Here is a 56,101-nt window from a genome sequence, read left to right as displayed (position 1 = left end):
CCGTCTTTCGGAAAATCTTGGGGGAACTGGAACTCCGCCTCAGGCGGTCATCATCCGCCGACAGCGAAGGGTGGTGCCGATGTTCATCGCAATCCCTATCTTGACAAACTCAGTCGTGATTAAATCTGCCTCAGCTTGGCCCCCGGCTCCATTCCAAATTCGCGCGGTGCGAGGGAACGGACGCGCCCCGGCCCTACATGCGATGGAGTGATAAATTCTCTCGATAAGCCTCGCGGAACATGTCGGGGTGGCGCTGGTTCCTCTGCAAAAGGAGGACGATCATGGCCAACGAACCGCGCAAGTCGGACGAAAAGCGCAGCAAGCCGCCCCGCCGCGAAAACGATCAGCACACTCATGAGGGATCGGCGCACGACCCGTCGGAGTTCGATGTGATGAACCCGGCACGCACCAAGGGCAAGCCGAACAGCGACGTGCAGGAGAACCAATGATGGCCGAAAAGCCAGATCCCGACACCAATCTGGAACCCGACACCCGCCTGCAACCTGCGACGCCCATCGATCCCGAAATCCCCAAGCCAAAGGCAGAACAAAACGTCGCGCGGCGGGTCCAGTCCGGACAGGAGGCCAACATGAAGAAGGAAATCGATCAAAGCCAGATCCGCCACGATCCGGCATCGCGCCGCACCTTCGATGCCGACCATCGCCCGGATGGACAGACCAAGCAGCGGGGCCGGACAGGCGATGCGCCTGGCGCCCCGCACGGCAAGGCCAATACGCGTGATGACAGAAAATCGCGGGAGGGAACATGAAGAAACCGGAGGACAAGGGCGGGCGGGACGGTCTTCGGGGTCCGATGACATTCGTCTATGTCATCATCGTCGTCGGGGCCGCGATTCTGATCGGCACTTTCTTTCTTGCCGGGCGCGCGCCGCAGGGCGCGACGGAGCCTGCGCCGCAGGTTGATCAATAAGCTACGTATCGTCGGGCGGATCGAGGATCAGCCGCTTGTCGAGCCCGTGTTTCTGCATCTTTTCGTAAAGCGTCTTTCGGGACACGCCGAGTGTTTCATAGACCGGTCGCAATCGGCCACCATGGGCGGAAATCGCGCCGGCGATCACGCTGCGCTCGAACGCCGCGACCTTCTGCGCCAGCCGCTGCCCTTCGGCGGCGGGCGTTGCCTCCAGATCAAGGACGAACCGTTCGGCGGCATTGCGCAATTCGCGCACATTGCCCGGCCAATCCTGCGTGGACAGTGCTGCAAGCATGCCGGGCGAGGGTTGCCGATCCTCGACCCCGTGCCGCGCAGCACTTTCGCGGGCCAGTTGCAGGAACAAAAGCGGGATGTCTTCGCGGCGATCGGCCAGCGCCGGGACCTTCAGCGTGGCAACGTTCAGCCGATACAGAAGATCGGCGCGAAAGGTTCCGCGGGCAACCTCGTTTTCCAGATCGACCTTCGATGTGGTCAGGAAGCGCACATCCAGCGGAATCGCCTCGTTCGAGCCGAGCCGCGTGATCACCCGTTCCTGAAGGACGCGCAGGAACCGCCCCTGAAGCGCAAGCGGCATCGACGCGATCTCGTCCAGCAGGATCGTGCCGCCGCGGGCATGTTCGAACTTGCCGTAACGCGGACGCAGCGCGCCGGGAAAGGCGCCGGCCTCATGCCCGAAGAGTTCCGATTCGATCAGGGTTTCGGGCAGGGCTGCGCAGTTGATGACGATGAAGGGACGATCCGCCCGCCCCGAGACGTCGTGAAGCGTGCGCGCGACCACCTCCTTGCCCGCGCCCGTCGGCCCTTCGATCAAGGCGTCCGCGTCGCTGGCGCCGATGGCGCGCAGGCGATACCGCAGGTCCACCATGGCCCGGCTGCGTCCTGCCAGACGCGCCTCCACATCGTCGCGCTTGCCTGCAACGGCGCGCAAACGGCGGTTTTCGATCACCAGCGCCCGATGTTCCGCTGCGCGGCGGATGATCGCGGTCATGCTCTGGATGCTGAAGGGCTTTTCCAGAAAATCATAGGCCCCGCGCCGCAGCGCTTCGACCGCCAGCTGGACTTCGGCATGGCCGGTCACGAGGATGACGGGAATGTCGCGGTCGATGTCGTGCAATCGGCGAAGCAGCGTCATGCCATCCATCCCCGGCATCCTGATATCGCTGACGACGACCCCATGAAAACCGGGCGAGGCAAGCGCCAGCGCTTCTTCGGCGCTGGCCAGCGGTTCGACCGCAAGCCCCTGAAGGTCCAACGCCTGCGCGGTCGAATGGCGCATCCGGTCGTCATCGTCGACAAGCAGCACTTTCATTCCGCGGCCATCCTCAACGCGCTTCTCATCACCACCTCGAACACCGCGCCGCCATCTGGATGAGATGTGACGCGAAGATCGCCGCCGAAGTCCTTCATGATGTTATATGAAATCGAAAGCCCAAGCCCGAGGCCGCTTCCCTGCTTGGTCGAAAAGAACGGGTCGAAGATCCGGTCCGCAATGCCAGTCGGAACTCCCGGCCCGTGATCGCGCACCCGAAGGACCACTGGATCGCCAGGGGTCGCGTCAATTTCGATCCGGCGGTCACCCGTGCCTTCGACGGCGTCGGCGGCATTGGTCAAAAGGTTCACCAGCACCTGCTGAAGCCCCACCGCCGCGCCGCGCACCGTAGGCAGATCGGGCAGGTCCAGCACCACTTCTGCCCGTGCGGCGGCAAGGCGCGGGCCGGCGATGGCCACGGCCTCGCGCACGGTGGCAGCGAGGTCCAGATCCTCCAACCGCTGGTTCGGCTTGCGGGCCATGGCGCGCAGGTGGTGCCCGATGGCTGCGATACGGTCGATCAGCGACAGGATCTGCACCACGTTCTCGCGCGCCCGGGGATAGTCTTGGCGGTCGATCAGGATCGCCGCACTGTCGGCATAGTTGCGCGCGGCGGCAAGCGGCTGGTTGATCTCGTGCGACAGGGCCGCCGATATGCGGCCCAGTGCCGCCAACTTGCCCGCCTGCACCAGATCCGCCTGCGTCCGTCGCAACTCCTTCTCGGCCAGCCGCCGTTCGGTCACCTCGGTCTTTATGCGGCTGTTGACGCGGGCAAGGTCGGCGGTCCGCTCCTCGACCCGCTGTTCCAGCAATTCCTGCGCCTCGGCCTGAAGGGCCAGCCGTTCGGCCAGTTGCGCGCGGCGTTGCAGGATCAGCCCGCCCACCGTTCCCGTCACCGCCAGCAGCAGCACCCCCGCCAAAAGCGCCAGCCGCGCCTGCGCCAGAAGCGGGCCGGTGTCCAGAAGCGCGTGGACCGCCCAATCGGCGCCGGGCATGGTCGCGGACCGCTCCAGATATTCGCGCCCGCCGGTGTGGAAGGTGGCAAAGCCGGACCGCTCGCCCCGGCGATGATCCAGCGGCATCAGTTCCGCATCGGAATAGCGGCGGGAGGCGGCGGTGCGCTCGGTCCGCTCCGGCTCCATCGGCAGCGTCGTGGCATAGACGAGGCCGGGGTCCGAGGCGAGGAACACGATGCCTTCGGGGTCGGTCACGAAGATGCCGATATCGGTGCCGCGCCAGCTGCCCTCGATCGCGTCGAGGCCGATCTTGAACACCATCACCCCGGCGTTTCGCCCATCCGGCGCGCGGATCGGGGCGGAATAGTAATATCCGCGCACCCCCGAGGTCGTCCCGAGCGCATAGAAGCGCGAATCCCGTCCCGCCAGCGCCTCGGTAAAATAGGGGCGATAGGAGAAATCCTCGCCGATGAAGGTTTCGGGCAGGTCGAAGTTGCTGGCGGCGATGGTGATTCCGTCCGCGCCGATGATGTAGATGTCCGAGGATTCCAGCAGCTCGTTGGTCGATTTCAGCCAATCATTCATCGCATCCGCATCGGACGGATCGGCGATGAAGGCGCGCACGTCCTCGTCTTCGGCCAGAAGCCGGGGCAGGGCCTCGTATCGGCGCAGATGGCCGATCAGGCCGTCGGTGGTCAGACGCAGCGCGGCCTGCGTGCGTTCGGACCCTTCGGCAAGATAGGACCGGGTCACGACACGACTGCCAAGCGTCATCAGCACGACGATGGCCGCCGCCCATATCGCGCACCACTGGATCAGCCGCTGCCGCTCCATCCCCGTCTCCTGCTCCCGCCGGATATCATGCGGAGATTCGAAGGGCTTGTATAGGTCCGTGTAGGAAAGCTGACACCTTCGGGTTATATCCACGGAAACGGGCAAGGCTGGAGGTCGGACGGGTGACGAAAGGTGGTGGCGAGGCCGAGGATATGGGCGCGGCAGTCGATGCGCTGCTTCGGTCCGAGTCTTGGGAACGCAGATTGGCCGAAGCCCGGGAAAGCCGCCGCAAGGTGATGGAGGCAAAGCGCGCGAAAAAGGCCGAACCGCTGATCCTGCGGTCGGAATGGACCGCGCCGCCCCCGGAACCCGAACCTGCGCCCGTCTTCCCCGCGCCCGTGATCGACCACGCGCCGCCCCGGACCAGAACCCGCTTCGTCCTGCTGGGCATACTGGCGCTGGCCGTGCTTTTGACAGCGCTGGCGTTCTGGCCGCGCGGCAAGGCGAACGAGGCCGATGCCTCGCCCCGCCGCTCGGTGCTGCAAGAGCTTTTGCGACCCGCACCGATGAATTTCGCAAAGGTTCCGGACCTGAACCTGCCCACCGGCTATGACGTGCCGGCGCAGGTGCGGCTTGAACACCTGCCGCCTTTACAGCTCAGCCATGCGCAGGCGGGGGTGCCGGCGGTGGGCTACGATGTGCCGATGCCGGGGGCTGCGACGACGCAGGTGGCAATCGAGGGGCGGTTGCCGCTGTCCGTCGCGCCCCCCGCCACCGAGGAGGAGGCATATGCGGTCTTTCTCGACCGGTTGCGCCTTGCCGCAGGGCCGGGCGCGCGGCTCCGCATCCACCTGCCGCCCGGTGCGCCGGCGCTGAACGATCCGGACTGGGCAGAGCTTCGCCCTTCGGTCTTCGCCATGCCGGACAATGTGATGCGCTTCTATCACCCCGAGGATGCCGAAGGCGCGGGCCGCGCCGCCGAGGTTGCCGGGGCGCGGCTTGCCGACATGACCGGATATGCGCCCAGCCCTGAACCGGGCGTGCTGGAATTGTGGATTACGACCCTTCCGATACGAGGGTGACCGTCACCTCGCCCGGCGGGCGACCGGGCAGGGCGGCGCCACGCGCATCTTCTGCCGACAGTCCGGGCAGAAAGGAGGCGACGTCGCGGGCCATGTTGCGATCCTGACCGAAGCCATGTTCCACGGCGCTCGTAGCTGCGACCGCCGCGCCGATCTCCACCGGCAGCCCGGCGGCACGGAAAGCGGTGGCGAGTTCGGCGGCAAAGGGGGCAGCGCCGGGGGCCGTAAGGATGCGCATGCGCCCCGTGGGTGGTGGTGGCGCAGGATCGCCGATCGCCTGCCACGGCCCCGCCACATAGGCCGCATTCCCTTCGGCGATGCGCGACACCCGCCAGAACAGCGGCCCCTCTGCCGGGGCGGGCAGGACGACCGCCGAAAGCGCGGTTTGCAAATCCGCGACCGGGCCTTCCGGGGTGACGAGTTCCAGATGGAAAATGCTGCCACCGGGGCCGGGCGGCGCGGTCCATGCCAGTTCGGCGCGGCTTCCGATGCGCGCACCGCCAAGCGGAACCGGGGGCGAAAGATCGCGTGCGAAGGGATCGTCCGCCAGCACCGCAAGCCGATCCTGCGCCGCGCGCAGTTGCGGCGCCGCCAGTCCAAGCCAAAGCCGCGCCAGATCGCGGTTGCGCGGAACGCCCTCGCCCTTGTCATAGAGCAGGCCAAGATTGTATTGCGCGCGAAGGTTTCCTTGCGCTGCGGCACGCGAATACCACGCGGCGGCGGCAGCCGTCTCGCGCGGGCCGCCGGTTCCGCTGTCCAGCATCACGGCGACGTTGAACTGCGCCTCGGCATGGCCAAGATCGGCGGCCGACAGATACCAGCGCAGCGCCGCCGCCGCATCGCGGGGCATCCCGAGGCCAAGGTCGTGCAGCAACCCAAGGCCGAACATCGCATCCGCCGATCCTGCCGCCGCCTCTGCCCGCCAGCTTTCGGCGGCGCGCCCAAAGTCGCTGGCGTCGAACGCACGCTGCCCTTCCTGCGCGGTGGCGGGAAGGGCGGCGGCGATCAGGATGGCAAGCTCAACGCCAGGAAATCTCGACGACACGATTGGCCTGTTCCGCAACGCCTGCACTTGTATCGACGGGCAGTTCCGTCGTGCCACGCCCCAGCACCTGAAGCCGGTCCGCCGGAATGCCCCGCGCCACCAGCCCGTCCGCAACTGCTTGGGCGCGGGCGACCGACAGTTGCAGGTTGCGCCCGGCATTGCCCACCGTATCGGCACCGCCGGTGACGATCATGACGATGGGGTTTCCGGCGCGGAACAGGCGCGCGGCTTCATCCAGCGTGTCGAGCCCCTCGGCGGGGACGGCGGCTGCTCCGGTCGGGAAAGAGATGGAAAGGGGTTCCTGTTCGGCTTGTGCAAAGGCCAGCGCGGGCATGACGGAAAGGCTCAATGCGGCAATAAGATGTTTCATGACAATCGTCCTCGGATCACTCGTTATACACACGATGATAGATCGTCCGCAGCGCCTGTCACCTGCCTTCGCGCGACTGTGACCGCCATGCGTCGGCATAGGCGGCCAGCGCGGGATCGGGCCGGATACCCGCAGCCGGTTGCGGCAGCGGCCCCGGCCCGGCCAGCAGCGCCGCACCAAGGGCGGTGCCGGTGAAGCCGGTCGAGGGTTCGACCTCGCGGCCCGTGGCCGAAGCCAGCATCGCGGCATAATCCGCATTCGCCGCGAACGGCCCTTCGACGATGACCGGACCCGCCGCGCGGATGATCGACAGGCATTCCGCCGTCATCATCGCCAGATAGAAGGCAAGCGCGACAGCCTCCTCGCCCTCGTCCTGTGGGTCCAGCGTCCAGCGGGCCTCATGGCCCCGGAACGGCCCGGAGCCCGGCTCCACCGCCGGAAGCAGCATGACGCCGCGGTCCAGCACCCGCTGCGCCGCATCGGGCGTGGCTCGCAGGTCGCGGCCCGCGCGGACCAGTTCATATTCGCGCCCCCCCATGAACCGGGCCGATGGGACCGGATGGCCCAGCGCATCGACATTGACCAGCGTGTCGCGTTCGGGGTCCAGTGGTCCCTTGCCCGCGCCCACCGCCATGCAGACCACCCATGTCCCCGTGGACACGACCGAAAACGCCCCCCGCCGCGCCAGCAGATGCGGATAGAGCGAGGCGTTGCTGTCATGGATACCGCAGGTCACGGGCACCGCCCCCAGCCCCGTCCGCGCGGCCAGATCGGGACGCAGCGGCCCCAGAACCTCGTTTGCCCGGCGCATGGGCGGGATCAGCCGGCGCCATCCCATCCGGTCCACCAGCGACGACGGCTCGCCCTTGTCCGGGCGCCAGAGGTCGGTGTGGCAACCGATGGATGTCGCCTCGCAGGCAGCAACTCCGGTCAGCCGCATCGTCCAATATTGCGGATAGGTCATGACATGCACCGCCCGCCGCGCCTGCGGGAAGTGCCGGAACTGCCACCAAAGCTGCGCACCGACGTTCAGGCCCATCCCGAGGCGGGGCGATCCGGTCTCGGCAAAAGGCGGCGGGTCGTAATCCGCCGTGTCGATGGGGTGCTCGTAATCGAGGATCGGCAGCACCAGATCGCCCGCCGCATCCACCAGCGCCGCCGTCGCCCCATGCGCCGCGACGGAAATCGCATCGATCGGATGCAGCGCGGACAGCGCGTCCAGGATGAACTCCCAATGGTCTTCGGTGCGGTAGTGGGGATAGGGGCCGCTTCTATCGATCACGTTGGGCATCTTGCGGATGCCGGTCTCGGTCATGGTCGCGGTGTCCACCAGCGCGACTTTCACATTCGTCTTGCCGATGTCGATGACGGCGACGCGCATGTTCTTCCCTCCCCGGAAAATGACGTCAGACCCGGATTCCCTCCCGCGCGGGGGTTTGTGCGACGATCAACCTGACCCCCGCTTCCTCCAGCATGGCGGCGTGCCGATCCTCGATGCGTTCGTCGGTGATCAGCGTATGGATGCGCGACAGGGGACACAGGATCAGCGCCGAGCGGCGCGCGAATTTCGAGGAATCGACCAGCAGGATCAATTCGTCGGCCTGGCCGATCAGCTTTTCCTCGGCTTGGATGATCAGCGGGTCCTGTTCTATCACGCCCAGAGGGGCGACGCCTTGCGCGCCCATGAACATCCGCCGGGCATAGAAATTGCGCGTGACGTCATTGTCGAACGGCGACAGCACGATGTTCTGCTCGCGATAGATCGTGCCGCCCGACAGCATGACTGTGTTCTTCGAATGGTGCAGCAGATGCTCCGCGATGGGGAAAGAGTTGGTGAAGACCTGCATCCGGCGCGTCGCCAGCGGATGCACCATCTGGAATGTGGTCGTGCCGCCATTGATGATGATCGCATCGCCATCGTCGCACAGATCCACCGCGGCTTTGGCGATTGCGCGTTTCTGCGCGATGTTGATTGCGGCGTTGACGGAAAACGGGCGTCCCGTCAATGCCGCGACAGGGCTGGGCGACAGCGCCTCGGCCCCGCCACGCACCCGGCGCAGACGTTTCTGAAGATGCAGCGCCGCAATGTCCCGGCGGATCGTGGCTTCGGAACTGTTCGTCAGATCAACCAGTTCCGCTACTGCCACGAAGGGCTTGGCCTGAACGGCCGACAAGATCACCCGATGCCGTTCGCTTTCGTGCATGACGTCCCCCTTGATCTGCAAGCTACCGTGATCCGCTTCCAAGTCAATCGTCGATGATCGAAGGTGAGCGATTATGATTGACTCGGAAACGGCGATGCTGAAACCTGCGGACGGGGAAACGGAGGAGGCCGGGATGCCGCGCTTGGAGAACCTGTGGGACGACGCGAAGGCCGAGGGGATGAGCGAGCCGGAGCGGCTGCTCTATCGTTCCAATCTGCTGGGATCGGACAAGCGGGTGACGAATTACGGCGGGGGGAACACCTCGGCCAAGGTTTCCGAAATCGACCCGCTGACGGGCGAGACCGTGGAGGTGCTGTGGGTCAAGGGGTCGGGCGGCGACATCGGCTCGATGAAGCTGGACGGGTTTTCGACGCTGTATATGGACCGCCTGCACGCGCTGAAATCCCGGTATCGTGGCGTCGCGCACGAGGATGAGATGGTCGGCCTCCTGCCCCATTGCACCTTCGGGCTGAACCCCCGAGCGGCCTCGATCGACACGCCGCTGCACGCCTATGTTCCGCGCGCCCATGTCGATCACGTTCATTCCGACGCCATCATCGCCATCGCCGCATCGGACAAATCCAAGGCGCTGACCGAGGAGATTTTCGGCAGCGAGATCGGCTGGCTGCCGTGGAAGCGTCCGGGGTTCGAACTGGGCCTGTGGCTGGAGGATTTCGCGCGGTCCAACCCGCAGGCGAAGGGTTGCGTGCTGGAATCGCACGGCCTGTTCACTTGGGGTGATGACGCGAAATCCTGCTATGAGACGACGCTGGAGATCATCAACCACGCCACCGAATGGCTGGAGGCCCGCATGACCGGCCCCGCCTTCGGCGGCGAAACCCGCGCCCCACTGCCGCCCGATGAACGCCGCCACATCGCCGCGCGCCTGATGCCCGCCATCCGCGGGCTGATCTCCAAGGATCGGCATATGGTCGGTCATTTCGACGACCAGCCCGCAGTGCTGGAATTCACCTGCAGCGCGCGGCTGGAGGAGCTGGCGGCGCTGGGCACATCCTGTCCGGACCATTTCCTGCGCACCAAGATCCGCCCGCTGGTGCTGGAGGCGGATGCCGACCCCAAAGCCGCCATCGAGGCCTATCGCGAGGGTTACGCCGCCTATTACGACCGCTGCAAACGCGAGGGGTCGCCTGCGATGCGCGATCCCAACGCGGTCGTCTATCTGATCCCCGGCGTCGGGATGATCACCTTCGCGCAGGACAAGGCGACGGCGCGGATTTCTGGCGAGTTCTATGTCAACGCGATCAATGTGATGCGCGGGGCATCGGCCATCGGCAATTATCGCGGCCTGCCCGAGCAGGAGGCCTTCGACATCGAATACTGGCTGCTGGAGGAGGCGAAGCTTCAGCGGATGCCGAAACCGAAATCGCTGGCCGGGCGGATCGCGATGATAACGGGCGGCGCGGGTGGGATCGGGATGGCGACGGCAGAGAGATATCTGTCCGAAGGTGCCTGCGTGATGCTGGCCGATATCGACGGGCTGGACGCGGCGGTTCAGGGGCTTTCCGCGCGCTTCGGCGCCGATGTGGTGCGTGGCACCCGCATGGACGTCACCAGCGAGGATGCCGTCGCCGCCGCCTATGAGCAGATGGCCGTGGAATTCGGCGGTGTCGATATCGTCGTGTCGAACGCAGGGATCGCATCCTCGGCTGCGGTCGAGGATACGACGCTGGACCTTTGGAACCGTAACATCGCGATCCTGTCCACCGGCTACTTCCTCGTCTCGCGCGAGGCGTTCCGGCTTTTGAAACGGCAGGGGATCGGCGGGTCCATCGTGTTCGTCGCATCCAAGAACGGTCTTGCTGCATCGCCCGGCGCGTCGGCCTATTGCACGGCCAAGGCGTCCGAGATCCACCTTGCCCGCTGCCTCGCGCTGGAGGGCGCGGCGGACGGCATCCGGGTAAACGTGGTCAACCCCGACGCCGTGCTGCGCGGATCGCGCATCTGGCAGGGCGAATGGCTGGACCAGCGCGCCAGCACCTACAAGACCGACAAGGACGGGCTGGAGGAGATGTATCGCCAGCGCAGCCTGCTCAAACGATCCGTCCTGCCCGAAGACATCGCCGAGGCGAACTACTTCTTCGCCGCTGACGTGTCCGCGAAATCCACCGGCAACATCCTGAATGTCGATGCCGGGAACGTGCAGTCGTTCACGCGATGAAACACGCAATCGAAGCCGTCAATGCGCGGCATGAACCGGCGCTGCGTGCCGATTACGACGCGCTGGGCGAACATCTGGATCGGCGCGGCATCGACATCGCGCAGATAGAGGCCAAGGTCGCGGCCTTTGGCGTGGCGATCCCAAGCTGGGCCGCCGGCACGGGCGGCACCCGTTTCGCCCGCTTCCCCGGCGCGGGCGAGCCACGCGACATCTTCGACAAGCTGGACGATTGCGGCGTGGTCCATGCGCTGACCGGGGCGACGCCGACCGTGTCCCTGCACATCCCGTGGGACAAGGCGGACCCGTCCGATCTGCTGGCCAAGGCAGAGCAGGTGGGCCTGGGCTTCGATGCCATGAACTCCAACACCTTCCAAGACCATGCAGAGATGCCGCTGTCGTTCAAATACGGATCGCTTTCGCATACCGATCGGGCGGTGCGCGATCAGGCGGTGGCGCATAACATCGACTGTATCGAGATCGGGCGGCAGATTGGATCGAAGGCGCTGTCGGTCTGGGTGGGGGACGGGTCGAACTTCCCCGGACAATCGGACTTCACCCGCCAGCTTGACCGCTACATGAAAAGCGCGCATCGCATCTATGACGCGCTGCCCGAGGATTGGCGCATCTTCACCGAACACAAGATGTACGAGCCAGCCTTCTATTCCACCGTGGTGCAGGACTGGGGTACGTCGCTGATCATCGCGCAGGAATTGGGCGACAAAGCGCAGTGCCTTGTCGATCTGGGCCACCACGCCCCGAACGTGAACATCGAGATGATCGTTTCCCGGCTGAAGCGGCAGGGCAAGCTGGCGGGCTTCCATTTCAACGACAGCAAATATGGCGACGACGATCTGGATGCGGGGGCGATCGACCCGTATCGGCTTTTCCTCGTGTTCAACGAATTGGTCGATGCGCCGGCCGGGCTCGCCTATATGTTGGATCAAAGCCACAATGTGACCGATCCGCTGGAAAGCATGATGACCTCGGCCACCGAGGTGCTGCGCGCCTATGCTCAGGCGCTGCTGGTGGACCGGGCGGCGTTGGCGGGGCATCAGGATGCGAATGACGCGCTGATGGCGTCCGAGGCGTTGAAGGTGGCGTTCCGCACGGATGTGGAGCCGATCCTTGCCATGGCGCGGCTGAAGAGGGGCGCGGCGATCCGCCCGGTCGCGACCTATCGCAAGGCGGGCTATCGCGCGCAGGTGGCAGAGCAGCGTCCGGCGGCAAAGGGCGGGGGCGGAGGGATCGTCTAGGTCGGCGAGACCCCGTGCCAGCGGCGGTCCATGTAAACCATGGTCGAAAGCTCCGGCCCGTTGCCGAGGGCCGCGCCTTCCAGAAGTTCCGCCGCGACCAGCGTCGATCCGTTCACGTCCAGCGTGCCGACGATCCTTGCGCGGAACCACGTGCCCACGGCGGTATAGCGCGGCTCGCCCGTGGGCAGACGTTCCCATGCGACATCCGGCCCGAAACGGTCGGCACCCTTGGTCGAGCAGAGTTCGCCCAGCCATTGGTCCTGTTGGCGCAGCAGGTGGATCACCAGCGTTCCCGCCTTCAGGATATGGGGCGAGCTGGACGACATGGATGACAGCGAAAAACCCACCGTCGGCGGCGATGACGTGACCGAGATCAGCGAGGTGATCGTCAGCCCCACCGGCCCTTCGCCATCATCCGCCGCCAAGACGGAAACCCCTGCCGGATGAAGGCGGAAGGCTGTGCGGAAAGCCTCGTCCAATGTCATCCCAAACCCTTGTCTTGCCGATTTTCCCGCACCCTAGCAGATCGGACGCGGGCCGCCAGCCTTCATGCGGGCAGGGCAGCGGGGCGCCGGGCAAGACGGATGGCCGGTTTTTCGATCAGGATGTAGGATGCGTAACCGGCGACAACGCAGGCTGCCGTCGCCACCAGCACATAGGTCCAGGGCTGCGCAAAATCGGGGTCGAACTTGCCCCAGACCATGCGCAGGATCGCCAGAACGAAGGGATGCGACAGGTAAAGGCTGTAGGAACTGTCGCCCACCACCCTTGCAAACCCCTCGCCCACCTGTTCGAGCCGCAGCGGCAGGAAGAAGATCAGACCGACCGAGAACACCGCGCTTGGAATGCCATGCGAGACGAGGCGCAGCCCTTCGATGGGCGACAGCACCACATACAGCACCGCCGCCGTCAGCAGGCAAAGCGCGAACATCGCAGCAGAACGCTGGCCGGGGCTGTGCTGCCACAGTTTCGCCAAAAGCACGCCGATCAGGAATTCTGCGATGATCGGGTTGCCCCAGAAACCGAAGGCGGTGCCGGGCAGGGCCGCCCCGAGGATCATCGCCGCCATGATCAAAAGCCACACAACTTCCAGCCAGCGCGCATTGCGGCGCAGCAGGGCGATGGCGAAAAGGGCATAGAAGAACATCTCGTAATTCAATGTCCAGCCGAGCGCCAGAACCGGCAGGTATTCCCCGTTCGCATTGGGAAAGGGCAGGAACAGGAAGGACGAAATCACCATCGGCAGGCTTGCCGCCGCATTGTTCAGCGCGGAGGGGAAGATCGCGATCGCAAGCAGCATCCCGCAGGTATAGAACCAATACAACGGAACGACCCGCCACAGCCGCTTGCGGATGAACGTGCCCGCCGCGCCTGCCGTTCCGATCAGCTTGGCGCTGGAAATCACCATCACGAAGCCGCTGACGATAAAGAACACATCGACGCCGATGCCGAAATCGAAACGGGTGGGGCTGAACGCGCCATTGGCCTGAAACGCCTCGGTCTGGGCATGGCCGAAGACGACGACGATGGCCGCGATGGCACGCAGCAGTTGAATGGAGACGAGGCTCCCTGAACTCTTACCGGGCAAAATCGCCCCCTTGAACACTGGTTACAGCCGCGGAAGCTACAATGGCTTCCGCGGCCTGTCGATAGTTACGGTGCGCCTGCCGCCTCACGATAGGCCTGAAGCGCGGGTTTTGCGCGGCCCGATTGCGTGACAAGGCCGAACCAATCCTCGGGGTTGTCGTCCCCCGTGCCGCGGTCGGCATAGCCATACCAGAAGACCGGCCCCGCCCAATCCTGCGCGGCCAGAAGGCGCATCGCATCGCGGATCATGTCGGCCTGTTCCTGCTCGGTCACGGCGGTGTCGGAGCCGTGGGTCGGCGCGCCGAACTCGGTCAGCCAGATCTTCTTGTCTGCATCGCCATTCTGCACCATCAGATCCCGGATCGGGCCGGTCATCATGGTCCATCCGCTCCACGACACCGTCTCGGACGGTTGGTGGGGATAGGAATAGGGGTGGAAGCCCAGCGCGTCGAAGGATTTGCCGCCGCCATGGGCATAAATGCCGCGCACGAAATCTACGGCGGAATAGTGGTCGATCTCTCCGAAGAAATCGGTTCGGGGGACGGGCGACAGGCCACCCGCGATGACGGTGGCGTTCCGGTCGGCCTGCTTGATCGCAGGATAGGCCGCCTTCAGCAGACGGGTATAGGCGACCGGATCGGGGTTCGGCCAGAAACCTTTGAGGTTCGGCTCGTTCCAGACCTCCCACGCCGTGATCCCGCGCGGCGCGTATCGGCGCACGGCCATGTTGAGGAACTTGGCGTAAGCCTTGGGGTCGACGGGGGCGGAATAGCGCCCGTCCTTCCATTGCCAGCGCGGCGCGAAGCTGACCACGGGCAGCACCTTCAGGCCCGCCGCCTGCGCCGCGTCGACCATCCGGTCGAAGGGCCGCCAGTCATAGCGGCGCGCAGTGTCGGGCTGCACCACCGACCAGTTCAGGTCCGTGCGGAACCATGTGGCACCGGCGGCGGCATAGGCCTCCATCTCGGCCCGCAGCGCGGCGTCGGATTTCCAGCGGATGCCGTCGAATCCCGTGGCGATACCCAAGGGAGTTTCGGCCCGCGCCTGTTGCGACCAGATCATCCCGATCAGCGCCAGTGCAAGCATCACGATCCGCAGCGGCGGCGGCATCTTGGCGGAAACGGTGAACATCATTACATCCTTTGAACGGTGTCGAGGATTGCGCCGCCTTGTGCGGGCAGGCAAGCGCCAAGCTGCCGCAGCAAGATGAGTTCGCGGCAAACGAGGCGTGCGGAGCCCGCGCAACACTTGACATGCGAGCATGATGTAGTAACTTTACTACATACGGAGGCCGCCATGACCATCACGACACTTTCCAGCCGCGAGTTGAATCAGGATATCGGCCGCGCCAAGAAGGCGGCCAAGGACGGCCCGGTCTTCATCACCGACCGGGGTCGTCCGGCGCATGTGCTCTTGTCGATCGAGGATTACCGCCGCCTTTCCGGCGGGCGGCGCAGCCTTGTCGATGCGCTGTCCATGCCCGGCCTTGCGGATATCGACTTCGATCCCGCGCCCGCCCGCATCGGCCTGCGCCCGGCCGATCTTGGCTGATGTTCCTGCTGGACACGAACGTGATTTCCGAGCTTCGCAAGGCGGGCTCGGGCAAGGCGGACCCCAACGTGATCGCGTGGGTGTCGCGGGCCGAGGCTGACAGCTTTTTCCTTTCCGCCATCACGGTCATGGAGCTTGAGATCGGCGTGCTGCGTATCGAGCGGCGCGATGCCGCGCAGGGCGCGGCGCTGCGCCGATGGCTCGACGGCCGGGTGCTGGCAGAGTTTGCGGATCGCATCCTGCCCGTCGATGCCGCCGTCGCCCTGCGCTGCGCGGCGCTGCATGTGCCCGACCAACGTTCCGAACGCGACGCGCTGATCGCGGCAACTGCGATACTGCATGGCATGACCGTCGTAACCCGCAACACCGCCGATTTCGCGCCAAGCGGCGTGCGGCTGGTCGATCCCTGGCAAGAATAGGAGCCCCCATGGCCAAGGCCATCCACAGCATGATCCGCGTGCTCGATGAAGCGCGCTCGTTGGCATTCTACGGCACCGCTTTCGGGTTGAAGGTCGCGGATCGGCTGGATTTCAGCGAATTCACCCTCGTCTATCTTTCGAATGCCGAAAGCGGGTTCGAACTGGAATTGACGATCAACAAGGGTCGCACCGAACCCTACGACCTCGGTAACGGATACGGCCATTTTGCCGTGCTGGTGGAGGATCTGGACGGCGAACATGCGCGGCTGACAGCGGCGGGCCTTGTCCCGCGCAAGCTGGTGGATTTTGCACCGGACGGCAAGGTGGTGGGTCGATTCTTCTTCGTCTCCGATCCCGACGGCTACCAGATCGAAGTCGTCGAACGCGGCGGACGCTTCGGCTAAGGAACAGTGTTCCGGGCGCGTTGCGGCGCCCGGAACGTAAATCCGCGTTGATCCGCCTGCGCGCGCCGCTATCCTTCATTCCGGACGGGGGCTTGCAGCCGCAGGACATAGCCGACATCTGTATGACAGATTTCGCCTTTGCGAAGAAAAGGATAGACGATGCTGAAGGCACTTTCCCTTGCCACCGCGATTGCCGCGATTGCCGCTCCCGCCATGGCCGAAACGCTGCGTGTCGGGATGTCGGGGGGCTATTTCCCCTTCACCTTCACCCGCGACGACACGTTGCAAGGGTTCGAGGTCGATTTCATGAACGAAGTCGGCAAGCGCACCGGGCTGGATGTGGAATTCGTGACCATGTCCTTTTCGGGTCTGATCGGCGCGCTGGAATCGAACCGGATCGACACGGTCGCGAACCAGATCACCATCACGCCGGAACGCGAGGCCAAGTATCTGTTCACCCAGCCCTATGTCTATGATGGCGCGCAGGTCGTCGTGAAGAAGGGCAATGAGGGCGAGATCACCGGGCCTGAATCCCTCTCGGGGCGCAGCGTGGCGGTCAACCTCGGGTCGAACTACGAACAGCTTCTGCGCGCGCTGCCGAATGCATCGGAGATCGATATCCGCACCTATGAATCGAACATCGAACAGGACACCGCACTGGGCCGCGTCGATGCCTTCGTGATGGACCGCGTGTCCACCGCGCAGGTGATCGCAGAAAGCCCGCTGCCGCTGGCACTGGCCGGTCAGCCCTTCAGCGAAATCCAGAACGCGTTGCCCTTCCGCAAGGACGATTCAGAATTGCGCGACAAGGTGGATACGGCGATCACCGAAATGAAGGAAGACGGAACGCTGGCCGCGATTTCGGAAAAATGGCTGGCCGCCGATGTGACGAAGCCGGTTTCCGAATAAGATGAGGGCACTGGACCTCGACTTCATGCTTGGTCTGGTACCCATTCTTCTGGGCTACCTGCCGCTGACACTGTTCATGGCGGTGATCTCGATGGTCTGCGCGCTGGTGCTGGCCAGCCTTCTGGCGATGGAGCGGGTGGCCCGCATTCCGGTGCTGGACAGCATCGTCGTGCTGTTCATCAGCTTCTTCCGCGGCACGCCACTTCTGGTGCAGCTGTTCCTGTTCTATTACGGCCTGCCGCAGATGCTGCCGTTCCTGACCAACATGACCGGGGTTCAGGCGGCGATCATCGGGCTGACGCTGCATTTTTCGGCCTACATGGCGGAATCGATCCGCGCCGCCATCATCGGTGTTGATCGCAGCCAGTGGGAGGCGGCCGAGGCCGTCGGCATGACCCGCATGCAGATGATGGGCCGGATCGTGCTGCCGCAGGCGGCGCGGGTCGCGGCACCGACGCTGGTCAACTATTTCATCGACATGATCAAAAGCACCTCGCTGGCCTTCACGCTGGGCGTGACGGAAATGATGGGCGCGACGCAGAAGGAGGCGGCGGGCAGCTTTCTGTATTTCGAGGCTTTCATCGTCGTCGCGCTGATCTATTGGGCCATCGTCGAGGCGCTGTCTTTCGCGCAGAAGCGGCTGGAGTTTTCACTCAACAGGGCGTTCACGCGATGATCCGGCTTCAGGGGCTGACCAAACGGTTCGGGGAAACGACGGTGCTGAACGGCATCGACCTGACCATCGACCAGGGGGAGCGCGTTGTGGTGATCGGCCCGTCGGGCACGGGCAAATCGACGCTGCTGCGCTGCATCAACTTCCTTGACCGACCCGATGCGGGCACCATTCAGGTGGGCGATTTGACCGTCGATGCCGCCCATGCCAGCCGCGCGCAGATTCTGGGGCTGCGGCGGCGGACGGCCTTCGTATTCCAGAACTACGCCCTGTTCGCCAACAAGACCGCGCGGCAGAACATCACCGAGGCGCTGGTCACCGTCCAGCGCCGCCCCCGCGCCGAGGCGGAAGCGCGTGCCGACGCGATCCTTGCCGAAACCGGACTGACGGAGAAGGCGAACAGCTTTCCCGCCGCGCTGTCGGGCGGGCAGCAGCAGCGCGTGGGGATCGGGCGCGCGATGGCGCTGGATGCCGACCTGATGCTGTTCGACGAGCCGACATCGGCGCTCGACCCGGAATGGGTGGGCGAGGTGCTGGACCTGATGCGCCGCGTGGCCGAACGCCGCCAGACCATGCTGATCGTCACCCACGAGATGCAATTCGCGCGGGAAATCGCGGACCGCGTCATCTTCATGGACGGGGGCCGCATCGTCGAACAAGGCCCGCCAGCGCAGGTGTTCGAAGCGCCGCAGGATGAACGCACCCGCAGCTTCCTGCGCCGCGTAACCCGTTGATCACGTAGAATGTTAACCATTCACAAATACGTCACCCAAACCTTTAGAAACTGTTAACGAACCCTGCCACCTTCGCCCGGATTTTCATTCAAGAGTCGAGGCGTGGCATGTCCAATCTCATCATCACCGGCATCATCGACGGGCCGCTTTCGGGTGGTCTGCCCAAAGCGATCGAACTTTATGTCCTGAACGATATTGCGGACCTGTCCGAATATTCCATCGGCGCGGCGAATAACGGTGGCGGGTCGGACGGGCCGGAATTCGCGCTGTCCGGTTCCGCGGCGAAGGGCAGCCACATCTATGTCTCGACCGAGGCGGCGGGCTTCAACACCTATTTCGGCTTCGATCCGGACTTCACCTCGGGCGTGCTGTCGGTGAACGGCGACGACGCGGTGGAACTGTTCCAAGGCGAGGCGCTGGTGGACAGCTTCGGCCAGCCCGACGTGGACGGCACCGGCACGGCATGGGACTATCTTGACGGCTGGGCCGCACGCAAGCCGGGCAGCCTGCCGACGCCAAGCTTCGACGCTGCGCAATGGTCCTTCTCGGGGATCAACGCGACGGACGGGCAGGCGACGAATGCTTCGGCCCCGAACCCCTTCCCGGTGGGTGAGTTCGCCGCCGAGATCCCACTGCGGATCGAAGCCGTCCTCGGATCGACCACGGGCGCGGACCCGGAATATATCGAACTGAGCGGCACGCCCGGCCAGTCGCTGGAAGGGTTCAGCCTGATCGTCGTGGAATCCGACGACATCGCCTCGAACGGCCAGATCGACAAACGTTTCGACTTCACCGCCGATCATGTCATGGGTGACAACGGCGTGCTGCTGGTCGGCAATTCGCTGGTCGCCTCGACCTTCGGCGTCACGCCGAACGTGGAGATCGCCGCCGATTTCATTGAAAACTCCAGCTATACCATCGCGCTGGTGGAAACGGCCTCGCTTGACGCCGGAACCCCGGTTGCGGTGGATGCCGTGGGCGTGACCGATGGCGAAAGCGCCGAATTCTTCCATTTCGACGCCCCGGTCGTCGGCCCCGACGGCACCTTCCTGCCGGCAGGCTTCCGCCGCGACGGTGACGGTTTCGCGCAACTGGACTTCAACAACGACCCGGCGGTGAACACGCCCAATGCCGGAACGACGGCGGCGGGCGAATATGCCGATGTGAAGATCCATGAGATCCAAGGCTCCACCAGCTTTGCGAACGGCACCCTGGTCGGCGTCGCGGGCGCTGCGGATGAAAGCGAACTGCTGGGTCAGGACGTGCGCATTCAGGGCATCGTCACACAGATCGTGCCGGGCCTTGGCGGCTATTACGTGCAGGAGGAGGATGCGGATGCCGATGGCGACGCCACGACCTCCGAAGGCATCTTCATCCGCGGCACTGCCAATGTCGCCGTGGGCGATCTGGTCACCGTCGAGGGCCGCGTGGGCGAGTTCGGCGGCGAAACCGGCCTGACCCCCGCCAGCGTCACGGTGGAATCGAGCGGCAACGCGCTGCCGACCGCCGTCGCCATCGAATTCCCCACCGCCACCGTCCTGCGCGATGCTGATGGCGATTACGTCGCGAACCTCGAAGCCTATGAGGGGATGCGCGTCACGGTGCAGCAGGAAATGACCGTGGGCGAGCTGTTCCAGACCGACCGTTTCGGCACGATCCGCGTGTCCTCGGACGGGCGCATCGACACGTTCACTCAAGTCAACGCGCCCAGCGTCGAAGGGTATGAGCAGCACCTTCAGGACGTCGCCGCCCGCTCGCTTGTCTTGGATGACGGCACCAACGCGCAGAACCCGGCCGAGCTGAACATCCCCGGCGCGGGCGCGATGGCAGCGGACAATACCATCCGCATGGGCGACAGCTTCACCAATATCACCGGCGTCATCAGCTTCTCGGAAGACAGCGCCTCGTCCAGCGAGGAGCCGGAATACCGCATTCACCTGCCCGAAGCGGACCTGTCGCGCGAAAACCCGCGCGAGGATGTGCCTGAAGTCGGCGGTTCGCTCAAGGTCGCAAGCCTGAACGTGCTGAACTATTTCACGACGATCAATGGCGGCACCGGCCCGGCCGGCAATCAGGACCCGCGCGGCGCGAACAACGCCGAGGAGTTTGCGCGTCAGGAAGCCAAGCTGGTCGCGATGATCAATTCCATCGACGCGGACGTCATCGGCCTGACGGAGATCGAGAACGACCCGCAAGGCTCCACCTCGCTGATCGCCCTGGTCTCGGCCCTGAATGCGGCGGGCGGCACCTATGCCTTCGTGGATGCGGGCGTGATCGAAGGGGCGATGGGCGGCGCGGTCGAAGGCGATGCGATCAAGAACGGCTTCCTCTACAACTATGAAACCGTCGATCTGACCGGCGACTTCGCGATCCTTGACGAAACCGTGGACAGCCGCTTCCAGACCGAGAACACGCAGCGCGCCTCGATCGCGCAGACTTTCACCGAAAAGGCTTCGGGCGAAAGCTTCACTGCGGTCATCAACCACCTGAAATCCAAGAGTTCTGCTGTGGACGGCGATGTAGACATCGGCGACGGGCAAAGCGCCTCGTCCAACGTCCGCACTGCCGCTGCCGAGGCACTGGTCGACTGGCTGGCGACGAACCCGACCGGCACCGGCGAGGAGGATGTGCTGATCCTTGGCGATCTGAACGCCTATCGCATGGAAGACCCGATCACCGCGATCCGATCTGGCGCGGACGGCGTTCTTGGCACCGCCGACGATTACACCGATCTGGGGGCCGAGTTCGATCCCACCGGCATCAGCTATGTCTTCGACGGCCAGCAGGGCACGCTGGACTATGCGATCGCCAATGGCAGCCTGAAGGGGCAGGTCACGGGCGCGCAATATTGGAACGCCAACGCCGACGAGGCCGACGCGCTGGACTACAACACCGATTTCGGGCGCGACAAGGCGCTGTACACCGGCGACGCATGGCGGGCATCGGACCACGATCCGATCGTCGTCGGGCTCGACCTTGGCAAAGAGGAAGAACCAGACGTGTTCACGCTGGAACTGCTGCACATGTCCGACCAAGAGGGCAACGGATCCTCCATCGTCCACGCCCCGAACGCATCTGCCGTGATGAACGCGCTGGAGGCGCAGGATCTGGGCAATGACGGCATTGCGGACAATACCCTGCGCGTCTCCTCGGGCGATGCGATCATTCCGGGCGCGTTCTATGACGCATCGGGCGCTGTTTTCGGATCGGGCGGCATCGGCGACATCCAGATCCAGAACGAGCTGGGCTTCGAGGCCATCGCGCTGGGCAACCACGAGTTCGACAAGGGCACGGCGGAACTGGCGGGCCTGATCTCGGGCGATGCGGTGGGGAACTTCGACGCGCTGGTCGGAACCTCGCTGGAAGGCAAGGATTTCACCGGCACCGACATGCCGTATCTGTCGACCAACCTCGATGTCTCGACCGACCCGAACCTTGCGCCGCTGGCGGTGTCGGGCAAGATCGCGAACTCCAAGGTGGTCGAAAAGGGCGGCGAGCTGATCGGCATCGTCGGGGCGACCACGCCGACGCTGGCGCGCATCTCCTCGACCGGCGGCGTGACGGTAGAGCCGGCATGGGCGGGCACGACCCCGACTTCGGCGGAACTCGACGCGCTGGCCGCCGACATCCAGTCCGAGGTTGACGCGATCCTTGCCGCCAACCCGACCATGAACAAGGTCATCCTGCTGGCCCATATGCAGGTGATCGACGTCGAGTTCGAACTCGCCTCGCGCCTGTCGGGCGTGGACGTGATCGTGGCGGGCGGGTCGAACACGCGCCTGCTGGACGAAAACGACACCCCCATCGGTGACGAGGAAGCCCAAGGCCAATACCCGACCTTCCTGCAGAACGCCGATGGCGGGATGACGGCCGTGGTCAACACCGACGGCAATTACAAATACGTCGGGCGTCTGGTCGTGGACTTCGACAAGGACGGCAACATCATCGCGGACAGCTATGACCCCGAAGTGTCGGGCGCCTATGCCACCGACGATGCGGGCGTTGCCGCCCTTGGTGCCGAAGACATGGTGGATGCCGAGGTTCAGGCTATCGCCGACGCCATCGAAGCGCAGATCATCGAAACCCAAGGCAACGTCTTCGGCGTGTCGAACGTGTTCCTGAACGGCAACCGCACCGGCACCGGCCTCGCCGACGACCCGGACGGCGTGCGTAGCCAGGAAACCAACCTCGGCAACCTGACCGCTGATGCCAACCTGCACTATGCCCAGAAGATCGACGAGACGGTAACAGTGTCGATCAAGAACGGCGGCGGCATCCGCGCCTCCATCGGCGAGACGACCGTTCCGGCGGGCGGCACCGACTTCGTGCGCGGCCCGAACGGAGAGCTGCTGGACAGCGCCGGCAACGTCATCAAACCCGAGGGCGGCATCAGCCAAGCCGACATCGCGGCGGCGCTGGCCTTCAACAACGCCCTGTCGCTGGTCACGCTGACCCGCGCGGAACTGCTGACGGTGCTGGAATACGGCGTCGCGGCGGTGGGTGGCGGCCAGTTCGCCCAGATGTCGGGCATCCAGCTTGCCTTCGATCCCGACCTGCCCGCAGGCGAGCGGATCATCAGCGCGGCGATCACCGACGCGGATGGCAAGGATCTTGATGTGCTGGTGCGTGACGGCGCGCTGGTGGGCGATGCCGAAGGTCTGGTCCGCGTCGTGACGCTGGGCTTCATGGCAGACGGCGGCGATGGCTATCCCTTCCCGGCGGGGGGCGGACGTGACCGTGTGGACCTGCTGGAAGACGCGCGTGACGGCGCGGCCACTTTCGCCGACAACGGCAGCGAACAGGACGCCTTCGCCGAATATCTGGCCGAGGTTCACGGCACCGAGGAAACCGCCTTCGACACGGCCGATGGCGGGCCGTCCACCGACGACCGCATCCAGAACCTGAACCTGCGCGACGATACCGTCATCGACGAGCCGGAGTTCGAATTCATCTTCGGCTCGGCAGGTCGCGACAACCTGGTCGGCACCGATGGCGCTGACTTCATCGCCTCGGGCGCAGGCAACAACGACGTGATGACCGGCGGCACTGGCGCGGACGTGTTCTTCTTCGGCTCCGAGGCGCTGGACGGTGTGCGGGCGCGCGACACGATCATGGACTACGAGGTCGGCGTCGATGCCATTGCACTGGGCGAGGGGGTTTCGGTCTCCTCGATCAAGATGGCGGGCGGCACGGCCGTCGTCTATCTGGACGATCCGCTGGGCCGCGACGACGCGATCTATGTCCGCGGCAACGGCATCACCGCCGACAACCTGACCTTCATCGACGAATTCCCGCTGGTGGGCGCGTAAGCGCCCATCCCATTCCATAGGAAAAGTGACCATGTTCAAGTTTGCATCCGCTGCCCTTTCCGCAGCATTCCTGCTGGCCGTCCCGGCTGCCGCCGCCGTCATCGACGTGCCCGTCGCGACCGGCTTCTATCTTGAGACCGAAGGCACCGGCGATTTCCTGATCGACAGCGCCGATGCCGTGGCCGACGGTTATGGTGAAAGCCTGCTGGCCGATCTGTCGGTTGTGTTCGACACCGCCAGCCCGCTGACCACCGCCACCGGCTCCTTCACCCTGCGCGGTGACGAGGGCGAGTTGCTTTACGGCGATCTGTCGGGCGTCAGCTTCGGGGACGACCTCGTGACGCTGTCCTTCGGCAATCTGACCGGCGCTGCCGCCGCAGCCTTCGGCCCGCTTCTGTCGGTCGAGATGTTCTTCTTCGGCGGGTTCGAACTGCCCATCGACGGCGCCAGCTATGAGGTCAGCCTGTTCGCTCAGGGCGGCGAGGCTCCGGCCCCGGTTCCGCTGCCGGCCGGGATCGTGCTGCTGGGCTCCGGCCTTGCCGCGCTGGCGCTGCGCCGCCGCCGCTGATGCTTCCGGCGCGGCCTGTCAGGGCCGCGCCCCATCGTCATCATAGGCCCATTCCCGCCAGATCGCGACCAGAAGCGCCATCAGCACCGGCCCGACGAACAGCCCCACGATGCCCATCGTCTTCACCCCGCCGATCAGGCCGAAGAATGTCGGCAGGAACGGCATCTTCACCGGCCCGCCGATCAGCACCGGGCGGATCGTCTTGTCCACCGTGAACAATTCCACCGTGCCCCAAACGAACAGCGCGACCCCTGCGAACGGGCTGCCGCTGGCCACAAGATAGATCGAGACCAGCGTAAAGGACAAAGGCGCGCCGCCCGGGATCAGCGCCATGAAGCCCGTCAGCACGCCCAGCATCACCGGCGACGGCACCCCGGCGACCCAATAGGCGACGCCAAGGATCACCCCCTCGCCGATCGCGATCAGGGTCATGCCGGTCACGGTCGCGCTGATGGTCAGCGGCACCATGCGCGACAGCCGATCCCACCGCGAAGGCAGGATGCGCCCGCCGATCACGTCAAGCTGCGCCGCTATGTTTTCCCCATCGCGATAAAAGATGAAAAGCGCGATCAGCATGAACAGAAGGTTCAGCGCCAGATGGATCGCCATGTTCCCCGCCGCAAGGATCGCGCGATAGATCGCGCCGATATTGCTGCCGGTGGTCAGCTGCACCAGTTCCGCAATCGCCCCCGGTTTGCCGATGAAGCGCAGCCATTGCTCGTCCAGCCAGATGCCGACCTGCGGCAGCCCCGCAATCCAGCCCGGTGTCGGCGCGCCGACCGCGTTCACCTCAAGCCCCCAGTCGATCCAGACCCGTAATTCGCCCAAGGCATAGATCAGCGCGAAGGTGATCGGCACGACCAGAAAGCCGACGATGATGAGGATCATCAGGATCGTCACCCAGATCCGGCCGAGCCCGGTGTTCCGTTCGATCCAGCGCATCAGGGGCCAGCTGGCAAAGGCCACGATCATCGCCGCGAGGACCGGCACGAGGAAGCCGTGGAAGAAATAGACCGAGGCCGCAAGGATCAGAAGAAGCAGCCAGCGCGCGGCCGAGATGTCGCTGATGATGACGGTCGCGCTTTCGTGGTCTTCTTCGCCGAAATTCTGGCTCACGTCGGTCCTCCTGCCTGCGGATGCCACGATACAGCGCGAGGGTCCGGGCGCAATGGTTCAAGGCCGCATGAATTCAAGAGTTGTGATCTGCGTCATAAGCCCTTAACCCGAACACGCGTAGAAGGAGAGCCGCCCAGATGCACATGAAAGACGTCGTGCTGAAGCCGATGCACCCCGAGGGGTGGAGGTTCGTCGGCATCTTCGCCGCGATAACCTTCGTGCTGTTCCTCGTGTGGGAGCCTTTGGGCTGGCTTGGCGTCGTGCTGACCGTCTGGTGCTATTACTTCTTCCGCGACCCGGTCCGGCAGGTCCCGGTGGGCGAGGATCTGGTCATCAGCCCCGCCGATGGCGTCATCTCGCAGATCGTGGATGTGGTGCCGCCGCCGGAATTGGGGATGGAGCGTGTGCCGATGACGCGCATCTCGATCTTCATGTCGGTGTTCAACGTCCATGTGAACCGCGCTCCCGTCTCGGGCCAGCTGGTCCGCATGGCCTATACGCCGGGGAAATTCTTCAACGCCTCGCTGGACAAGGCGTCCGAGCACAACGAACGCAACGCCCTGCGCATCCGGCTGCATGACGGGCGCGAGGTTGCCTGTGTGCAGATCGCGGGTCTGGTCGCGCGGCGTATCCTGCCTTTCGTGCAGGAAGGCGCGCAGCTTCGCGCGGGAGAGCGGTTCGGGCTGATCCGCTTCGGATCGCGGCTGGATGTCTATCTGCCGCAGGGCGTCGCTCCGCTCGTGTCCGAAGGTCAGATCATGATCGCGGGCGAGACGGTGCTGGCCGAGCTGGACACCATCCGCGGCGCGCGTCATTTCCGGGCGGACTGAGATGCCGGTGCGTCGCCGCGTTCAACGGTCGCGACGTCTTTCCCTTGGGCAGCTTCTGCCCAACCTCATCACGCTTGGCGCCATCTGCGCCGGGCTGACCGCCATCCGCTTTTCCATCGAAGGCCGCATCCCCGAGGCGGTGGGCCTGATCCTGCTGGCCGCCGTTCTGGATGGTCTGGACGGGCGCATGGCGCGGATGCTTCGCAGCGAAAGCGCCATCGGTGCGGAACTCGACTCGCTGGCCGATTTTCTGAACTTCGGCGTGGCGGTGGCGCTGCTGACCTATTTCTCGACCCTCCATGGGCTGAGCCGGCTCGGCTGGATCGCGGTGCTGGTCTATGTCATCTGCTGCGTTCTGCGGCTGGCGCGGTTCAACGTGGGGGCAAAGTCCGACGGGCCCAGCCCCGGCTTCACCGGCGTGCCCTCGCCCGCCGGGGCCATGCTGGCGCTGATGCCGGTCGCGTTCGATCGTGCCTTCCCGACCCTGCCGGAGCTTCCCGGCGTTCTGGTGGCGCTGTGGCTGATGGGCGTGGCGCTTCTGATGATCTCGCGCATTCCCACGCCGTCGCTGAAGCTGCTGCGCATCCCGTCCGACAAGATGCCCTATCTGCTGGTCTTGTTCGTCGCGGCGGCAGGGGTGCTGTTCACCTGGCCGTGGGAAACGCTGGTCGTGCTGAACGCCGCCTATCTGTGCGTGGTGATCTGGTCGGTGGTGAAGTGGCAAAAGACGGAGGTTCGCGATGAAACCTGAGGCAGTGACAGCCTCCTATCGCCGCTGGGCGCCGGTCTATGACGCGACGTTCGGGCGCGTGACCAATGCCGGGCGCCGCCGCGCCGCAGCCCATGTGACCGCGCGCGGGGGCAGGGTGCTGGAGGTGGGCGTCGGCACCGGGCTGGTGCTGCCGCTCTACGGTCCGGGGGTGGAGATCACGGGAATCGATTTCTCGCACGACATGCTGGAACGGGCGCATGAAAAGGCGGCGGCGCTGCCGAACGTGACGCTGCGCCAGATGGACGCGCGGGCGCTCGATTTCCCCGATGGCAGTTTCGACACGGTTGCCGCGATGCATGTCCTGTCGGTCGTGCCCGAGCCGGAGAAGGTCGTGACCGAGATGGCCCGCGTCTGCCGTCCGGGCGGGCAGGTGGTGATCGTCAACCACTTTTCAGCCACCCGCGGCGTTCTGGCGGCGGCCGAGCGGCTGTTTCGTCCGCTGGAAGACCAGCTCGGTTGGCAGTCCGATTTCCCCATCGAACGGGTGCTGGGCGATCCGCGCCTGCGCGAGGTGGAGCGCGCGCCGCTGCCACCCGCCGGGTTGATGACCTGGCTGCTGCTGGAACGCCTCTAGGTCGGGCGGCGCAGCCTGCCACGGAACAGCCCGCGTTTCGACAACGCCTCGAATATCTCGTCCGGGCCGTCGGGGTCCAGGATTTCGTTATCCGCCAGCCATGCTTCGACCGCTGACAGGTTCGGAGTCTCATAGGGGATCAACGACCGTCCCTTGCCGCGCAGGGATTCGATGGTGGCCAGCATCGACCCGCTTTCGCGATAGGCATCCGTGACCTGCTCGGGTCGGCATCCCAGATGTTCGGCCAGCAGATCGTCCCGCAGCGCGCGCAGGCTGGCCGACAGCGCCTCCTCGCCCATCGCGTCCAGTGCCACGTCGCATTCGGAATCCAGCCGCATCGAACGGTTGTTGAAATTCGACGAACCGATCCGCAACAGCCGGTCGTCCACGATCATCAGCTTGGCATGGACATAGATCGGCTGGCCCGCCTTCGTCACCGGATGATAGATGCCGAACCGCCCATGCGGATCGTGGTGACGCAGCGATTCCACCAGCCGCGCGCGGGCGGTGTCCATCGCCAGAGGCTCCAACCAGCCATCGGCGCTGACGGGGTTGATGATGACGACCTCGGGGCCGTCAGGCTCCTCCAGCCGTTTGGCCAATGCGGACGCAACGCGGCGAGAGGCGAAATACTGGCTTTCGGCATAGATGAGCGCCTTGGCCGCGCCGATCATATCCAGATACAGGGTCTCGATCTCTCGGATCGGGGACTGATCCTTCATCTCGGGGCGGGACCGCGCCACCGCGACCTGTGCCGGGGCGGCCAGCGGAGTGATGGCGGCGGGCCAGTCCAGCGGCGGGGCGTCCACCTCGGGCAGCGTCTCGCCCGTGGCGCGCTTCCAGCGGCGACGGGCAAGATCGCCAAGGTTCTTCGCACTCTCGCCCGAGCAGATGCTGGCCAGATCGTGCCATGGTTCCAGTTGCTTGCCCGATGGCGTCGTGCGCCCGGGCTGTTCGTCGGCATGTTCGCGGTTGTCCCAGCGTTTCATCGTCATGTCGATGCCGCCGCAGAATGCGATACTGTCGTCGATCACCAGCAGCTTCATGTGGTGCGAACCGGCGGGCGGGTGGACGCCGTCGAACCGGGCCGAGATCTGCTTGTGCCATTTCCACCGCAGCAGATACCACGCGTTGTTCCCGCGCAGCCAGTTCTTCAGCATGCCGGAGTTCCATTGCAGCAGCCGCACCTCCAGTTCCGGCGTGCGGTCCACCAGCCAAAGGACGAATTCCCCAAGCTGATCCGGCGCGCCGTCATTCTGTCCCGGTGATCCGAGGCGTATCCGCGCATCGAAATCCCAGCCGATCAGCATGACGCTTTTCTTCGCGCGCTTCATCGCGTCGCGGGCAGCATTGAAGTAATCTTCGGCGTCAATGATGACCGAGAAGCTGTCCGCCGTCCCGATCCGCCAACAGTTGCGTTCCGGTTGAAGAATATTCTGCATTTTCAAACCTGTTGGCCCCGCGCAAAGATAGGGCGCGCTCCCATCGTCGTCAACGTCCCCGCGATGCCAGAAGCGCAGCCGCGCAGATGATGGCACCCCCCGCCCAGGTGGTCGCCGCCGCCGTCTCGGCAAAGACCAGCCATGCCACCAGCGCCACCAGCGGAAGGCGCAGAAAATCCACCGGCGCCACGACCGAGGCATCGGCAAGGCTCATCGCGTGGGTCATCAGCGCCATGTTCGCAGCGCCCAGCACCCCTTGCAGCGCCAGAAGCCCGAACTGTGCCCGATCCGGCATGTCCCAGACGGGCAGGGCGATCAGCAGCGCGATCGGGGCGCTGAGCAGCAGGTTCAGCACCACCAGCGTATCCGTCCGGTCGCCGGAGGACATGGATTTCAGCATCAGCTGGATCAGCGCTGTCAGCGCCGCACCCGACAGTGCAAGCCCGATCGCCAGCGACGGTCCCGACCCCGCAGGCCCCACGATCAACATCGCGCCCATGAAACCCAAGGCAGCCGCGGCGATCTTGGCCCGCGTCAACCGCTCGCCCAGCATGACGGTCGCACCCAGCACGACGAAGATGGGCGAGGTGAAGGCGATGGCCGTCACATCCGTCAATGGCCCGCGCGCAAAGGCCGCGAAGAAGGCGATCAGTGCCAGCAGCTTCAGCCCTGCGCGCATTGCGTGCTGACGCAGCGGGTGGGTGCTGCGCAGCACCGAGGGGCGCCGGATCACCAGCGGCAGCACCGCGAGCGCCCCGAACGTCGCGCGAAAGAAGGCGATGATGAAGGGATGCACCTCTCCGCCCAGGGACCGGACGATGGCGGCATCCACCGCGCCCAGAAAGGCGGCCATGCTCGCCAGCAGCACGGCAAGCGCGACGTTCCCGCCTTTTGCGGTCATGGTCTGCGCCCTCCCCGACGTTCCCCCGGCGCGACTTTGAGGCGGACTGCGGGGAAAGGCCAGCACCATTCTTGCGCCTTGCCGCGAAAGGTTGCAGCCTGTGGGCAAAAGGGGGCAGCATGATCATTTCCGCATCCACCGACTACCGGGAGGCCGCGCGGCGACGCGTGCCACCATTCCTGTTCCACTATGCCGATGGCGGGGCCTATGCCGAGCGCACTCTGGCGCGGAACGAAAGCGACCTGCTGGACATCGCTTTGCGCCAACGGGTGCTGCGCGACGTGGAAAAGCTCGACACCTCGCTGGACATCTTTGGCGAGACGATGTCCATGCCCGTCGGCATCGCGCCTATCGGTCTTGGCGGCATGTATGCACGGCGCGGAGAGGTGCAGGCGGTGAAGGCCGCGACCGAGAAGAACATCCCCTATACCCTTTCCACCGTCTCCATCTGCCCGATCGAGGAGGTGCAGGCCGCATCCGCCCGCCCGATCTGGTTCCAGCTTTACGTGCTGCGCGACCGCGCCTTCATGCGCAATGCGCTGGAACGGGCTCAGGCGGCGGGCGTGAAAGTGCTGGTCTTTACGGTGGACATGCCGGTTCCGGGCGCGCGGTATCGCGACCTGCGTTCAGGAATGTCGGGGCCACGCGGGCCTTTGCGGCGATATCTTCAGGCGATGCTTCATCCGAAATGGGCATGGGATGTGGGGCTGCACGGCCGCCCGCACGATCTGGGCAACATCTCGGCCTATCTGGGAAAGCCGACCGGGTTGGCCGATTACATCGGCTGGCTGGGCGCGAATTTCGATCCGTCGATCAGTTGGAAGGATCTGGAATGGATACGCGATTTCTGGAAGGGGTCGATCGTCATCAAGGGCATCCTCGATCCCGAGGATGCGCGCGATGCGGTGCGGTTCGGGGCAGACGGGATCGTGGTGTCGAACCATGGTGGGCGGCAGCTTGACGGTGTGCTGTCGACCGCACGTGCCTTGCCCCCCATCGCCGATGCGGTGAAGGGCGACATCAAAATCATCGCCGATGGCGGTATCCGGTCGGGACTGGACGTGGTGCGGATGCTGGCGCTCGGTGCCGATATGACGCTTCTGGGCCGCGTCTATCTTTACGCGCTGGCGGTGGGCGGACACGCCGGCGTGTCGCACCTCCTGACTCTGATCGAAAAGGAGATGCGCGTGGCGATGGCGCTGACCGGCTGCCGCACCATTGCCGAGATCGACCGCTCAGCGTTGGTGTAGCTCGCTTTGCAGCAATGCCTTGAGACGTTGGGCGGCGGGGGATAGCTGCCGCCCACGCGTCTCGATGATGAAATAGGGCGGCACGACGATCTCCTCGGCCAGATCCAGCGCCGCGAAACCGCCGATGGGGGCGGCGGTCATCAGGTCCGTCACCTCCTGCGCCATCGGCGCGATCGCGTTCGATTGCAGCAGCAGCGCCACCATCAGCAGAAGCGAGGTCGTGGTGATCAGCCCGCGCGGTTCCGTCCCGCCGATACGTGCATCCACCACCTCGCGGATCGGGGTGCCGCGGTCCTGGATGATCCAGTCATAGTTGCGCAGTTCCGCCAGCGGCAGCGCCGGAACGCTTGCCAGCGGATGATCCCGGCGCACCAGAAAGCGGACGACCTCGTGCCCCGCAGGCTCGACCGAGAAATCGGCCCGGTCGCTGTCGGGCAAGAGCCGCCCGATGATGAAATCGTAATCGCCCGCCACCAGACCGCGCAGAAGCTGTGTCGAAGGGGCGATGTCCACCATGACCTCCACATCCGGCGATGCGCCCTTCAGCTGCCGGATCGCAGGCACGAGGTATCCCACCCCCGGCCCGGTGACCGATCCCACGCGCACCACGCCGCCCTTGCCTTGGCGCAAAAGCTGCAATTCGCGCGCCATGTCCTGCATCCCGACGGTCATCGCTGCCGCCCGACGGGCCAGAACCCGGCCCAGAAGCGTCATCGTCATCCCCTTCGGATGCCGGACGAACAGCGTTCCGCCGACGACCCGTTCAACCTCTGCCAGCATCCGCGAGGCAGCGGGCTGGCTGATCGCCAGCATATCCGCCGCAATCTGAAGCTGGCCATGCTCTGCGATGGCCGCGATCAGGCGCAGCTGGTTCAGTTTCAGGTTGAGGCTGGGATCGTGCATGACAGTTTCGGTATGCAAATGGGCGTCAATGTAATTTGCCTGATATGTCCGCGGGGCGCTAGCTCTCTCTCAGGCGCTTGGAGGGCGCATCATCGGGAGGTTTACATGACGTTCAGGATTCTGGTCGCCGCCACGGCGGTCTCTTTGTTCGCGCTGCAGGCGGGGGCGCAGGACAAGGGCTTGGTTGGCATCGCGATGCCGACGAAGTCCTCGGCCCGCTGGATCGACGACGGCAACAACATGGTCAAGGCGCTGCAAGAGGCCGGTTACGAGACCGACCTGCAATATGCCGAGGACGATATCCCCAACCAGCTGTCGCAGATCGAGAACATGATCGTGAAGGGCGTGAACGTTCTGGTCATCGCGTCCATCGACGGCACGACCCTGACCAACGCGCTGGAAAATGCGGCGGCGGCCGACATCCCGGTCATCGCCTATGACCGGCTGATCAACGGCTCGGAAAACGTCAGCTACTACGCCACGTTCGACAACTTCCAGGTGGGCGTCCTGCAGGCGACCAGCCTCGTGAACGGGCTGAAGGAACGCTTCCCGGACACCAAGCCTTGGAACGTGGAACTGTTCGGCGGCTCGCCCGACGACAACAACGCTTTCTTCTTCTATAACGGTGCGATGTCGGTCATCCAGCCGCTGATCGACGATGGGTCGATCGTGATCGGGTCGGGCCAGATGGGCATGGAAACCGTCGGTACCCTGCGTTGGGACCCGGCCGTCGCGCAAAGCCGGATGGATAACATCCTGTCCTCGACCTATACAGACAAGGAAGTGAACGGGGTGCTGTCGCCCTATGACGGGCTGTCGATCGGCATCCTGTCGTCGCTGAAAGGCGTCGGCTATGGCTCTGGCGATCAGGAAATGCCCATCGTGACCGGGCAGGATGCCGAGGTCCAATCCGTCAAATCCATCGAGGCGGGCGAGCAGTATTCGACCATCTTCAAGGATACGCGCGAACTGGCCAAGGTCACCGTCGGCATGGTCGATGCCGTGCTGTCGGGCGGCGAGCCCGAGATCAACGACACCGAAACCTACAACAACGGCGTCAAGGTCGTGCCGTCCTATCTGCTGGAGCCGGTCGCCGTCGATGGGACCAACCTGAAAGAGGTTCTGGTCGATTCCGGCTATTACACCGAAGACCAGCTGAAATGAGCCTGCGCGGCCCCTGCGGGGGCCGCCATCCAAGAAGGAGCGGCACATGACGGCCATCATGGAGATGCGCAGCATCACCAAGACCTTTCCCGGCGTGAAGGCATTGTCCAACGTCAACCTGTCCGTCGCACAGGGCGAGATCCACGCCATCTGCGGCGAGAACGGCGCCGGAAAATCCACGCTGATGAAGGTGTTGTCCGGGGTCTATCCCCATGGCAGCTATGACGGCGACATCCATTACGAAGGCGACACCGTCGCGTTCAAGGGCATCGCCGACAGCGAACATCGCGGGATCATCATCATTCATCAGGAACTGGCCCTCGTGCCGCTTCTGTCCATTGCCGAGAATATCTTTCTGGGCAACGAGATCACCCATGGGGGTGTCATCGACTGGCCCGAGACCTATACCCGCACGCGAGAGCTGCTAAAAAAGGTCGGTCTGTCCGAAGCGCCGACGACGCCGGTGGGAAAGCTGGGCGTCGGCAAGCAGCAGTTGGTGGAGATCGCCAAGGCGCTGTCGAAGAAAGTGAAGCTGCTGATCCTCGACGAGCCGACCGCCAGCTTGCAGGAAAACGACAGCCAGAAGCTTTTGGATCTGATGCTGGAGCTGAAATCCCAAGGGATCACCTCTATCATCATATCGCATAAGCTGAATGAAATCCGCCGTGTGGCGGACACTGTTACAGTGCTGCGCGATGGCGCGACCGTCTCCACCATGTCCACCCCGATCTCCGAGGAGCGGATCATTCGCGACATGGTCGGGCGGGACATGGAAAGCCGCTATCCCGACAGGGTGCCGAAGATCGGCAAGGTGCTGATGGAGGTCGAGGGCTGGAACGTCTGGCACCCCGAACAGGCCGAGCGGCAGATGATCAAGAACGTCTCGTTCAACGTGCGGGCGGGCGAGGTCGTGGGCATCGCCGGCCTGATGGGATCGGGCCGCACGGAACTGGCGATGAGCGTGTTCGGCAAAAGCTATGGCCAGAACATCTCGGGGCAGGTGAAGATCGAGGGGCAGTTGGTCGATACGGCGACCGTGAACCGCGCCATCGATGCGGGCCTTGCCTATGTGACCGAGGATCGCAAGGGGCTTGGCCTCATCCTCGAAGATCCGATCATCCGCAACACCACCCTGTCGGCGCTTCAAAAGGTTTCCACCCGTTCGGTATTGGACCGGGGCGCCGAACGGCAGGTGGCCGAGGAATATCGCCGCGCGCTGCGCATCCGCACGCCGGGGGTGTTCCAGCAGGTGATGAACCTGTCGGGCGGCAACCAGCAGAAGGTCGTGCTGTCGAAATGGCTGTTCACCGACCCGAAAGTGCTGATCCTGGACGAGCCGACGCGCGGCATCGACGTCGGCGCGAAATTTGAAATCTATAACATCATCAACGAGTTGGCGGCACAGGGTCGGGGGATCGTCATGATCTCGTCCGAGATGCCGGAGCTTCTGGGCATGTGCGACCGGATTTACGTGATGAACGAAGGGGCCTTCGTGGGCGAATTGACCCGCGAGGATGCCTCGCAGGAAAGGATCATGTCGATGATCGTGAGGGGGGATAAACATGGCGGTCACTGAAACGCCGACGATGGGAAGCTATCTTCGCAGCAACATGCGCGAATACGGCATCCTGATCGCGCTTGTGCTGATCATGGTGTTCTTTCAGGTCGCGACCGATGGCACGCTTCTGCGCCCTGTGAACCTGACGAACCTGTTCCTACAGAACAGCTACATCATCATCATGGCGCTTGGGATGCTGCTGGTGATCGTCACGGGCCATATCGACCTGTCGGTCGGGTCCGTCGCGGGGTTCGTAGGCGCGCTGGCCGCTGTGATGATCGTACATTGGCAACTGCCGGTGCCGGTCGTCTTCGTCGCCTGCCTGCTCGCGGGTGCGGTGATCGGCGCGGCGCAGGGCTACTGGATCGCCTATTGGCGCATCCCGTCCTTCATCGTGACGCTGGCCGGGATGCTGGTCTTCCGCGGCCTGACGCTGTGGCTGCTGGAGGGCGCGTCGGTCGGGCCGTTCCCCAAGCTTTTCCAATCCCTTTCAACAGGTTTCGTGCCGGACTTCTTCCGGGATGAGAAGCCGAATCTGACCGCGATGATCCTTGGCGCGCTGGCCGCCGCCGCGATCGTCTGGCTGTCGGTTCGCGCCCGCGCCCGCCATCAGCGTTACGGGATCGAGGATGAACCCTTCGTCGTCTTCGCGGTGAAGAACGCACTGGTCTGCTTCGCGCTGTTGTTCATCAGCTATCTTCTGGCAACCTATCGCGGGCTGCCCAACGTGCTGATCACGATGGCGGTGCTGATTTCGGCCTATACCTTCCTGACGCAATCGACGACGATCGGGCGGCGCATCTATGCTATCGGCGGGAACGAGAAGGCCGCCAAGCTGTCCGGCATCCGCACCGACCGGCTGACCTTCCTGACCTTTGTGAACATGGGTATGCTGGCGGCGCTGGCTGGCATGATCTTCGCCGCGCGCCTCAACACCGCGACCCCGAAGGCTGGCGTCGGGTTCGAGCTGGACGTGATCGCGGCCGTTTTCATCGGCGGGGCGTCCATGTCCGGCGGGTCGGGCAAGATCGTCGGCGCGGTGATCGGCGCCTTCATCATGGGGGTCATGAACAACGGCATGTCCATCCTGGGGATCGGCATCGACTATCAGCAGGTCATCAAGGGCCTCGTGCTGCTGGCTGCCGTGATCTTCGATGTTTACAACAAGAACAAGCAGGGCTGAGCAATGCATCTGAGCCAACTGAAATCCGGCGGCGTCGTGGTGCGCGACGGCGGCACCCGGCTGATCCCTCGCGCCAGTATCTACGAACTTGCGATGGCCGCCGCGGCCTCGGGCAAGCCGCTGGCATCGGTCATTCCAAGCGGGGGCGAGGCGGTCGATCTGGCTGAATTGGCGGCGGGCGGCAAGCTGGACGTGCCGCTGCGCCATCCCGAACCCGCGCGGATGTTCCTGACCGGGACGGGCCTGACCCATACCGGATCGGCCAATACGCGCGATGCGATGCACAGCTCCGAAGGGCTGTCGGACAGCATGAAGATGTTTCGCATGGGGCTGGAGGGCGGCAAGCCCGCGTCCGGCGTGGGTGTCCAGCCGGAATGGTTCTACAAGGGCACCGGCACCGAAGCGGTGGCGCCCGGCGATCCGCTGACCTCGCCGGCTTTCGCGCTGGATGGCGGCGAGGAGCCGGAAATCGCGGGCTTCTACCTCATTGCGCCGGACGGCACGCCCTGCCGCGTGGGATTCAGCCTTGCCAACGAATTTTCGGACCATGTGACCGAGAAGATCAACTACCTGTTCCTCGCGCATTCCAAGCTGCGCCCCGCCGCTTTCGGGCCGGAACTGCTGGTCGGCGATCTGCCGCAGGACATTCGCGGGACCTCGCGCATCCGTCGTGGCGGGCAGGTGATCTTCGACAAACCCTTCCTGTCGGGCGAGGCGAACATGTCCCACAGCATCGCCAATCTTGAGCACCACCACTTCAAATACGCGCTGTTCCGTCAGCCCGGAGATCTGCACGTCCATATGTTCGGCACCGCGACCCTGTCCTTTGCCGATGGGATCAAGCCCGAACCCGGCGACGTGTTTGAGATCGAGGCCCCGGATTTCGGCCTTCCCCTGAGAAATCTCCTGCGCACCGAGGAGGGCGGAAAACCGATATCTGTCAGGAGACTATGACAGCAACCTACAGCGATCTGGAAGGACGCGCCATCCTTGTGACCGGGGGGGCAACCGGGATCGGTGCAGCCATGGTCGAGGCGTTTGCCCGGCAAGGCGCGGTCGCCTGTTTCGTGGATATGGACGCGGCGGCGGGGGGCGAGTTGTCGGCGCGGCTGGAGGAAAGCGGGCTGTCCGCGCCCTTCGCCGCATGCGACGTGCGCCGGACCCGCGATCTTCAAGCGCAGGTGCTTCGCTTCTCTCGTGCGCATGGACCGATCTCGGTTCTGGTGAACAATGCCGGGAACGATCGCCGCCACAAGCTGGCCGACCTGACCGAAGACGCGTTCGATGACATCGTGGCGGTCAATCTGCGCCATCAGGTGTTTGCCGCGCAGGTCGTCGCGCCGATGATGAAGAAGACGGGCGGCGGCTCGATCATCAACTTCGCTTCCATCGGCTGGATGATCGGCGGGTCTGAATATCCGGTCTATGCCGCCGCCAAGGCCTCGATCCACGGGCTGACGCGGGCACTGGCGCGGGATCTGGGCCGCGACCGGGTGCGGGTGAACACGATCAGCCCCGGCTGGGTCATGACCGACCGCCAGCGCAGGCTGTGGCTGGACGATGCCGGGCGCGAGCGGATCGCAGCCTCGCAAGCCCTGCCGGGAGAGTTGCTGCCCGAGGACATTGCCCAGATGGCACTGTTCCTCGGTTCCGACGCGTCGCGCATGTGCTCGGCGCAGAATTACATCGTTGACGGAGGCTGGGCATGAGCTTTTCGCCCAAACCATGGCCAAGGAAATTGCGGTCGCAGGAATGGTATGGCGGCACGTCCCGCGACACCATCTACCATCGCGGCTGGATGAAGAACCAAGGCTATCCACATGATCTTTTTGACGGAAGGCCCGTCATCGGCATTCTGAACACCTGGTCCGACCTGACCCCCTGCAACGGGCATCTGCGCGAGTTGGCCGAGAAGGTGAAGGCGGGCATCTGGGAAGGCGGCGGCCTTCCGGTCGAGGTTCCGGTCTTTTCGGCATCCGAGAACACCTATCGTCCGACCGCGATGATGTATCGCAACCTTGCGGCCATGGCGGTCGAGGAGGTCATTCGCGGCCAGCCCATCGACGGCTGCGTGCTGCTGGTCGGCTGCGACAAGACCACGCCCAGCCTGATCATGGGGGCGGCATCTGTCGATCTTCCATCCATCGTCGTCACGGGCGGGCCGATGCTCAACGGCTATTTCCGGGGCGAGCGGGTCGGGTCAGGCACTCATCTGTGGAAATTCTCGGAAATGGTGAAAGCCGGAGAGATGACTCAGGCCGAGTTCCTGGAGGCCGAGGCTTCGATGAGCCGCTCGTCCGGGACCTGCAACACCATGGGTACCGCAAGCACCATGGCCTCGATGGCCGAGGCTTTGGGCATGGCGCTGTCCGGCAATGCTGCGATCCCGGCGGTGGACAGCCGCCGCCGTGTCATGGCGCAGCTGTCAGGACGGCGCATCGTGCAGATGGTGAAGGACGATCTGAAACCGTCTGACATCATGACGAAAAATGCTTTCGAGAATGCGATCCGCACCAATGGCGCAATCGGCGGATCGACCAACGCCGTCATCCACCTTCTGGCGATGGCGGGCCGCGCGGGGATTGATCTGACGCTGGACGACTGGGACCGCCTAGGGCGCGACGTGCCGACCATCGTGAACCTGATGCCGTCGGGAAAATACCTGATGGAAGAATTCTTCTATGCCGGTGGTCTGCCGGTCGTCTTGAAGCGTTTGGGCGAAGCCGGGCTCTTGCACAAGGACGCGCTGACTGTCTCGGGGCAGTCGGTCTGGGACGAGGTTTCGGAGGTGATCAACCACAACGAAGACGTCATCCTGCCCGTCGAACGCGCGCTGGCATCACACGGCGGCATCGCCGTTCTTCGTGGCAACCTTGCGCCCAAGGGTGCGGTGCTCAAACCCTCGGCCGCCAGCCCGCATCTGCTGAAGCATCGCGGTCGCGCAGTGGTCTTTGAGGATATCGACGACTATAAAGCCAAGATCAACGACGAGGCTTTGGACATCGACGAGACCTGCGTGATGGTGCTTAAGAACTGCGGCCCGAAAGGGTATCCGGGCATGGCCGAGGTCGGGAATATGGGCTTGCCGCCGAAGGTGCTGCGGAAGGGCATCGTGGACATGGTCCGCATCTCTGACGCGCGCATGTCGGGGACGGCTTATGGCACCGTGCTGCTTCACACCTCGCCCGAGGCGGCAGTGGGCGGGCCGCTGGCGGTGGTTCGGGACGGCGACTTCATCGAGATCGACGTGGACGCGCGCCGCATCCATCTGGACATCCCGGATGACGAACTCGCCGCCCGTCTGGCAGCCTGGTCGCCGAATGTGCCAGCGCCGATGGGCGGTTACGCGCAGATCTTCCACAGCCATGTGCAGGGCGCGGATACCGGGGCCGATTTCGACTTCCTGCGCGGATGCCGGGGATCTGCGGTCGGCAAGGACAGCCATTGACCTTGCCGCAACCACGGGCCATCCAACCCGAAAAGGAGAAGCCGATGTGGATCGCCGTCGACTGGGGCACCAGCAACCTGCGCATCTGGCGCATGGACGGCACGACGCCGCAGGAGGCGCGGGACTCCGATCGCGGCATGGGCCGCCTGACGCCGCCGGAATTTCCGGTCGCCTTGCGCGATCTGATGGGCGACTGGGTTGGCGATGTGGTCATCTGCGGCATGGCCGGGGCGCGTCAGGGCTGGATCGAGGCTGCCTATCGCCCGGTTCCCTGCGCACCGCTGGGGCTGCCGATGACCAGCCCTGCGCCCGGCATCCACATCGTGCCGGGCCTGTCGCAAACCGTTCCCACCTCGGACGTGATGCGGGGCGAGGAAACGCAGATCGCCGGGGTTCTGTCGGCGCATCCGAATTTCGACGGCGTTATCTGCCTGCCCGGCACCCACAGCAAATGGGCGGCGATCAGTGCGGGCGAAGTTACGGATTTCCGCAGTTTCATGACGGGCGAACTGTTCGAGCTTCTGGCCACGAAATCGGTTCTCCGGCACGGGATGGGGCAAGAGATCGACCTTGCCGCCTTTGATGCGGCGCTGGAACAGGCGCTGGCGCGGCCCGAGGCGCTGGCCGCGCGGCTGTTCGCCATCCGCGCCGAGGGGCTGCTGTCGGGCCTTGCGCCCGATGCGGCGTCGGGGCGGCTTTCCGGGCTGCTTCTGGGCGCGGAACTCGCGGCCGCCAAGCCGTGGTGGCTGGGGCGCGAGGTGTTGATCGTCGGGTCGGGCAAGGTCTCGGCATTGTATGACCGGGGCTTGCGCAGCCTGGGTGTCGCGCCGAAACTGATTTCGGGAACAGATGCAGTGCTGGCGGGCCTGTCCGCCGCTTATCGGATCGTCAAGGAAACATGATGCGAAACATCATCGCCATCCTGCGCGGCATAACCCCGTCCGAGGCGGAGGCACATGCCGAAGCGCTGATAGAGGCGGGGGTCACGGTGCTGGAAGTGCCGCTCAATTCGCCCGATCCGTGGGTCAGCATCGAGCGGCTGATCGCCCGTTTCGGCAACGACGTGACCATCGGCGCGGGCACGGTGCTGGACGTGGACGCGGTGCGCAGGCTTGCCGATATGGGCGCGCGGATCGTCGTTTCGCCCAATACCGACCGCGACGTGATCGCCGCCACGCGGGCAGCAGGGATGGAAAGCTGGCCGGGTGTCTTCAGTCCGACCGACTGCTTCGAGGCGTTGAAAGCGGGGGCGACGGGGCTGAAATTCTTCCCCGCCTCCCTGATCGGGCCAGAGGGCCTGCGCGCGATGAAAGCCGTGCTTCCGCCGGTGCCGCTTTATGCGGTCGGCGGGGCGGGTCCGGGGAACTTCGGCGAATGGCTCGCCGCGGGGGCGACGGGCTTCGGCATCGGCACCGCAATCTATCGCCCGGGCCAATCGGTCGAGGCGACGGCGCAGGCAGCCAAGGCGATCTGCCGCGCCTATGACGAGGCAACGGCATGATTTTCGACGATACCCTGTGCGAGCTGGGCGAAGGCCCGTTCTGGCATCCCGAACGGCAGCAGCTTTTCTGGTTCGACATCCTTAACCACCGCCTGCACACCAAAGGGCGGCATTGGCAGTTCGACGAATGCGTCTCGGCCGCCGGATGGATCGACCGGGACCAGTTGTTGATCGCCTCGGAAACCGGGCTGTGGATATTCGATCTGGAAAAGGACGAGCAGAGCCTGCTGACGGTGCTGGAAGCGGACCGCCCCGAGACGCGCAGCAACGATGGGCGCGCGGACCCCTGGGGTGGGTTCTGGATCGGAACGATGGGCAAGAAGGCGGAGCCGGGCCTCGGTGCCGTCTGGCGCTGGCATGAAGGGCAGTTGCGCAAGCTGCACCCCGGGCTGACCATCCCGAACGCGATCTGTTTCCACGGCACCCGCGCCTATTTCGCGGACACGGCGCGAGGGATCGTGTTCAAGCAGGAGTTGGACGCGGAAACTGGCTGGCCATCCGCAAAGAAGGAAGTTTTCCTTGATCTGAAGGCCGATGGGTTGAACCCCGACGGCGCAGTGACGGATGCCGAGGGGCGCTTCTGGAATGCGCAATGGGGCGCGGGGCGCGTCGCCTGCTATGCGCCCGACGGGACGTTCCTGCTTGCCGAAAGCTTCCCCGCCAGCCAGACGTCCTGTCCCGCATTCGGAGGCGAGGGGATGGACACCCTGTTCGTCACCTCGGCCCGCGAGGGAATGGGTGCGCCGGAAGCCGAAGCGGGGATGACCTTTGCCCGCACCGTCGCGGCCAAAGGTGTGCCGGCCCCCCGCGTCAATCCGTGGTGAAGCGAAACTCGGTCCGGTGGCGATAGGTCTGGCCCGGCCGAAGCATCGCATCCGGGAAATCGGGGCGGTTCGGGCTGTCCGGCCAAAGCTGCGGCTCCAGACACAACGCATCGCCCATGCGCGGGGCGACGCCGCCCTTGCCCGGTTCGGTTCCGTCAAGGAAGTTGCCGGAATAGAATTGCAGACCGGGCTGGTCCGTCACGATCTCCATCACCCGGCCCGAGACCGGATCGCGCAACCGGGCAGCCAGCGCACCGTCGAGGCAGAAGTTGTGGTCATACCCTTTGCCGCGCACAAGCTGCGGATGGCCGCAGCGGATACGCTCGCCGATCGTCTGCGGGGTGCGAAAATCGAACGGCGTTCCTTCGACCGTCGTGACTTCCAGCGGGATCGCCACCTCGTCCACGGGCAGGTAATGCGAGGCGTGGATGGTCAACTCATGCTCCATCACCGAGCGCATCTTCGCCGGATCGCGCAGATTGCCACCAAGGTTGAAGAAGCCGTGATGGGTCAGGTTGACCGGAGTTTCCGCATCGGCCGACGCCTCGCAATCCATCGTCAAGACAACGGCATGGGCGTCGATGCTCATGCAGAATGTCAGCTTGGCTGCGACGTTCCCGACAAATCCCTGATCGCCATCCGGGCTGATTATCGACAGCGTGGCGTGGTGGTCCGAGACATCCTCGACCGTCCACACGCGGCGGTCGAATCCGTCAGGGCCGCCATGCAGCGCGTTCGGCCCGTCATTCGCGGGCGCCTGCACGTCGCCGAACCGCCCGCCCGCGATCCGGTTGGCGAACCGCCCGATGGTCGCGCCATAGAAACTGCGGCGCGCAAGGTAGCCGGCCATGTCGTCATGGCCCAGCACGATGTCATCGACCATCCCGTTGCGATCCGGCACCAGAAGTGACTGGATCGTGGCGCCGAAGGGCAGGATATGCGCCTCGGCCACGCCCGCGCGCAGGACGATCATGCGTCATCCTCGAAGGCGTCGACCTCGATCCGGCGGGCCAAAAGAAACGCATCCGCGACCAGCCGAAGGGGGGCAAGGTCCACTTCGGACCGCCCGCCCGCCACCAGATCCACGAAGCGGCGATACAGGCTGCGATATTCCGAATCCTCCTCGACCAACTGCGGTTGATCGTCCAGCCACATCTCGCTGCCGCCTTTGGACAGGCGCAGAAGGCCAGCGTCGGTCTGGACTTCGATGTCCCAGGTCTGGGGGCCGGTCTGCCGCCAGTCGAATTCGGCCTCGATCGGGGCTGCGTTCATGCGCATCTGCACGGATGCCGCGATGGGGGCGGCGCGGTTGGCGGGGAACTCCAGGGATGCGCCCGTCACGAAGACCGCATCCGGCAGGATATGCGTGACGATGGACAGCGCATTGATGCCGGGATCGAAGACGCCCAGCCCGCCCGGCTCCCATATCCATGCCTGACCGGGATGCCAGTGGCGCACATCCTCTTTCCAGATGACGCGGACCGAGTCGATCCTGCGCCCCGACAGCCACGTCCGCGCGGGCTCGACCGCCGCCGCTTCGCGCGAATGCCATGTGGTGAACAGGGTGACGCCTTTTTGCCGGGCCAGTGCGGCCAGAGCCTCCACTTCGGTCACCGTCATGCCGGGGGGCTTTTCCAGCATCAGGTGCCGCCCCGCCTTCAGTGCCGACACCGCCTGATCGAACCGCCCCTGCGGCGGGGTGCAAAGCGTTATGGCATCCAGATCCGCCCCGGCCAGAAGCGAATCGATGTCGTTGAAACCGGGAAGATCGGGCAGGGTCGCATGGCGACTGGCGATGGCGGCCAGTTTCAGGCCGGGCGTTGCGGCGATGGCGGGAAGATGCTGGTCGCGCGCAATCTTTCCAAGCCCGACGAGGCCGAGTTTCAAACTCATGGTCTTCCTCCCTTTTCTTCCCATTAATATGATTATTGAACCGCAAAACCCGCGTCAACAGCCTGATCTCGGCGCGCTGCAATAGATGTTGACCGTCCATTTATACTACAATAACGATTCAAGGCAGAGGTCGAGGAGGACCTTTCGGATTTGGAGGAATCCCATGAAATGCACATTCGCGACCGCTGGGGCGGTCGCCTGTCTTGCCATGGCCGCGGGCATGGCGATGGCACAGGACATGACGGTCGGCTTTTCGCAGATCGGTTCGGAATCGGGCTGGCGTGCGGCGGAAACCACCGTGACCCAGCAGGAAGCACAGACGCGCGGCATTGATCTGAAATTCGCCGATGCCCAGCAGAAGCAGGAAAACCAGATCAAGGCGATCCGCGGTTTCATTGCCCAAGGTGTGGACGCCATCCTGATCGCCCCCGTGGTCGCCACCGGCTGGGACGCGGTGCTGGAAGAGGCCAAGGAGGCCGAAATTCCGGTCGTGCTGCTGGACCGCCAGATCGAGGCACCCGAGGAGCTTTACCTGACCGCCGTCACCTCGGATCAGGTCTATGAGGGCAAGGTTGCCGGCGACTGGCTGGTGGGCGAGGTCGGCGATGCCGACTGCAACGTGGTGGAACTTCAGGGCACCACCGGATCGTCTCCTGCGATCAATCGCAAGGCCGGGTTCGAGCAGGCGCTTGAAGGTCACGACAACATCCGCATCACCCGTTCCCAGACCGGCGACTTCACCCGGACCAAGGGCAAGGAAGTGATGGAAAGCTTCATCAAGGCCGAAGGCGGCGGGGCGAATATCTGTGCCGTCTATGCCCATAACGACGACATGGCCGTGGGCGCCATTCAGGCGATCAAGGAAGCGGGGCTGAACCCCGGCACCGACATCAAGATCGTGTCCATCGACGCCGTGCCGGACATCTTCCTTGCGATGGCAAGTGGCGAGGCGAACGCGACGGTGGAACTGACGCCGAACATGGCTGGTCCGGCTTTCGATGCTCTGGCCGCCTTCATCAACGACGGCACCGAGCCGCCGAAGTGGATTCAGACGGAATCCAAGCTCTATACGCAGGCGGACGATCCGCAAGCGGTCTATGAGGCGAAGAAAGACCTCGGTTACTGACACCTCTGGCGGGGCCACGCGCCCCGCCGTTTTCGAGGAGCGAGCAATGCTGATCGAGGCGCGGGCGATCCGCAAATCCTTCTATGGCGTAACGGTGCTGGACGACGTGGACTTCACCCTGCATGCGGGCGAGATCCATGCGCTGCTGGGCGAGAATGGCGCCGGGAAATCGACGCTGGTCAAGATCCTGACCGGGGCTTATCGGCGCGACGGCGGCACGATGCGGCTGGAAGGGACCGAGGTCGAGCCCCGCGACGTGGCCGAGGCGCAGGCAATGGGCATCGGCACGGTCTATCAGGAGGTGAACCTGCTGGACAATCTGTCGGTTGCGGAAAACGTCTATCTTGGCCGCCAGCCGCGACGGTTCGGGATGATCGACACGAAACGGATGGAGGCGGAGGCGACTGCGCTGCTGGCGCGATACGGGCTGCGCGTCGATCCGGGGGAAAGCCTGTCGGCCTATTCCGTCGCGATCCGCCAGATCATCGCCATCGCCCGTGCGGTGGACCTGTCAGGCAAGGTCCTGTTTCTGGACGAGCCGACCGCCAGCCTCGATGCGCGCGAGGTGGAGGCGATCTTTGCCATCCTGCGCCGCTTGCGGGATGACGGCCTTGGTATCGTCATCATCACGCATTTCCTCGATCAGGTTTTCGCGCTGGCAGACCGGGTGACGGTGCTGCGCAACGGCAAGCTGGTGGGCAGCCGCGCCATTTCGGACCTGCCGCGCCGCGATTTGGTCGGCATGATGCTGGGCCGCGAACTGGCCGAGGAAACCCACTCCCGCAGCGCCGCGCCTCCCGCCGATACCCCCGCGCCGATCCGGTTCCGCGGCATGGGCAAGACCGGCAGCGTCGCGCCCTTCGATATGGATATCCGCCCAGGAGAGGTTCTGGGCATCGCCGGCCTTCTTGGCTCGGGCCGGACCGAAACCGCATTCCTGCTGTTCGGCATCGACCGCGCCGACAGCGGCAGCGCCGAGATCGACGGCCGCCCGGTAACGTTGAACTCCCCCCATGACGCCATCGCGCAGGGTTTCGGTTTCTGCCCCGAGGAGCGCAAGACCGACGGCATCGTCGCAGATCTTTCCGTCCGCGAGAACATCATCCTTGCGCTTCAGGCACGGCGCGGCTGGTCCCGCCCGATCCCTCGACGCGAGCAGAACGCGATTGCCGAGAAGTATATCCGAATGCTGGACATTCGCCCGACCGACCCCGAGCGGCCCATCAAGTTCCTGTCGGGCGGCAACCAGCAGAAGGTGATCCTTGCCCGCTGGCTGGCGACCGATCCGCGTTTCCTGATCCTGGACGAGCCGACGCGCGGCATCGACATCGGCGCCCATGCCGAGATCATCCGCCTGATCGACGGGCTGCGGGCCGAGGGGATGGCGCTTGCCGTCATCTCGTCCGAGCTGGACGAGCTGGTGGCCTATTCCAGCCGCGTGGTGGTCATGGCCGATCATCGGCAGGTGGCGGAACTTGCGGGCGACGAGATTTCCGCACAGGCGATCATGGCCGCAATGGCGGTGGAGGCGGCATGACCAAGCTGAAGCGACTTCAACCGCAGATCGCGGCGCTGGTGCTGATCCTTGCCGCCATCACCCTGATCGCGCCGGGGTTTCTGGACGTGACGTTCCGCAATGGGCGGCTCTATGGCAGCCTGATCGACATTGCCGTGCGCGCGGCACCGGTCGCGCTGTTGGCCGTGGGCATGACGCTGGTGATCGCGACCAAGGGGATCGACCTTTCGGTCGGCGCGGTCATCGCAATCTGCGGGGCGGTCGCGGCATCCATGGTGGCAGCGGGGCAGCCGCTGGTGGTGGTGATCGTCACGGCCTTGGCGATCGGGCTGCTCTGCGGCGTCTGGAACGGTCTGCTGGTCGGGTTTCTGGAGATTCAACCGATCATCGCGACGCTGATCCTGATGGTGGCGGGCAGGGGCATCGCCCAGCTTGTGACCGAGGGCGTGATCCTGACTTTCAACGACCCGGCGTTTTCCTTCCTTGGGTCCGGCGCGGTGGCGGGGGTGCCGATGCCGGTGATCCTGTGGCTGTTGACCGGGCTGGTCGTGGGTCTGCTGGTGCGCCGATCGGCCCTTGGCCTGCTGATCGAGGCGGTGGGGATCAACCGTCGCGCCTCGCTTCTGATGGGGGTCAGGGCACGGTTCCTGATCGTGCTGGTCTATGTCGTATCGGGCCTGTGCGCGGCAATGGCGGGAATGATCGTGACCGCCGACATCCGTGGGGCCGATGCCAACAATGCGGGCCTGTGGCTGGAGCTTGACGCGATCCTCGCCGTGGTGATCGGCGGCACGGCGCTGTCGGGTGGGCGGTTTTCCATCACCGCCTCGCTTCTGGGCGCGCTGATCATCCAGTCGATCAACACCGGTATCCTGATCTCCGGCTGGCCACCCGAATTCAACCTGATCGTCAAGGCGCTGGTCATCATCGTGATCCTGACGCTGCAATCGCCTGCCTTGGAAGGAATCGGCGCGATGCTGCGCGCCGCCCGCCGCGACTATGCCGAGGCAAGAAAGGTTCGCCAATGATCCGCGCCCGCAACCTTCCCTTTGCCGCGACCGTGCTGATCTTCATCGTCGCCTACGCCCTGTGCGTGATGCAGTTCCCGAACATGCTGTCCACGCGGGTGATCGGCAACCTTCTGACGGACAATGCCTTTCTGGGCATTGCGGCGGTGGGCATGACCTTCGTGATCCTTTCGGGCGGGATCGACCTGTCGGTAGGGTCGGTCATCGCCTTTACCTCGGTCTTCGTGGCGGTGACGGTGCGGGCGGGGATGCATCCGGCGATGGCGTTCTCGCTGGCGCTGGTGATCTCGACCGCGTTCGGGGCGCTGATGGGGCTGACGATCCATGCGCTGTCGATGCCGCCTTTCGTCGTGACGCTGGCGGGGATGTTCCTTGCGCGCGGAGCGGCGTTCCTGCTGACGACCGAATCCGTGCCGATCTCGCACCCGTTTCTTGATACGCTGGGGGATATGTTCTTTCGCTTGCCGGGCAAGGGGCGGCTGACCTTTCTGGCGATGCTGATGCTGGCGGTGTTCGTCATCGGCGCGATCATCGCCAAACGCACGCGGTTCGGCGCGAATGTCTATGCGCTGGGCGGCAGCCCGCAATCGGCCGAGTTGATGGGCGTTCCGGTGCGTGCGACGACGATCCGTCTTTATGCGCTGTCGGGGGCGCTCGCGGGCCTCGCGGGGATCGCCTATACGCTCTACACCTCGGCCGGGTATTCGCTGGCGACGGTGGGGATGGAGCTTGACGCCATCGCGGCGGTCGTGGTCGGGGGCACACTGCTGACCGGCGGCGCAGGGCTGGTCATGGGCACGCTGTTCGGCGTGCTGATCCAGGGGTTGATCCAGACCTATATCGTCTTCGACGGCACGCTTTCGTCGTGGTGGACCAAGATCGTCGTCGGGCTTTTGCTGTTCGCCTTCATCGTGCTGCAACGGGTGATCTTGCTTTTCCACGGTCCGAGGGGCAAACCCGCCCGGATGATACCGGCAGGGGGATAGGCAAGATGGGGCTGCTTGAGGCGAGGCTCTACGGTCGCAAGCCTCGCGGCAGCCACGGCGTCGTGGTGGAGGAGTTGGGCCTTGCCATCGTGTCGGGACAGATTGCCGAAGGGGCGATCCTGCCGGGCGATCCGGACCTGATGGAGCGTTTCGGCGTGTCCCGCACCGTGGTGCGGGAGGCGATGAAGACATTGGCCGCAAAACACCTGATCGAGGCCAAGTCCCGCGTGGGCACGCGCGTCCTGCCGCGCGACCGTTGGAACTTCATCGATGCGGATGTGATCGGCTGGCGGCTGCGGGCGGGGATCGATCTGGAATTCGCGATGCATCTGGCCGAAATGCGGCTGGCGCTGGAGCCATCCGCCGCTGCCTTGGCCGCCCGCCACGCGACCAGCGACGAGCTGGTGGAGCTATATGCCATCGCCGCGCGGATGGAGGACCCGGCCCATACTCGCGAAAGCATCGCCAAGGTGGATCTGGATTTCCACGTCGCCATCGCCCGCATGTCACGCAACCCGTTCATGCGCTCGGTCACCAGCCTGATCGAGGCGGCGCTGGCGGTGATGTTCCACCTGTCATCGCCGGCAAGTTCGCCCGATGGCCTGTCGCTTCTGGCATCGAACCACCTGCGGATCGTCCATGCCATCGCCGCCCGGGACGCCCCGCGCGCAGCCGATGCCATGAGAAACGTCATCAATGTCGGCGTCGAAGGGCTTGAGCGCAGCGTAAAATCCGGCATCTCGCGTTAGGTCGGAACACGGCGCGCGAAGCTATCGCGATGTGCGGATCTCGGCCCAGTTCCTTGCCAACGATCTGTGCGACGGTATCATCGACAAAGCCCGGATGGTGAATGGAGCGCACAAGATCGCCGTGGACAAGACGGCCGGGATCGCCTTCGGACGCCCGAGGCGTCGCTATAGAACAACAAAAGCATAAACTTGAGAGGATATCTTCATGCAGAACTTCAACCGCTTGGACATTGCTGATGCGCGCATCCTGATCGCCAAGGCGCGGGATCGGGCCGAGGCGATCGGGGTGCCGATGTGCATCGCGATCACCGATGAAAGCGGCAACCTGATCGCGTTCGAGCGGATGGACGGCGGCAAGGTTACCTCGACCACCATCGCCATCGACAAGAGCTTCACGGCCTCGGCGGCGAAGAAGGCGACGCATGAATATGGCGCATCCAGCCAGCCGGGCGCTCCGGCATATGGCATCGCCTCGGCCATCGGAGGGCGGTTGCTGGTGGTGGGCGGCGGTCTGCCGGTGATCGTGGACGGGCAGGTCGTGGGCGGCATCGGCGTGTCCTCGGGCACTCCGGCGCAGGATCAGGACGTGGCACAGGCCGGGATCGACGGCTGGCTTGCGGCCCGCTGAGGCGGCGATATGCTGGCCTTTCCGTTTGACGCGAAGGGCCAGCCATGAACATCGATCCCCAGAAGCTTGACCGTCTGGCAGAGGTTGCCGTGAAGGTCGGCCTCAACCTGCAACCGGGCCAAGACCTGCTGCTGACCGCGCCGACGGCGGCGCTGCCGCTGGTGCGGCGCATCGCGGCCCATGCCTACAAGGCGGGGGCGGGTCTGGTGACGCCGTTCTTTGCCGACGAGGAAATCACGCTGGCCCGCTATCGCAACGCGCCGGACGAAAGCTTCGACAAGGCTGCGGGCTGGCTTTACGACGGGATGGCGCAGGCGTTTTCCGCCAATACCGCGCGGCTGGCGGTGTCGGGCGACAACCCGATGCTGCTGTCGGCCGAGGACCCTGACAAGGTCGCGCGCGCCAACCGCGCCAATTCCCGCGCCTATAAACCGGCGTTGGAGAAGATCGCCGGGTTCGACATCAACTGGAACATCGTCTCCTATCCCAGCCCGTCATGGGCGCGGCAGGTGTTTCCCGATCTGCCCGAGGACGAGGCCGTCTTTGCGCTGGCCGAGGCGATCTTTGCGGCATCCCGCGTGGATGGCGATGATCCGGTGGGCGCCTGGGCGGAACACAACGCCGCGCTGCGCCGCCGGTCAGGCTGGCTGAACGACCGCCGTTTCGCGGCGCTGCATTTCACCGGGCCGGGGACCGACCTGACCATAGGGCTTGCGGGTGGTCACGAATGGCATGGCGGCGCCTCCGAGGCCAAGAACGGCATCACCTGCAATCCCAACATCCCGACCGAGGAGGTGTTCACCACCCCCCATGCCCTGAGGGTCGAAGGCCATGTCAGCGCGACGAAGCCGCTGTCGCATCAGGGGACGCTGATCGACGGCATCCGCGTAACCTTCGAAGGCGGGCGCATCACCGAAGCCCATGCGACGCGGGGCGAGCAGGTGCTGAACAAGGTGCTGGACACGGACGAGGGCGCGCGGCGTCTGGGCGAAGTGGCGCTCGTGCCGCATGGCTCGCCCATCTCGGCCTCGGGGCTGCTGTTCTACAACACGCTTTATGACGAAAACGCCGCCAGCCACATCGCGCTGGGCCAGTGCTATTCCAAGTGCTTCGTGGGCGGCGCAAGCCTGACCCCGGACCAGATCAAGGCACAGGGCGGCAATTCCAGCCTGATCCATATCGACTGGATGATCGGCTCGGGGCAGGTGGATGTCGATGGCGTCACCGAGGCGGGGGATCGCGTTCCCGTGTTCCGCGCGGGTGAATGGGCCTGAGCGGCGCATTTGTCGCAGGGGGCTGGCGTTGAACGCGGCGGCGCCCTGCGCTAACTTCGCCATCGTGGACCGGGCCCCTCTGGCGGTGTGAAACCGTGATGTCGGACCACTCGAGCATGCTCGAGATTGGCCCGTTACCCGATTTGCCGATCTCGTGCGCTATTGCGAAAACAGAGGTCGGATATGGAAATTCTGCTTACACTCTTCATGGGAACACCGGTCTGGATGTGGCTGGTGTTCATCGGCATCGTGCTGGCGCTTCTGGCGCTGGACCTTGGCGTCTTCAACAAGGAGGACCGCGAGATCGAGATCGCGGCCAGCCTGAAGATGTCGGCCTTCTACATCTCGCTTGGTCTGGCGTTTTCGGGCTTCGTCTGGTGGCAGATGACCCCCGAGGCGACGGCGAACTACCTGACTGCCTTCGTCATCGAAAAGACGCTGGCGCTGGACAACATCTTCGTCATCGCGCTGATCTTCAGCTTCTTCGCCATTCCGCGGAAATATCAGCACCGGGTTCTGTTCTGGGGCATCCTTGGCGTGATCGTGCTGCGCGGCATCATGATCGGTCTGGGCGCGCATATCGTGGCGAGCTATGGCTGGGTGCTTTATGTCTTCGCGGCCTTCCTGATCTTCACCGGGATCAAGATGCTGTTCGCGGGCGAGGATGAACACCCGGACATGAGCCGGAACCCGATCCTGCGCCTGTCCAAGAAATACATGCGCGTGACGGATGATCTGCACGGCAATGCCTTCTTCGTTCGTCTGCCCGACAAGACCGGCAAGGTCGTGCGCTTTGCGACGCCGCTGTTCCTTGCGCTGGTGATGATCGAATTTGCGGACCTCATCTTTGCCGTGGACTCGGTGCCGGCGGTGTTCACGATCACGACGGACCCGTTCATCGTCTATACCTCGAACATCTTCGCGATTCTTGGTCTGCGGGCGCTGTTCTTCTCGCTTTCGGCGATCCTGCACCGCTTTGCCTATCTGAAATATGCGTTGTCGATCCTGCTGGTCTTCATCGGGTCCAAGATCTTCATCGCCGACCTGATGGGGTGGGAGAAGTTTCCCCCGGCATGGTCGCTTGGCATCACCTTTGCCATCCTGGCGGCGGGCATCATCGTCTCGCTGATCAAGACCGGCGGAAAGGTGGAACGCGTCTGACCGTCTCGCCGCCCTTCGGGGCGGCGATTTTCATTGCGGCGCAGGAACCTGCGTGCCGCAAGCCCGGTTTACCCCGCAAGTAAGGACGGGGTGGAAAATGGAATGGCTTCTTGCGAATGCTGCCGTCTTGCAGCTTGCCACCAGCGCGATCACGGCCCTCGTCTGGATCGTCTATCTCCAGACCTTTCTGGGCGGGTATCGCCGCCAGCAGCGGTCCATGATCCTGATCACCTCCGGCGCGGGGCGGGGCATGAACAGCCACTGCCTCGTGACCAATCTGGGGTTGGAGCCGATCTCGATCCTGAGCATCCGGATCGATGTCCGCGACGGGCAGAGCGAGGCCAGCGCCGTCGTGCCCGACAGATACGAGTTGATGATCCCCGAGGGCAACGAGGATGCAAGCGCGACCAACCAGGGGCCCATGTCCGGCGGCACGATGCGCGATATCGGCCGCTTCTCGACCCTGCTGGATCGGGCCGCGACCGAGAATGCAGACATCGCCAGCATGGACGACATCCTGTCGGTGGAGATCACCATCGTCGCGGCGAATGCCTCCAGCATCACCGGCGCGGTCCGTCGGTTCGAGCGAGCGGCCGGGAATGCCTGCTTTCGCGCCGCAAGTGTCGAGACGCGCCAGCTTCGCTCGCGCGGGGATCGGCAGAAGCTTCATGCCGTTCTGGAAGCGGCTTAATGTGATCGCCCATGCATTTCGCCCTGATCTGCCCCCCTTATCCCAGCCATCGCCGCGCATTCGACGCCCTTGGTCGGGCGCTGGTGGCGCGTGGACACCGCGTGACCTATGCGCTGGCCGAAGGGGACGAACCGGGCTGTATCGCCGACGTGCTGCGGATCGGGCCGTCCGCCGACGCCCGCGCGCTTCGGGCCGGGGCCATCGGCCAGAGCATCGCACGGACGGATGCGCTCTGCACCGCCGCCGCGCGCTTTCGCGGCGTGGGGGCGATCATCGGCGATCAGACCGAGCCCGCAGCGGCGCTGATTGCGGGTCATCTGGCGGTGCCGCTGATCTCGGTCGCCTGCGCGCTTCCCTTCGATCTGGGGCCGGGGATACCGCCGCCGTTCCTTGGCTGGCCCTATGATCCATCGGAACGCGGGCTTCGGCGAAATGCTGGCGGGGAGCGGGTGGCCGAGTGGATACTGTTTCGCCAGAACCGCGCGATCCGGGCATGGGCGCAGCGGCTTGGCGTTGCGGACATCGCGCTTGTATCGTCGCTGCTGACGCTATCGCAGACGTTGCCGGGCTTCGATCATCCGCGCGGCGTTTCTCCGATCGTGGAACTCGGGCCGCTGCGGGATGCCGCGCCGCCCGCCAGCACGTTCGAGCCGCCGCGCGACCGGCCCTTCATCTATGCGTCGCTTGGCACGCTTCAGGGGCATCGGCGGCGGCTTCTGCACACCATCGCGGCGGGATGCCGGGACGCGGGAGCAAGGGTGCTGATTTCGCATGGCGGCGCACTTTCGCAGCGGCAGGCACAGGCGGTCGGAGCGGATTGGATCTTAGACCATGTGCCGCAAGAGGCGATGCTGGACCGCGCCGCGCTCTGCATCACGCATGGCGGGCTGAACACCGCGATGGAGGCACTTGAGCGTCAGGTGCCGTTGGTGGTGATCCCGCTGGCATTCGACCAGTTCGGCGTCGCGGCGCGTGTGCAACGGCACGGCGTCGGTCTGCGCCTCGGTCGCCATTTCCTGACGCGCGGCGCAGTGCGACAGGCGGTGGAGCGTATCCTGCGCGATCCATCTTTCGCGAGGGCCGCGCAGAGGTTCGGGCCGGGGCCCGGCATGGCCGAAGCCATCCGGCTGATCGAAGACCGGCTCAGATTATCCCCGTCGTCCGCAGCAACCCGATGAGGTAGCCATCACCGATGGCGAGGCTGACCGAAAGTTCGATCATCACGACCAGCGAAAGGGCTAACCTCCGCGGCAGCATGAAAGCGCCCAGCGCCCCGATCGAGGCCGCCGCACTGTCCATCAGCGAATTGGGAAGGCTGTCGCCGGAATATCCCATCGTCTCCTGCCCATCATAGGTGAAAAGGCCGATGACGAGGGGCGTGTTCTCGACGATCTCCCACACGGCAGCGCAGAAGATGACCAGAAGCAATATGTCCGCGCGCGGCCAGTTGGGCCGGATGGTTGCGAAGAAGACCGCCAGCGCCGCGCCGAAGCCGAGATGCAGCCAGATGTAAGGATCGGCGGGGTGCTGCGAGTTGCAGACGGCATCGAAGCCGCGCTGCCAGAACGCGGTGCAATCGGCGTTCCAGCCACGTCCGGTCCAAAGCAGGAAGCCGGTTTGCACGACCAGGCAGGTCAATGCAGCGAACGGCGCGGGGACGAATCGGCTTGGAGGATTTCGATGTCTTGCGGGGGGCATGGGCTTGTCCAGTTGCAGCATATGCAACAGGCCGCGTCCCGCCGAGGTTCCGCCCGTCCCGCATCGCGCTTCGGCATCATACCAAGGTATGACACACAGCTTGCGGTTGTTTCCTTCACGCCAGCGTGACTGCACCATCCGTCGCGGGGCGCTATTGCGCCGAGCCTTCCGCCAAGGATTGCAGATGTCCCGGTCCGAGCCTGTCCGCGTGGTGGTCTTTACTGTGATCGTGGCCGGGTATGACCGCCCGATGCCGATCCTGTGCCGTGAACCCGGCATCGCCTATTGCCTCGTCTCCGACACGGCCTTTCCTGGATCGGACTGGGACCACCGGCCCATTCCCGAAGCAGCGCGGATGCTGGACCCGGTAGCCATGAGCCGGTGGTGCAAGTTCTTCGGCCATCTGATCTTTCCCGAATACGATCTGTCGATCTATCTGGATGGCAACCTTGCGGTCATCGGCCCTGTCAGGGCGCTGGCAGAGACGTTCCGGCAGACCGGCGCGACGATGGGGCTGTTCGCCCATCGGCGCAAGACGATCGAAGCCGAGGTCGAGGCCTGCGTGCATCACCGCAAATTCTCTGGGCGCGATCGGGCGGTCGTGGCGGCGCAGGTCGAGCGATACCGCGCCGACGGCATTCTGTTGCAAGAGGCGCTGACCGACAACGGCGTCCTGTTCCGAAACCACCGCGCCCCTGAACTGGACAACGCGATGCGGCTGTGGTGGCGGGAGTTCGCGATGGGGGTGCGCCGGGATCAGGTTTCGCTGCCCTACATCCGCAAGGCGACGCGGATGAACTGCGTCGTCTGGCCATGGAACTATCGCGCCGACAAGGCCCGTTTCGCCGGACCCTTCCCGCATTTCGGACGGATCGCGCCACGTCGATTTTCGGCCCTGCGCTATGATCTGATGGTCCGCCGAAAAATTCTGCGTCAGATCCTGCGGCGGAGGGTGGCGCAGCTCCGCCACTTTCTCCGCCGCCCGCTTCATCTGGACCAATCCGCATCGCAGCTCCGGAAAACAGGCCCATAAACCGGCCTTGAGTGGAACGATGTGCTTTGCGGACCGATCTGCGCGGGAAATCTGCCCGAATTCCTCGTCAGGCTCTCGCCATATTCTCATTTCTGCATGATGATATCAAGACAATGCGATATACACATCATGTCAACTGTCATGCCGCTTGAAGATCTGGAGGCGCAGCTTCGCCGCGACATGGCCCTTCTGAACCTGCCGCCGCGGGCATGGACGCCGGATATGCCGGGCGTGCTGGACGTGGCCGTGATCGGGGGCGGAGTGATGGGGCTGGTTGCGCTTGCCGCCCTGCAACGCGTCGGCATCACCAGGACCCGGGCCTTCGACCGCGCGCCGGTGGGGCGCGAGGGGCCGTGGATCACCTATGCCCGGATGGAAACGCTGCGGACGCGCAAGGAAGCCGCCGGCCCGGCGCTTGGCATCCCGTCCTTGACCTTCCGCGCTTGGTTCGAGGCGCAATTCGGCAATGCGGCATGGGAGGCGATGGGCCTGATCCCGCGCCAGCAATGGATGGAATACCTCGTCTGGTATCGCCGCGTGCTGAACCTGCCGGTGCAGAATGACGCCGCCGTCAC

Annotated in this window: 55 protein-coding genes (1 of these 55 only partly in view); 39 read left to right on the top strand and 16 right to left on the bottom strand. The window is 64.7% G+C overall.

The annotated features are described in order from the left end of the window. Window positions 1-281 precede the first annotated feature (281 nt). The 3 genes from E2K76_RS20315 to E2K76_RS20310 are packed head-to-tail and all read left to right on the top strand — an operon-like array spanning window position 282 to window position 930. Complete coding sequence (locus E2K76_RS20315; RefSeq protein WP_169053256.1) at window positions 282-449, top strand: hypothetical protein; 168 nt, start codon at window positions 282-284, stop codon at window positions 447-449. Next, window positions 446-769, top strand: a complete 324-nt coding sequence (locus tag E2K76_RS09755) for a hypothetical protein (RefSeq protein ID WP_136684109.1) — start codon at window positions 446-448, stop codon at window positions 767-769. Before E2K76_RS20315 ends, E2K76_RS09755 begins: the two co-directional genes overlap by 4 nt. Beyond that, on the top strand, window positions 766-930 hold the full coding sequence (locus E2K76_RS20310; RefSeq protein WP_169053255.1) for a hypothetical protein: 165 nt from the start codon (window positions 766-768) through the stop codon (window positions 928-930). Before E2K76_RS09755 ends, E2K76_RS20310 begins: the two co-directional genes overlap by 4 nt. Before the next feature lies 1 nt (window position 931). Here the strand turns inward: E2K76_RS20310 and E2K76_RS09750 are convergent, their stop codons facing one another. Together E2K76_RS09750 and E2K76_RS09745 are read right to left on the bottom strand one after the other, a co-directional pair. Continuing rightward, window positions 932-2,260 (bottom strand): sigma-54-dependent transcriptional regulator, encoded by a 1,329-nt coding sequence (locus tag E2K76_RS09750; protein WP_136684108.1) that lies wholly within the window; start codon window positions 2,258-2,260, stop codon window positions 932-934. Next, a complete protein-coding gene (locus E2K76_RS09745) occupies window positions 2,257-4,050 on the bottom strand; it encodes a sensor histidine kinase (protein WP_136684107.1) in 1,794 nt (597 codons plus the stop codon). The genes E2K76_RS09750 and E2K76_RS09745 overlap by 4 nt, the downstream gene beginning before the upstream one ends. 122 nt (window positions 4,051-4,172) lie before the next feature. Between E2K76_RS09745 and E2K76_RS09740 the strand changes: the two genes are divergently transcribed. Further along, a complete protein-coding gene (locus tag E2K76_RS09740) occupies window positions 4,173-5,072 on the top strand; it encodes a hypothetical protein (protein ID WP_136684106.1) in 900 nt (299 codons plus the stop codon). On the opposite strand, the gene E2K76_RS09735 is transcribed toward E2K76_RS09740, so the two are convergent. Genes E2K76_RS09735 through E2K76_RS09720 form a run of 4 tightly spaced genes read right to left on the bottom strand, consistent with a single transcriptional unit; the run spans window position 5,047 to window position 8,691 of the window. Next, entirely contained in the window at window positions 5,047-6,117 is a 1,071-nt protein-coding gene (locus E2K76_RS09735) for a tetratricopeptide repeat protein (RefSeq protein WP_136684105.1), read from the bottom strand. The genes E2K76_RS09740 and E2K76_RS09735 overlap by 26 nt on opposite strands. Next, the gene (locus E2K76_RS09730; RefSeq protein ID WP_136684104.1) at window positions 6,092-6,487 is read right to left on the bottom strand and encodes an OmpA family protein; all 396 of its coding nucleotides are present in this window, start codon (window positions 6,485-6,487) and stop codon (window positions 6,092-6,094) included. The genes E2K76_RS09735 and E2K76_RS09730 overlap by 26 nt, the downstream gene beginning before the upstream one ends. Before the next feature lie 58 nt (window positions 6,488-6,545). Then, window positions 6,546-7,868 carry an FGGY-family carbohydrate kinase gene (locus tag E2K76_RS09725; protein ID WP_136684103.1) on the bottom strand — a complete coding sequence of 441 codons (1,323 nt, stop codon included), beginning with the start codon at window positions 7,866-7,868 and terminating at the stop codon, window positions 6,546-6,548. Between the two features lie 25 nt (window positions 7,869-7,893). Beyond that, window positions 7,894-8,691, bottom strand: coding sequence for a DeoR/GlpR family DNA-binding transcription regulator (locus E2K76_RS09720; protein ID WP_136684102.1), 798 nt, complete (start codon window positions 8,689-8,691; stop codon window positions 7,894-7,896). A gap of 133 nt (window positions 8,692-8,824) precedes the next feature. Between E2K76_RS09720 and E2K76_RS09715 the strand changes: the two genes are divergently transcribed. Together E2K76_RS09715 and rhaI are read left to right on the top strand one after the other, a co-directional pair. Further along, window positions 8,825-10,870: a bifunctional rhamnulose-1-phosphate aldolase/short-chain dehydrogenase gene (locus E2K76_RS09715; protein ID WP_136684178.1), complete on the top strand. Its 2,046-nt coding sequence runs from the start codon at window positions 8,825-8,827 to the stop codon at window positions 10,868-10,870. After that, complete coding sequence (rhaI, locus tag E2K76_RS09710) at window positions 10,867-12,123, top strand: L-rhamnose catabolism isomerase (protein ID WP_136684101.1); 1,257 nt, start codon at window positions 10,867-10,869, stop codon at window positions 12,121-12,123. Before E2K76_RS09715 ends, rhaI begins: the two co-directional genes overlap by 4 nt. On the opposite strand, the gene E2K76_RS09705 is transcribed toward rhaI, so the two are convergent. The 3 genes from E2K76_RS09705 to E2K76_RS09695 form a co-directional block, all read right to left on the bottom strand. Beyond that, window positions 12,120-12,608, bottom strand: a complete 489-nt coding sequence (locus tag E2K76_RS09705) for a flavin reductase family protein (RefSeq protein WP_136684100.1) — start codon at window positions 12,606-12,608, stop codon at window positions 12,120-12,122. The two genes, rhaI and E2K76_RS09705, sit on opposite strands and share 4 nt — an antisense overlap. Before the next feature lie 62 nt (window positions 12,609-12,670). After that, window positions 12,671-13,711, bottom strand: coding sequence for an acyltransferase family protein (locus tag E2K76_RS09700; RefSeq protein WP_169053254.1), 1,041 nt, complete (start codon window positions 13,709-13,711; stop codon window positions 12,671-12,673). A 65-nt stretch (window positions 13,712-13,776) separates the two neighbouring features. After that, entirely contained in the window at window positions 13,777-14,841 is a 1,065-nt protein-coding gene (locus E2K76_RS09695) for a cellulase family glycosylhydrolase (protein ID WP_169053253.1), read from the bottom strand. 165 nt (window positions 14,842-15,006) lie between these two features. On the opposite strand from E2K76_RS09695, the gene E2K76_RS09690 reads away from it, so the two are divergent. The 8 genes from E2K76_RS09690 (at window position 15,007) to E2K76_RS09655 (ending at window position 24,277) form a co-directional block, all read left to right on the top strand. Continuing rightward, complete coding sequence (locus E2K76_RS09690; RefSeq protein WP_136684097.1) at window positions 15,007-15,261, top strand: type II toxin-antitoxin system Phd/YefM family antitoxin; 255 nt, start codon at window positions 15,007-15,009, stop codon at window positions 15,259-15,261. Next, the gene (locus E2K76_RS09685; protein WP_136684096.1) at window positions 15,261-15,680 is read left to right on the top strand and encodes a type II toxin-antitoxin system VapC family toxin; all 420 of its coding nucleotides are present in this window, start codon (window positions 15,261-15,263) and stop codon (window positions 15,678-15,680) included. Before E2K76_RS09690 ends, E2K76_RS09685 begins: the two co-directional genes overlap by 1 nt. Before the next feature lie 8 nt (window positions 15,681-15,688). Next, entirely contained in the window at window positions 15,689-16,084 is a 396-nt protein-coding gene (locus tag E2K76_RS09680; RefSeq protein ID WP_136684095.1) for a VOC family protein, read from the top strand. A gap of 159 nt (window positions 16,085-16,243) precedes the next feature. Next, window positions 16,244-16,993, top strand: coding sequence for an amino acid ABC transporter substrate-binding protein (locus E2K76_RS09675; RefSeq protein WP_136684094.1), 750 nt, complete (start codon window positions 16,244-16,246; stop codon window positions 16,991-16,993). Between the two features lies 1 nt (window position 16,994). Next, the gene (locus E2K76_RS09670; RefSeq protein ID WP_136684093.1) at window positions 16,995-17,669 is read left to right on the top strand and encodes an amino acid ABC transporter permease; all 675 of its coding nucleotides are present in this window, start codon (window positions 16,995-16,997) and stop codon (window positions 17,667-17,669) included. Continuing rightward, entirely contained in the window at window positions 17,666-18,400 is a 735-nt protein-coding gene (locus tag E2K76_RS09665; protein WP_136684092.1) for an amino acid ABC transporter ATP-binding protein, read from the top strand. Before E2K76_RS09670 ends, E2K76_RS09665 begins: the two co-directional genes overlap by 4 nt. A 107-nt stretch (window positions 18,401-18,507) precedes the next feature. After that, entirely contained in the window at window positions 18,508-23,709 is a 5,202-nt protein-coding gene (locus tag E2K76_RS09660; protein WP_136684091.1) for an ExeM/NucH family extracellular endonuclease, read from the top strand. Window positions 23,710-23,740: 31 nt separating this feature from the next. Next, on the top strand, window positions 23,741-24,277 hold the full coding sequence (locus E2K76_RS09655; RefSeq protein WP_136684090.1) for a VPLPA-CTERM sorting domain-containing protein: 537 nt from the start codon (window positions 23,741-23,743) through the stop codon (window positions 24,275-24,277). Between the two features lie 18 nt (window positions 24,278-24,295). Here E2K76_RS09655 and E2K76_RS09650 read toward each other — a convergent pair whose 3' ends face one another. Further along, a complete protein-coding gene (locus tag E2K76_RS09650; protein WP_246032931.1) occupies window positions 24,296-25,393 on the bottom strand; it encodes an AI-2E family transporter in 1,098 nt (365 codons plus the stop codon). Between the two features lie 137 nt (window positions 25,394-25,530). Between E2K76_RS09650 and E2K76_RS09645 the strand changes: the two genes are divergently transcribed. The 3 genes from E2K76_RS09645 to E2K76_RS09635 are packed head-to-tail and all read left to right on the top strand — an operon-like array spanning window position 25,531 to window position 27,569. Beyond that, a complete protein-coding gene (locus tag E2K76_RS09645; protein ID WP_136684089.1) occupies window positions 25,531-26,223 on the top strand; it encodes a phosphatidylserine decarboxylase in 693 nt (230 codons plus the stop codon). A gap of 1 nt (window position 26,224) precedes the next feature. Next, window positions 26,225-26,974: a CDP-diacylglycerol--serine O-phosphatidyltransferase gene (pssA, locus tag E2K76_RS09640; RefSeq protein WP_136684088.1), complete on the top strand. Its 750-nt coding sequence runs from the start codon at window positions 26,225-26,227 to the stop codon at window positions 26,972-26,974. Next, a complete protein-coding gene (locus E2K76_RS09635) occupies window positions 26,964-27,569 on the top strand; it encodes a class I SAM-dependent methyltransferase (RefSeq protein WP_136684087.1) in 606 nt (201 codons plus the stop codon). Before pssA ends, E2K76_RS09635 begins: the two co-directional genes overlap by 11 nt. Here the strand turns inward: E2K76_RS09635 and E2K76_RS09630 are convergent. Both E2K76_RS09630 and E2K76_RS09625 read right to left on the bottom strand, forming a co-directional pair. Further along, the gene (locus tag E2K76_RS09630) at window positions 27,566-29,011 is read right to left on the bottom strand and encodes a phospholipase D-like domain-containing protein (protein ID WP_136684086.1); all 1,446 of its coding nucleotides are present in this window, start codon (window positions 29,009-29,011) and stop codon (window positions 27,566-27,568) included. The genes E2K76_RS09635 and E2K76_RS09630 overlap by 4 nt on opposite strands. Window positions 29,012-29,060: 49 nt before the next feature. Further along, window positions 29,061-29,912 carry a DMT family transporter gene (locus E2K76_RS09625; RefSeq protein WP_136684085.1) on the bottom strand — a complete coding sequence of 284 codons (852 nt, stop codon included), beginning with the start codon at window positions 29,910-29,912 and terminating at the stop codon, window positions 29,061-29,063. A 119-nt stretch (window positions 29,913-30,031) separates the two neighbouring features. Here E2K76_RS09625 and lldD point away from each other — a divergent pair, with 119 nt between their 5' ends. Next, complete coding sequence (lldD, locus tag E2K76_RS09620; RefSeq protein WP_136684084.1) at window positions 30,032-31,162, top strand: FMN-dependent L-lactate dehydrogenase LldD; 1,131 nt, start codon at window positions 30,032-30,034, stop codon at window positions 31,160-31,162. On the opposite strand, the gene E2K76_RS09615 is transcribed toward lldD, so the two are convergent. After that, the gene (locus tag E2K76_RS09615) at window positions 31,148-32,065 is read right to left on the bottom strand and encodes a LysR family transcriptional regulator (RefSeq protein ID WP_136684083.1); all 918 of its coding nucleotides are present in this window, start codon (window positions 32,063-32,065) and stop codon (window positions 31,148-31,150) included. The two genes, lldD and E2K76_RS09615, sit on opposite strands and share 15 nt — an antisense overlap. 105 nt (window positions 32,066-32,170) lie before the next feature. Between E2K76_RS09615 and chvE the strand changes: the two genes are divergently transcribed. Genes chvE through E2K76_RS09570 form a run of 9 tightly spaced genes read left to right on the top strand, consistent with a single transcriptional unit; the run spans window position 32,171 to window position 41,743 of the window. Continuing rightward, window positions 32,171-33,229 (top strand): multiple monosaccharide ABC transporter substrate-binding protein, encoded by a 1,059-nt coding sequence (gene chvE / locus E2K76_RS09610; RefSeq protein WP_136684082.1) that lies wholly within the window; start codon window positions 32,171-32,173, stop codon window positions 33,227-33,229. A 46-nt stretch (window positions 33,230-33,275) separates the two neighbouring features. Continuing rightward, a complete protein-coding gene (gene mmsA / locus E2K76_RS09605; protein ID WP_136684081.1) occupies window positions 33,276-34,805 on the top strand; it encodes a multiple monosaccharide ABC transporter ATP-binding protein in 1,530 nt (509 codons plus the stop codon). Further along, window positions 34,792-35,970, top strand: coding sequence for a multiple monosaccharide ABC transporter permease (gene mmsB, locus E2K76_RS09600; RefSeq protein WP_136684080.1), 1,179 nt, complete (start codon window positions 34,792-34,794; stop codon window positions 35,968-35,970). The genes mmsA and mmsB overlap by 14 nt, the downstream gene beginning before the upstream one ends. A gap of 3 nt (window positions 35,971-35,973) precedes the next feature. Then, window positions 35,974-36,924: an AraD1 family protein gene (gene araD1 / locus E2K76_RS09595; RefSeq protein WP_136684079.1), complete on the top strand. Its 951-nt coding sequence runs from the start codon at window positions 35,974-35,976 to the stop codon at window positions 36,922-36,924. After that, window positions 36,921-37,679: an SDR family NAD(P)-dependent oxidoreductase gene (locus E2K76_RS09590; RefSeq protein ID WP_136684078.1), complete on the top strand. Its 759-nt coding sequence runs from the start codon at window positions 36,921-36,923 to the stop codon at window positions 37,677-37,679. Before araD1 ends, E2K76_RS09590 begins: the two co-directional genes overlap by 4 nt. After that, window positions 37,676-39,418 (top strand): L-arabinonate dehydratase, encoded by a 1,743-nt coding sequence (araD, locus tag E2K76_RS09585; protein ID WP_136684077.1) that lies wholly within the window; start codon window positions 37,676-37,678, stop codon window positions 39,416-39,418. Before E2K76_RS09590 ends, araD begins: the two co-directional genes overlap by 4 nt. Before the next feature lie 44 nt (window positions 39,419-39,462). Next, on the top strand, window positions 39,463-40,320 hold the full coding sequence (locus E2K76_RS09580) for a 2-dehydro-3-deoxygalactonokinase (protein ID WP_181952894.1): 858 nt from the start codon (window positions 39,463-39,465) through the stop codon (window positions 40,318-40,320). Then, window positions 40,317-40,919 (top strand): 2-dehydro-3-deoxy-6-phosphogalactonate aldolase, encoded by a 603-nt coding sequence (locus tag E2K76_RS09575; protein ID WP_136684075.1) that lies wholly within the window; start codon window positions 40,317-40,319, stop codon window positions 40,917-40,919. Before E2K76_RS09580 ends, E2K76_RS09575 begins: the two co-directional genes overlap by 4 nt. Next, window positions 40,916-41,743, top strand: a complete 828-nt coding sequence (locus E2K76_RS09570) for an SMP-30/gluconolactonase/LRE family protein (protein ID WP_136684074.1) — start codon at window positions 40,916-40,918, stop codon at window positions 41,741-41,743. The genes E2K76_RS09575 and E2K76_RS09570 overlap by 4 nt, the downstream gene beginning before the upstream one ends. Here E2K76_RS09570 and E2K76_RS09565 read toward each other — a convergent pair. Then, window positions 41,730-42,716, bottom strand: coding sequence for an aldose epimerase family protein (locus E2K76_RS09565; RefSeq protein WP_136684073.1), 987 nt, complete (start codon window positions 42,714-42,716; stop codon window positions 41,730-41,732). The genes E2K76_RS09570 and E2K76_RS09565 overlap by 14 nt on opposite strands. Then, on the bottom strand, window positions 42,713-43,636 hold the full coding sequence (locus tag E2K76_RS09560) for a Gfo/Idh/MocA family protein (protein WP_136684072.1): 924 nt from the start codon (window positions 43,634-43,636) through the stop codon (window positions 42,713-42,715). The genes E2K76_RS09565 and E2K76_RS09560 overlap by 4 nt, the downstream gene beginning before the upstream one ends. A gap of 163 nt (window positions 43,637-43,799) precedes the next feature. On the opposite strand from E2K76_RS09560, the gene ytfQ reads away from it, so the two are divergent. The 10 genes from ytfQ (at window position 43,800) to E2K76_RS09510 (ending at window position 53,973) form a co-directional block, all read left to right on the top strand. After that, window positions 43,800-44,762, top strand: a complete 963-nt coding sequence (ytfQ, locus tag E2K76_RS09555; RefSeq protein ID WP_136684071.1) for a galactofuranose ABC transporter, galactofuranose-binding protein YtfQ — start codon at window positions 43,800-43,802, stop codon at window positions 44,760-44,762. 46 nt (window positions 44,763-44,808) lie between these two features. Further along, window positions 44,809-46,299, top strand: coding sequence for a sugar ABC transporter ATP-binding protein (locus E2K76_RS09550; RefSeq protein WP_136684070.1), 1,491 nt, complete (start codon window positions 44,809-44,811; stop codon window positions 46,297-46,299). Beyond that, entirely contained in the window at window positions 46,296-47,306 is a 1,011-nt protein-coding gene (locus tag E2K76_RS09545; protein WP_136684069.1) for an ABC transporter permease, read from the top strand. Before E2K76_RS09550 ends, E2K76_RS09545 begins: the two co-directional genes overlap by 4 nt. After that, window positions 47,303-48,292: a galactofuranose ABC transporter, permease protein YjfF gene (yjfF, locus tag E2K76_RS09540; RefSeq protein ID WP_136684068.1), complete on the top strand. Its 990-nt coding sequence runs from the start codon at window positions 47,303-47,305 to the stop codon at window positions 48,290-48,292. Before E2K76_RS09545 ends, yjfF begins: the two co-directional genes overlap by 4 nt. 5 nt (window positions 48,293-48,297) lie before the next feature. Further along, window positions 48,298-49,041 (top strand): FadR/GntR family transcriptional regulator, encoded by a 744-nt coding sequence (locus E2K76_RS09535; RefSeq protein ID WP_136684067.1) that lies wholly within the window; start codon window positions 48,298-48,300, stop codon window positions 49,039-49,041. A 205-nt stretch (window positions 49,042-49,246) separates the two neighbouring features. After that, the gene (locus tag E2K76_RS09530; RefSeq protein WP_136684066.1) at window positions 49,247-49,669 is read left to right on the top strand and encodes a GlcG/HbpS family heme-binding protein; all 423 of its coding nucleotides are present in this window, start codon (window positions 49,247-49,249) and stop codon (window positions 49,667-49,669) included. 44 nt (window positions 49,670-49,713) lie between these two features. Continuing rightward, window positions 49,714-50,943 carry an aminopeptidase gene (locus E2K76_RS09525; RefSeq protein WP_136684065.1) on the top strand — a complete coding sequence of 410 codons (1,230 nt, stop codon included), beginning with the start codon at window positions 49,714-49,716 and terminating at the stop codon, window positions 50,941-50,943. 183 nt (window positions 50,944-51,126) lie between these two features. Then, window positions 51,127-52,104 (top strand): TerC family protein, encoded by a 978-nt coding sequence (locus E2K76_RS09520; protein WP_136684064.1) that lies wholly within the window; start codon window positions 51,127-51,129, stop codon window positions 52,102-52,104. Window positions 52,105-52,201: 97 nt separating this feature from the next. After that, window positions 52,202-52,795 carry a hypothetical protein gene (locus E2K76_RS09515; RefSeq protein ID WP_136684063.1) on the top strand — a complete coding sequence of 198 codons (594 nt, stop codon included), beginning with the start codon at window positions 52,202-52,204 and terminating at the stop codon, window positions 52,793-52,795. Between the two features lie 11 nt (window positions 52,796-52,806). Further along, window positions 52,807-53,973 carry a glycosyltransferase gene (locus E2K76_RS09510; RefSeq protein ID WP_136684062.1) on the top strand — a complete coding sequence of 389 codons (1,167 nt, stop codon included), beginning with the start codon at window positions 52,807-52,809 and terminating at the stop codon, window positions 53,971-53,973. Here the strand turns inward: E2K76_RS09510 and E2K76_RS20305 are convergent. Beyond that, complete coding sequence (locus E2K76_RS20305) at window positions 53,939-54,433, bottom strand: DUF2585 family protein (protein WP_169053251.1); 495 nt, start codon at window positions 54,431-54,433, stop codon at window positions 53,939-53,941. The two genes, E2K76_RS09510 and E2K76_RS20305, sit on opposite strands and share 35 nt — an antisense overlap. Before the next feature lie 244 nt (window positions 54,434-54,677). Here E2K76_RS20305 and E2K76_RS09500 point away from each other — a divergent pair, with 244 nt between their 5' ends. Beyond that, complete coding sequence (locus E2K76_RS09500; protein WP_169053250.1) at window positions 54,678-55,526, top strand: glycosyltransferase domain-containing protein; 849 nt, start codon at window positions 54,678-54,680, stop codon at window positions 55,524-55,526. 141 nt (window positions 55,527-55,667) lie between these two features. Next, window positions 55,668-56,101: the start of an NAD(P)-binding domain-containing protein gene (locus tag E2K76_RS09495; RefSeq protein WP_220432200.1), read on the top strand. It continues 970 nt past the right edge of the window; the window shows 434 of its 1,404 coding nt (coding positions 1-434); the start codon lies at window positions 55,668-55,670; its stop codon lies beyond the right edge, outside the window.

This window comes from Falsirhodobacter xinxiangensis, from assembly GCF_004959935.1.
In the GTDB taxonomy this organism is placed as follows: Bacteria; Pseudomonadota; Alphaproteobacteria; order Rhodobacterales; family Rhodobacteraceae; genus Falsirhodobacter; species Falsirhodobacter xinxiangensis.
Note: the sequence above shows the minus strand (reverse complement) of the source record. Positions and strands in the feature narration are given on the sequence as shown.

Excerpts from the sequence above, each read along its gene's own strand:
- E2K76_RS09730 (WP_136684104.1), bottom strand. The coding sequence starts at position 6,487 with ATGAAACATCTTATTGCCGCATTGAGCCTTTCCGTCATGCCCGCGCTG.
- E2K76_RS09690 (WP_136684097.1), top strand. The coding sequence starts at position 15,007 with ATGACCATCACGACACTTTCCAGCCGCGAGTTGAATCAGGATATCGGC.
- E2K76_RS09590 (WP_136684078.1), top strand. The coding sequence starts at position 36,921 with ATGACAGCAACCTACAGCGATCTGGAAGGACGCGCCATCCTTGTGACC.
- mmsA (WP_136684081.1), top strand. The coding sequence starts at position 33,276 with ATGACGGCCATCATGGAGATGCGCAGCATCACCAAGACCTTTCCCGGC.
- E2K76_RS09655 (WP_136684090.1), top strand. The coding sequence starts at position 23,741 with ATGTTCAAGTTTGCATCCGCTGCCCTTTCCGCAGCATTCCTGCTGGCC.
- E2K76_RS09525 (WP_136684065.1), top strand. The coding sequence starts at position 49,714 with ATGAACATCGATCCCCAGAAGCTTGACCGTCTGGCAGAGGTTGCCGTG.
- yjfF (WP_136684068.1), top strand. The coding sequence starts at position 47,303 with ATGATCCGCGCCCGCAACCTTCCCTTTGCCGCGACCGTGCTGATCTTC.
- E2K76_RS09625 (WP_136684085.1), bottom strand. The coding sequence starts at position 29,912 with ATGACCGCAAAAGGCGGGAACGTCGCGCTTGCCGTGCTGCTGGCGAGC.
- E2K76_RS09675 (WP_136684094.1), top strand. The coding sequence starts at position 16,244 with ATGCTGAAGGCACTTTCCCTTGCCACCGCGATTGCCGCGATTGCCGCT.
- E2K76_RS09725 (WP_136684103.1), bottom strand. The coding sequence starts at position 7,868 with ATGCGCGTCGCCGTCATCGACATCGGCAAGACGAATGTGAAAGTCGCG.
- E2K76_RS09750 (WP_136684108.1), bottom strand. The coding sequence starts at position 2,260 with ATGAAAGTGCTGCTTGTCGACGATGACGACCGGATGCGCCATTCGACC.
- E2K76_RS09670 (WP_136684093.1), top strand. The coding sequence starts at position 16,995 with ATGAGGGCACTGGACCTCGACTTCATGCTTGGTCTGGTACCCATTCTT.
- pssA (WP_136684088.1), top strand. The coding sequence starts at position 26,225 with ATGCCGGTGCGTCGCCGCGTTCAACGGTCGCGACGTCTTTCCCTTGGG.
- E2K76_RS09545 (WP_136684069.1), top strand. The coding sequence starts at position 46,296 with ATGACCAAGCTGAAGCGACTTCAACCGCAGATCGCGGCGCTGGTGCTG.
- araD (WP_136684077.1), top strand. The coding sequence starts at position 37,676 with ATGAGCTTTTCGCCCAAACCATGGCCAAGGAAATTGCGGTCGCAGGAA.
- E2K76_RS09660 (WP_136684091.1), top strand. The coding sequence starts at position 18,508 with ATGTCCAATCTCATCATCACCGGCATCATCGACGGGCCGCTTTCGGGT.
- E2K76_RS09530 (WP_136684066.1), top strand. The coding sequence starts at position 49,247 with ATGCAGAACTTCAACCGCTTGGACATTGCTGATGCGCGCATCCTGATC.
- E2K76_RS09520 (WP_136684064.1), top strand. The coding sequence starts at position 51,127 with ATGGAAATTCTGCTTACACTCTTCATGGGAACACCGGTCTGGATGTGG.
- E2K76_RS09630 (WP_136684086.1), bottom strand. The coding sequence starts at position 29,011 with ATGCAGAATATTCTTCAACCGGAACGCAACTGTTGGCGGATCGGGACG.
- chvE (WP_136684082.1), top strand. The coding sequence starts at position 32,171 with ATGACGTTCAGGATTCTGGTCGCCGCCACGGCGGTCTCTTTGTTCGCG.
- E2K76_RS09500 (WP_169053250.1), top strand. The coding sequence starts at position 54,678 with ATGTCCCGGTCCGAGCCTGTCCGCGTGGTGGTCTTTACTGTGATCGTG.
- E2K76_RS09720 (WP_136684102.1), bottom strand. The coding sequence starts at position 8,691 with ATGCACGAAAGCGAACGGCATCGGGTGATCTTGTCGGCCGTTCAGGCC.
- E2K76_RS20315 (WP_169053256.1), top strand. The coding sequence starts at position 282 with ATGGCCAACGAACCGCGCAAGTCGGACGAAAAGCGCAGCAAGCCGCCC.
- E2K76_RS09715 (WP_136684178.1), top strand. The coding sequence starts at position 8,825 with ATGCCGCGCTTGGAGAACCTGTGGGACGACGCGAAGGCCGAGGGGATG.
- E2K76_RS09680 (WP_136684095.1), top strand. The coding sequence starts at position 15,689 with ATGGCCAAGGCCATCCACAGCATGATCCGCGTGCTCGATGAAGCGCGC.
- E2K76_RS09550 (WP_136684070.1), top strand. The coding sequence starts at position 44,809 with ATGCTGATCGAGGCGCGGGCGATCCGCAAATCCTTCTATGGCGTAACG.
- E2K76_RS09575 (WP_136684075.1), top strand. The coding sequence starts at position 40,317 with ATGATGCGAAACATCATCGCCATCCTGCGCGGCATAACCCCGTCCGAG.
- E2K76_RS09510 (WP_136684062.1), top strand. The coding sequence starts at position 52,807 with ATGCATTTCGCCCTGATCTGCCCCCCTTATCCCAGCCATCGCCGCGCA.
- E2K76_RS09580 (WP_181952894.1), top strand. The coding sequence starts at position 39,463 with ATGTGGATCGCCGTCGACTGGGGCACCAGCAACCTGCGCATCTGGCGC.
- E2K76_RS09560 (WP_136684072.1), bottom strand. The coding sequence starts at position 43,636 with ATGAGTTTGAAACTCGGCCTCGTCGGGCTTGGAAAGATTGCGCGCGAC.
- E2K76_RS09515 (WP_136684063.1), top strand. The coding sequence starts at position 52,202 with ATGGAATGGCTTCTTGCGAATGCTGCCGTCTTGCAGCTTGCCACCAGC.
- E2K76_RS09570 (WP_136684074.1), top strand. The coding sequence starts at position 40,916 with ATGATTTTCGACGATACCCTGTGCGAGCTGGGCGAAGGCCCGTTCTGG.
- E2K76_RS09685 (WP_136684096.1), top strand. The coding sequence starts at position 15,261 with ATGTTCCTGCTGGACACGAACGTGATTTCCGAGCTTCGCAAGGCGGGC.
- E2K76_RS09535 (WP_136684067.1), top strand. The coding sequence starts at position 48,298 with ATGGGGCTGCTTGAGGCGAGGCTCTACGGTCGCAAGCCTCGCGGCAGC.
- E2K76_RS09705 (WP_136684100.1), bottom strand. The coding sequence starts at position 12,608 with ATGACATTGGACGAGGCTTTCCGCACAGCCTTCCGCCTTCATCCGGCA.
- rhaI (WP_136684101.1), top strand. The coding sequence starts at position 10,867 with ATGAAACACGCAATCGAAGCCGTCAATGCGCGGCATGAACCGGCGCTG.
- E2K76_RS09745 (WP_136684107.1), bottom strand. The coding sequence starts at position 4,050 with ATGGAGCGGCAGCGGCTGATCCAGTGGTGCGCGATATGGGCGGCGGCC.
- E2K76_RS09615 (WP_136684083.1), bottom strand. The coding sequence starts at position 32,065 with ATGCACGATCCCAGCCTCAACCTGAAACTGAACCAGCTGCGCCTGATC.
- ytfQ (WP_136684071.1), top strand. The coding sequence starts at position 43,800 with ATGAAATGCACATTCGCGACCGCTGGGGCGGTCGCCTGTCTTGCCATG.
- E2K76_RS09665 (WP_136684092.1), top strand. The coding sequence starts at position 17,666 with ATGATCCGGCTTCAGGGGCTGACCAAACGGTTCGGGGAAACGACGGTG.
- araD1 (WP_136684079.1), top strand. The coding sequence starts at position 35,974 with ATGCATCTGAGCCAACTGAAATCCGGCGGCGTCGTGGTGCGCGACGGC.
- E2K76_RS09565 (WP_136684073.1), bottom strand. The coding sequence starts at position 42,716 with ATGATCGTCCTGCGCGCGGGCGTGGCCGAGGCGCATATCCTGCCCTTC.
- E2K76_RS09695 (WP_169053253.1), bottom strand. The coding sequence starts at position 14,841 with ATGTTCACCGTTTCCGCCAAGATGCCGCCGCCGCTGCGGATCGTGATG.
- E2K76_RS09635 (WP_136684087.1), top strand. The coding sequence starts at position 26,964 with ATGAAACCTGAGGCAGTGACAGCCTCCTATCGCCGCTGGGCGCCGGTC.
- mmsB (WP_136684080.1), top strand. The coding sequence starts at position 34,792 with ATGGCGGTCACTGAAACGCCGACGATGGGAAGCTATCTTCGCAGCAAC.
- E2K76_RS20310 (WP_169053255.1), top strand. The coding sequence starts at position 766 with ATGAAGAAACCGGAGGACAAGGGCGGGCGGGACGGTCTTCGGGGTCCG.
- lldD (WP_136684084.1), top strand. The coding sequence starts at position 30,032 with ATGATCATTTCCGCATCCACCGACTACCGGGAGGCCGCGCGGCGACGC.
- E2K76_RS09645 (WP_136684089.1), top strand. The coding sequence starts at position 25,531 with ATGCACATGAAAGACGTCGTGCTGAAGCCGATGCACCCCGAGGGGTGG.
- E2K76_RS09755 (WP_136684109.1), top strand. The coding sequence starts at position 446 with ATGATGGCCGAAAAGCCAGATCCCGACACCAATCTGGAACCCGACACC.